Origin of the sequence: Enterobacter sp. Crenshaw, assembly GCF_024734705.1 — a bacterium.
Classification (GTDB): domain Bacteria; phylum Pseudomonadota; class Gammaproteobacteria; order Enterobacterales; family Enterobacteriaceae; genus Enterobacter; species Enterobacter asburiae_B.
In genome coordinates this window covers 4,063,404-4,117,985 of sequence record NZ_CP102932.1, presented here as the reverse complement: position 1 = coordinate 4,117,985, position 54,582 = coordinate 4,063,404, and the positions used below count along the sequence as shown (strand labels likewise).

At 54.7% G+C, this 54,582-nt stretch carries 59 protein-coding genes and 2 tRNA genes (2 of these 61 running past the window's edge); 38 read left to right on the top strand and 23 right to left on the bottom strand.

The annotated features are described in order from the left end of the window. The 5 genes from lptF to mtgA form a co-directional block, all read left to right on the top strand. Positions 1-734 carry the 3' portion of an LPS export ABC transporter permease LptF gene (gene lptF, locus NWV12_RS19620; RefSeq protein ID WP_024906345.1) on the top strand. 367 nt of this gene lie to the left of the window's left edge, so 734 of the gene's 1,101 nt are visible here — the last part of the coding sequence; its start codon lies beyond the left edge, outside the window; the stop codon is at positions 732-734. Continuing rightward, positions 734-1,816, top strand: a complete 1,083-nt coding sequence (gene lptG, locus NWV12_RS19615; protein WP_024906346.1) for an LPS export ABC transporter permease LptG — start codon at positions 734-736, stop codon at positions 1,814-1,816. Before lptF ends, lptG begins: the two co-directional genes overlap by 1 nt. A gap of 135 nt (positions 1,817-1,951) precedes the next feature. Beyond that, on the top strand, positions 1,952-4,285 hold the full coding sequence (gene arcB, locus NWV12_RS19610) for an aerobic respiration two-component sensor histidine kinase ArcB (RefSeq protein ID WP_048981178.1): 2,334 nt from the start codon (positions 1,952-1,954) through the stop codon (positions 4,283-4,285). A 232-nt stretch (positions 4,286-4,517) separates the two neighbouring features. Next, the gene (gene elbB, locus NWV12_RS19605) at positions 4,518-5,171 is read left to right on the top strand and encodes an isoprenoid biosynthesis glyoxalase ElbB (RefSeq protein ID WP_039260518.1); all 654 of its coding nucleotides are present in this window, start codon (positions 4,518-4,520) and stop codon (positions 5,169-5,171) included. Then, positions 5,168-5,893, top strand: a complete 726-nt coding sequence (gene mtgA, locus NWV12_RS19600) for a monofunctional biosynthetic peptidoglycan transglycosylase (protein WP_048981179.1) — start codon at positions 5,168-5,170, stop codon at positions 5,891-5,893. The genes elbB and mtgA overlap by 4 nt, the downstream gene beginning before the upstream one ends. A gap of 39 nt (positions 5,894-5,932) precedes the next feature. Here mtgA and npr read toward each other — a convergent pair whose 3' ends face one another. The 11 genes from npr to NWV12_RS19545 form a co-directional block, all read right to left on the bottom strand. Continuing rightward, on the bottom strand, positions 5,933-6,205 hold the full coding sequence (gene npr / locus NWV12_RS19595; protein ID WP_003861872.1) for a PTS phosphocarrier protein NPr: 273 nt from the start codon (positions 6,203-6,205) through the stop codon (positions 5,933-5,935). Next, positions 6,202-7,056, bottom strand: a complete 855-nt coding sequence (gene rapZ, locus NWV12_RS19590; RefSeq protein WP_014885397.1) for an RNase adapter RapZ — start codon at positions 7,054-7,056, stop codon at positions 6,202-6,204. Before rapZ ends, npr begins: the two co-directional genes overlap by 4 nt. Positions 7,057-7,101: 45 nt before the next feature. After that, entirely contained in the window at positions 7,102-7,593 is a 492-nt protein-coding gene (gene ptsN / locus NWV12_RS19585; protein ID WP_008501443.1) for a PTS IIA-like nitrogen regulatory protein PtsN, read from the bottom strand. A gap of 82 nt (positions 7,594-7,675) precedes the next feature. Beyond that, the gene (hpf, locus tag NWV12_RS19580; protein WP_008501444.1) at positions 7,676-7,963 is read right to left on the bottom strand and encodes a ribosome hibernation promoting factor; all 288 of its coding nucleotides are present in this window, start codon (positions 7,961-7,963) and stop codon (positions 7,676-7,678) included. A gap of 22 nt (positions 7,964-7,985) precedes the next feature. Further along, on the bottom strand, positions 7,986-9,419 hold the full coding sequence (gene rpoN / locus NWV12_RS19575; RefSeq protein ID WP_047060252.1) for an RNA polymerase factor sigma-54: 1,434 nt from the start codon (positions 9,417-9,419) through the stop codon (positions 7,986-7,988). Positions 9,420-9,466: 47 nt separating this feature from the next. Beyond that, entirely contained in the window at positions 9,467-10,192 is a 726-nt protein-coding gene (gene lptB, locus NWV12_RS19570; protein ID WP_101744688.1) for an LPS export ABC transporter ATP-binding protein, read from the bottom strand. A gap of 6 nt (positions 10,193-10,198) precedes the next feature. Further along, the gene (gene lptA / locus NWV12_RS19565) at positions 10,199-10,753 is read right to left on the bottom strand and encodes a lipopolysaccharide ABC transporter substrate-binding protein LptA (protein WP_033146750.1); all 555 of its coding nucleotides are present in this window, start codon (positions 10,751-10,753) and stop codon (positions 10,199-10,201) included. Beyond that, positions 10,722-11,297, bottom strand: coding sequence for an LPS export ABC transporter periplasmic protein LptC (gene lptC / locus NWV12_RS19560; RefSeq protein WP_033146749.1), 576 nt, complete (start codon positions 11,295-11,297; stop codon positions 10,722-10,724). The genes lptA and lptC overlap by 32 nt, the downstream gene beginning before the upstream one ends. Then, positions 11,294-11,860, bottom strand: a complete 567-nt coding sequence (gene kdsC / locus NWV12_RS19555; RefSeq protein ID WP_048981180.1) for a 3-deoxy-manno-octulosonate-8-phosphatase KdsC — start codon at positions 11,858-11,860, stop codon at positions 11,294-11,296. Before kdsC ends, lptC begins: the two co-directional genes overlap by 4 nt. A 14-nt stretch (positions 11,861-11,874) precedes the next feature. After that, on the bottom strand, positions 11,875-12,861 hold the full coding sequence (gene kdsD / locus NWV12_RS19550; protein ID WP_032659705.1) for an arabinose-5-phosphate isomerase KdsD: 987 nt from the start codon (positions 12,859-12,861) through the stop codon (positions 11,875-11,877). 13 nt (positions 12,862-12,874) lie between these two features. Then, positions 12,875-13,852, bottom strand: coding sequence for a calcium/sodium antiporter (locus NWV12_RS19545; RefSeq protein WP_048981182.1), 978 nt, complete (start codon positions 13,850-13,852; stop codon positions 12,875-12,877). Between the two features lie 227 nt (positions 13,853-14,079). On the opposite strand from NWV12_RS19545, the gene mlaF reads away from it, so the two are divergent. The 7 genes from mlaF to murA all read left to right on the top strand — a co-directional run bounded on the left by mlaF (position 14,080) and on the right by murA (position 18,873). Then, positions 14,080-14,892 (top strand): phospholipid ABC transporter ATP-binding protein MlaF, encoded by an 813-nt coding sequence (mlaF, locus tag NWV12_RS19540; RefSeq protein ID WP_024906354.1) that lies wholly within the window; start codon positions 14,080-14,082, stop codon positions 14,890-14,892. A 7-nt stretch (positions 14,893-14,899) separates the two neighbouring features. Continuing rightward, positions 14,900-15,682, top strand: coding sequence for a lipid asymmetry maintenance ABC transporter permease subunit MlaE (gene mlaE / locus NWV12_RS19535; RefSeq protein ID WP_010436044.1), 783 nt, complete (start codon positions 14,900-14,902; stop codon positions 15,680-15,682). Positions 15,683-15,686: 4 nt separating this feature from the next. Then, positions 15,687-16,235 (top strand): outer membrane lipid asymmetry maintenance protein MlaD, encoded by a 549-nt coding sequence (mlaD, locus tag NWV12_RS19530; RefSeq protein WP_033147081.1) that lies wholly within the window; start codon positions 15,687-15,689, stop codon positions 16,233-16,235. An 18-nt stretch (positions 16,236-16,253) separates the two neighbouring features. Further along, complete coding sequence (gene mlaC / locus NWV12_RS19525; protein WP_033146748.1) at positions 16,254-16,889, top strand: phospholipid-binding protein MlaC; 636 nt, start codon at positions 16,254-16,256, stop codon at positions 16,887-16,889. Continuing rightward, the gene (gene mlaB, locus NWV12_RS19520; RefSeq protein WP_048981183.1) at positions 16,889-17,182 is read left to right on the top strand and encodes a lipid asymmetry maintenance protein MlaB; all 294 of its coding nucleotides are present in this window, start codon (positions 16,889-16,891) and stop codon (positions 17,180-17,182) included. Before mlaC ends, mlaB begins: the two co-directional genes overlap by 1 nt. Positions 17,183-17,308: 126 nt before the next feature. Beyond that, complete coding sequence (gene ibaG, locus NWV12_RS19515) at positions 17,309-17,563, top strand: BolA family iron metabolism protein IbaG (RefSeq protein ID WP_008501458.1); 255 nt, start codon at positions 17,309-17,311, stop codon at positions 17,561-17,563. Between the two features lie 50 nt (positions 17,564-17,613). Next, complete coding sequence (gene murA / locus NWV12_RS19510) at positions 17,614-18,873, top strand: UDP-N-acetylglucosamine 1-carboxyvinyltransferase (RefSeq protein WP_023309349.1); 1,260 nt, start codon at positions 17,614-17,616, stop codon at positions 18,871-18,873. Between the two features lie 60 nt (positions 18,874-18,933). On the opposite strand, the gene sfsB is transcribed toward murA, so the two are convergent. Together sfsB and ispB are read right to left on the bottom strand one after the other, a co-directional pair. Next, a complete protein-coding gene (gene sfsB / locus NWV12_RS19505; protein ID WP_023309348.1) occupies positions 18,934-19,221 on the bottom strand; it encodes a DNA-binding transcriptional regulator SfsB in 288 nt (95 codons plus the stop codon). Positions 19,222-19,450: 229 nt separating this feature from the next. Next, positions 19,451-20,422, bottom strand: a complete 972-nt coding sequence (gene ispB, locus NWV12_RS19500) for an octaprenyl diphosphate synthase (protein ID WP_024906360.1) — start codon at positions 20,420-20,422, stop codon at positions 19,451-19,453. A 257-nt stretch (positions 20,423-20,679) separates the two neighbouring features. Between ispB and rplU the strand changes: the two genes are divergently transcribed. The 4 genes from rplU to cgtA all read left to right on the top strand — a co-directional run bounded on the left by rplU (position 20,680) and on the right by cgtA (position 23,521). Next, positions 20,680-20,991 carry a 50S ribosomal protein L21 gene (gene rplU, locus NWV12_RS19495; protein WP_003025032.1) on the top strand — a complete coding sequence of 104 codons (312 nt, stop codon included), beginning with the start codon at positions 20,680-20,682 and terminating at the stop codon, positions 20,989-20,991. Between the two features lie 19 nt (positions 20,992-21,010). After that, positions 21,011-21,268 (top strand): 50S ribosomal protein L27, encoded by a 258-nt coding sequence (gene rpmA / locus NWV12_RS19490; RefSeq protein WP_004385076.1) that lies wholly within the window; start codon positions 21,011-21,013, stop codon positions 21,266-21,268. Between the two features lie 96 nt (positions 21,269-21,364). Next, complete coding sequence (locus tag NWV12_RS19485) at positions 21,365-22,330, top strand: DMT family transporter (protein ID WP_048981184.1); 966 nt, start codon at positions 21,365-21,367, stop codon at positions 22,328-22,330. Between the two features lie 15 nt (positions 22,331-22,345). Beyond that, the gene (cgtA, locus tag NWV12_RS19480; RefSeq protein WP_048981186.1) at positions 22,346-23,521 is read left to right on the top strand and encodes an Obg family GTPase CgtA; all 1,176 of its coding nucleotides are present in this window, start codon (positions 22,346-22,348) and stop codon (positions 23,519-23,521) included. A gap of 34 nt (positions 23,522-23,555) precedes the next feature. Here the strand turns inward: cgtA and pmrB are convergent, their stop codons facing one another. Genes pmrB through dacB form a run of 3 tightly spaced genes read right to left on the bottom strand, consistent with a single transcriptional unit; the run spans position 23,556 to position 26,694 of the window. Further along, positions 23,556-24,599 carry a two-component system sensor histidine kinase PmrB gene (gene pmrB, locus NWV12_RS19475; protein WP_048981187.1) on the bottom strand — a complete coding sequence of 348 codons (1,044 nt, stop codon included), beginning with the start codon at positions 24,597-24,599 and terminating at the stop codon, positions 23,556-23,558. Beyond that, complete coding sequence (gene pmrA, locus NWV12_RS19470) at positions 24,596-25,258, bottom strand: two-component system response regulator PmrA (RefSeq protein ID WP_033146744.1); 663 nt, start codon at positions 25,256-25,258, stop codon at positions 24,596-24,598. The genes pmrB and pmrA overlap by 4 nt, the downstream gene beginning before the upstream one ends. Positions 25,259-25,260: 2 nt before the next feature. After that, positions 25,261-26,694, bottom strand: coding sequence for a serine-type D-Ala-D-Ala carboxypeptidase (dacB, locus tag NWV12_RS19465; protein WP_033146743.1), 1,434 nt, complete (start codon positions 26,692-26,694; stop codon positions 25,261-25,263). 228 nt (positions 26,695-26,922) lie between these two features. Here dacB and greA point away from each other — a divergent pair, with 228 nt between their 5' ends. Continuing rightward, positions 26,923-27,399 carry a transcription elongation factor GreA gene (gene greA, locus NWV12_RS19460; RefSeq protein ID WP_014171793.1) on the top strand — a complete coding sequence of 159 codons (477 nt, stop codon included), beginning with the start codon at positions 26,923-26,925 and terminating at the stop codon, positions 27,397-27,399. A gap of 151 nt (positions 27,400-27,550) precedes the next feature. On the opposite strand, the gene yhbY is transcribed toward greA, so the two are convergent. Further along, complete coding sequence (gene yhbY, locus NWV12_RS19455; protein ID WP_003861814.1) at positions 27,551-27,844, bottom strand: ribosome assembly RNA-binding protein YhbY; 294 nt, start codon at positions 27,842-27,844, stop codon at positions 27,551-27,553. Positions 27,845-27,971: 127 nt separating this feature from the next. Here yhbY and rlmE point away from each other — a divergent pair, with 127 nt between their 5' ends. From rlmE to NWV12_RS19425, 6 genes are all read left to right on the top strand, one after another. Beyond that, positions 27,972-28,598 (top strand): 23S rRNA (uridine(2552)-2'-O)-methyltransferase RlmE, encoded by a 627-nt coding sequence (rlmE, locus tag NWV12_RS19450; RefSeq protein ID WP_003861812.1) that lies wholly within the window; start codon positions 27,972-27,974, stop codon positions 28,596-28,598. Positions 28,599-28,700: 102 nt separating this feature from the next. Continuing rightward, positions 28,701-30,635 carry an ATP-dependent zinc metalloprotease FtsH gene (gene ftsH, locus NWV12_RS19445; RefSeq protein ID WP_029739626.1) on the top strand — a complete coding sequence of 645 codons (1,935 nt, stop codon included), beginning with the start codon at positions 28,701-28,703 and terminating at the stop codon, positions 30,633-30,635. A 98-nt stretch (positions 30,636-30,733) separates the two neighbouring features. Continuing rightward, on the top strand, positions 30,734-31,582 hold the full coding sequence (folP, locus tag NWV12_RS19440; RefSeq protein ID WP_048981192.1) for a dihydropteroate synthase: 849 nt from the start codon (positions 30,734-30,736) through the stop codon (positions 31,580-31,582). Beyond that, complete coding sequence (glmM, locus tag NWV12_RS19435) at positions 31,575-32,912, top strand: phosphoglucosamine mutase (RefSeq protein WP_023309339.1); 1,338 nt, start codon at positions 31,575-31,577, stop codon at positions 32,910-32,912. The genes folP and glmM overlap by 8 nt, the downstream gene beginning before the upstream one ends. A gap of 223 nt (positions 32,913-33,135) precedes the next feature. After that, the gene (secG, locus tag NWV12_RS19430; protein WP_048981194.1) at positions 33,136-33,468 is read left to right on the top strand and encodes a preprotein translocase subunit SecG; all 333 of its coding nucleotides are present in this window, start codon (positions 33,136-33,138) and stop codon (positions 33,466-33,468) included. Between the two features lie 9 nt (positions 33,469-33,477). Beyond that, a tRNA-Leu gene (locus tag NWV12_RS19425) sits at positions 33,478-33,564 on the top strand. A 192-nt stretch (positions 33,565-33,756) separates the two neighbouring features. Here the strand turns inward: NWV12_RS19425 and argG are convergent. After that, a complete protein-coding gene (argG, locus tag NWV12_RS19420) occupies positions 33,757-35,103 on the bottom strand; it encodes an argininosuccinate synthase (protein ID WP_024906366.1) in 1,347 nt (448 codons plus the stop codon). A 287-nt stretch (positions 35,104-35,390) separates the two neighbouring features. Here argG and NWV12_RS19415 point away from each other — a divergent pair. The 12 genes from NWV12_RS19415 to mtr all read left to right on the top strand — a co-directional run bounded on the left by NWV12_RS19415 (position 35,391) and on the right by mtr (position 49,078). Then, positions 35,391-35,467 (top strand) — tRNA-Met (locus NWV12_RS19415). A 207-nt stretch (positions 35,468-35,674) separates the two neighbouring features. Beyond that, positions 35,675-36,127, top strand: a complete 453-nt coding sequence (gene rimP, locus NWV12_RS19410) for a ribosome maturation factor RimP (protein WP_014833432.1) — start codon at positions 35,675-35,677, stop codon at positions 36,125-36,127. 28 nt (positions 36,128-36,155) lie between these two features. Next, a complete protein-coding gene (gene nusA / locus NWV12_RS19405; protein WP_029739628.1) occupies positions 36,156-37,658 on the top strand; it encodes a transcription termination factor NusA in 1,503 nt (500 codons plus the stop codon). 24 nt (positions 37,659-37,682) lie between these two features. Beyond that, entirely contained in the window at positions 37,683-40,370 is a 2,688-nt protein-coding gene (gene infB, locus NWV12_RS19400) for a translation initiation factor IF-2 (protein ID WP_029739629.1), read from the top strand. A gap of 89 nt (positions 40,371-40,459) precedes the next feature. Next, entirely contained in the window at positions 40,460-40,864 is a 405-nt protein-coding gene (gene rbfA, locus NWV12_RS19395) for a 30S ribosome-binding factor RbfA (RefSeq protein WP_003024988.1), read from the top strand. After that, positions 40,864-41,814 (top strand): tRNA pseudouridine(55) synthase TruB, encoded by a 951-nt coding sequence (gene truB, locus NWV12_RS19390; protein WP_048981195.1) that lies wholly within the window; start codon positions 40,864-40,866, stop codon positions 41,812-41,814. Before rbfA ends, truB begins: the two co-directional genes overlap by 1 nt. A 154-nt stretch (positions 41,815-41,968) precedes the next feature. Next, on the top strand, positions 41,969-42,238 hold the full coding sequence (gene rpsO / locus NWV12_RS19385) for a 30S ribosomal protein S15 (protein ID WP_003861789.1): 270 nt from the start codon (positions 41,969-41,971) through the stop codon (positions 42,236-42,238). 242 nt (positions 42,239-42,480) lie between these two features. Then, positions 42,481-44,619 carry a polyribonucleotide nucleotidyltransferase gene (pnp, locus tag NWV12_RS19380; RefSeq protein ID WP_024906369.1) on the top strand — a complete coding sequence of 713 codons (2,139 nt, stop codon included), beginning with the start codon at positions 42,481-42,483 and terminating at the stop codon, positions 44,617-44,619. Between the two features lie 108 nt (positions 44,620-44,727). Then, entirely contained in the window at positions 44,728-45,612 is an 885-nt protein-coding gene (nlpI, locus tag NWV12_RS19375; RefSeq protein ID WP_023309331.1) for a lipoprotein NlpI, read from the top strand. Positions 45,613-45,719: 107 nt separating this feature from the next. Then, on the top strand, positions 45,720-45,800 hold the full coding sequence (gene yrbN, locus NWV12_RS19370) for a protein YrbN (protein ID WP_097397692.1): 81 nt from the start codon (positions 45,720-45,722) through the stop codon (positions 45,798-45,800). After that, positions 45,793-47,691 (top strand): DEAD/DEAH family ATP-dependent RNA helicase, encoded by a 1,899-nt coding sequence (locus NWV12_RS19365; RefSeq protein WP_039260432.1) that lies wholly within the window; start codon positions 45,793-45,795, stop codon positions 47,689-47,691. The genes yrbN and NWV12_RS19365 overlap by 8 nt, the downstream gene beginning before the upstream one ends. A 142-nt stretch (positions 47,692-47,833) precedes the next feature. Next, complete coding sequence (mtr, locus tag NWV12_RS19360; RefSeq protein ID WP_048981248.1) at positions 47,834-49,078, top strand: tryptophan permease; 1,245 nt, start codon at positions 47,834-47,836, stop codon at positions 49,076-49,078. A gap of 62 nt (positions 49,079-49,140) precedes the next feature. Here mtr and NWV12_RS19355 read toward each other — a convergent pair whose 3' ends face one another. The 3 genes from NWV12_RS19355 to NWV12_RS19345 form a co-directional block, all read right to left on the bottom strand. Then, the gene (locus tag NWV12_RS19355) at positions 49,141-50,148 is read right to left on the bottom strand and encodes an LLM class flavin-dependent oxidoreductase (RefSeq protein WP_047060267.1); all 1,008 of its coding nucleotides are present in this window, start codon (positions 50,146-50,148) and stop codon (positions 49,141-49,143) included. A gap of 78 nt (positions 50,149-50,226) precedes the next feature. Beyond that, positions 50,227-51,105: a U32 family peptidase gene (locus NWV12_RS19350; RefSeq protein ID WP_048981250.1), complete on the bottom strand. Its 879-nt coding sequence runs from the start codon at positions 51,103-51,105 to the stop codon at positions 50,227-50,229. A gap of 7 nt (positions 51,106-51,112) precedes the next feature. Next, positions 51,113-52,108, bottom strand: coding sequence for a peptidase U32 family protein (locus NWV12_RS19345; RefSeq protein ID WP_023309326.1), 996 nt, complete (start codon positions 52,106-52,108; stop codon positions 51,113-51,115). Positions 52,109-52,319: 211 nt separating this feature from the next. Here NWV12_RS19345 and NWV12_RS19340 point away from each other — a divergent pair, with 211 nt between their 5' ends. After that, positions 52,320-52,844: an SCP2 domain-containing protein gene (locus tag NWV12_RS19340; protein ID WP_029739636.1), complete on the top strand. Its 525-nt coding sequence runs from the start codon at positions 52,320-52,322 to the stop codon at positions 52,842-52,844. Next, entirely contained in the window at positions 52,838-53,341 is a 504-nt protein-coding gene (locus tag NWV12_RS19335) for a GNAT family N-acetyltransferase (RefSeq protein ID WP_023309324.1), read from the top strand. The genes NWV12_RS19340 and NWV12_RS19335 overlap by 7 nt, the downstream gene beginning before the upstream one ends. On the opposite strand, the gene NWV12_RS19330 is transcribed toward NWV12_RS19335, so the two are convergent. Next, entirely contained in the window at positions 53,328-53,657 is a 330-nt protein-coding gene (locus NWV12_RS19330) for a GIY-YIG nuclease family protein (RefSeq protein WP_023309323.1), read from the bottom strand. The two genes, NWV12_RS19335 and NWV12_RS19330, sit on opposite strands and share 14 nt — an antisense overlap. A gap of 14 nt (positions 53,658-53,671) precedes the next feature. On the opposite strand from NWV12_RS19330, the gene NWV12_RS19325 reads away from it, so the two are divergent. Next, on the top strand, positions 53,672-54,106 hold the full coding sequence (locus tag NWV12_RS19325) for a YhbP family protein (protein ID WP_048981197.1): 435 nt from the start codon (positions 53,672-53,674) through the stop codon (positions 54,104-54,106). Here the strand turns inward: NWV12_RS19325 and NWV12_RS19320 are convergent. Further along, positions 54,086-54,582, bottom strand: the 3' portion of a protein-coding gene (locus tag NWV12_RS19320) for a type 1 glutamine amidotransferase domain-containing protein (RefSeq protein ID WP_048981198.1). Its footprint extends 22 nt past the window's final position; the window shows 497 of its 519 coding nt (coding positions 23-519); its start codon lies beyond the right edge, outside the window; the stop codon is at positions 54,086-54,088. The two genes, NWV12_RS19325 and NWV12_RS19320, sit on opposite strands and share 21 nt — an antisense overlap.

Sequence of the window (54,582 nt, the reverse complement as noted above, 5' to 3'; positions counted from 1 at the left end):
TGTCTTCCCGTCATCAGGACGAAGTGCTGGCCGAAGCGAAAGCCAACCCCGGCATGGCAGCCTTAGCCCAGGGGCAGTTCCAGCAGGCGACCGACGGCAACTCCGTGCTGTTCATTGAGAGCGTTGACGGCAGTAAATTCAACGACGTATTCCTGGCGCAGTTACGTCCCAAAGGTAACGCGCGTCCTTCCGTGGTGGTTGCAGACTCCGGCCAGCTTGCTCAGCGCAAAGATGGTTCTCAGATCGTGACGCTGAACAAAGGCACCCGTTTCGAAGGCACCGCCATGCTGCGCGACTTCCGCATTACGGATTTCCAGAACTATCAGGCCATTATCGGCCATCAGGCGGTGGCGCTCGATCCAACGGATACCGAACAAATGGACATGCGTACCCTGTGGAATACCGATACCGACAGAGCGCGTGCTGAGTTCCACTGGCGTATTACGCTTGTCTTCACCGTGTTTATGATGGCGCTGATTGTCGTTCCGCTGAGCGTGGTGAACCCGCGCCAGGGCCGCGTGCTCTCTATGCTGCCGGCGATGCTGCTTTACCTGATCTATTTCCTGCTGCAAACCTCGATTCGTTCTAACGGCGCGAAGGGTAAGCTGGACCCTATGGTCTGGACATGGTTCGTCAACAGCCTGTACATCTTACTGGCGCTGGGATTAAACCTGTGGGATACGGTGCCTGTGCGCCGCATACGTGCCCGATTCTCGCGTAAAGGAGCCATCTAATGCAGGCGTTTGGCGTTCTTGATCGCTATATCGGTAAAACCATTTTTACCACCATCATGATGACGTTGTTCATGCTGGTGTCGCTCTCCGGCATTATCAAATTTGTCGATCAGCTGAAAAAAGCCGGCCAGGGGAGCTATGACGCGATGGGCGCGGGGATGTATACCCTGCTCAGCGTGCCGAAAGATGTACAGATCTTCTTCCCGATGGCGGCCCTGCTGGGCGCGCTGCTGGGGCTGGGGATGCTGGCGCAGCGCAGTGAGCTGGTCGTTATGCAGGCCTCGGGCTTTACCCGCATGCAGGTTGCGCTGTCGGTAATGAAAACCGCGATCCCACTGGTGCTGTTGACCATGGCGATTGGCGAGTGGGTCGCGCCGCAGGGCGAACAGATGGCGCGTAACTACCGTGCGCAGGCCATGTACGGCGGCTCGCTGCTCTCGACCCAACAAGGTTTATGGGCGAAAGACGGTAAAAACTTCGTCTACATCGAACGGGTGAAGGGGAATGATGAACTGGGTGGGGTGAGCATTTACGCTTTCGATGACCAGCGCCGTCTGGAGTCAGTCCGCCACGCCTCTTCGGCAAAATTTGACGCCGAACATAAACAGTGGCGTTTGTCCCAGGTCGATGAGTCTAACCTGACCGATCCGAAACAGATTACGGGTTCTCAGACGGTAACCGGTACGTGGAAAACCAACCTGACGCCCGATAAGCTCGGTGTTGTGGCGCTGGATCCTGACGCGCTCTCCATCAGCGGTTTGCACAACTATGTGAAATACCTGAAGTCGAGCGGGCAGGATGCGGGACGTTACCAGCTCAACATGTGGAGCAAGATCTTCCAGCCGATGTCCGTGGCGGTGATGATGCTGATGGCGCTGTCGTTTATCTTCGGCCCGTTACGCAGCGTGCCGATGGGCGTGCGCGTCGTGACCGGTATCAGTTTCGGCTTTGTGTTCTACGTGCTCGATCAGATCTTCGGTCCGCTGACGCTGGTTTATGGCATTCCGCCGATAATTGGTGCGCTGCTGCCAAGCGCCAGTTTCCTCCTGATCAGCCTCTGGCTGCTGTTGAAACGCTCCTGATTGACCTCTCCTCGCTTCCGGTTAACCGGGAGCGAGGCTAATCTCCTGTTTCACCCCGCACTTTTTCTCACAACCTTCAACGCCTCGCCCTGAATTTGAGTATTATTGAGCGATAAAGTCGTGAAGGGATCCTCTATGAAGCAAATTCGAATGCTTGCCCAGTATTACGTCGACCTGATGATGAAGCTTGGGCTGGTGCGTTTCTCCATGCTGCTTGCGCTGGCGCTGGTCGTTCTGGCCATTGTCGTACAAATGGCCGTCACCATGGTTCTGCATGGTCAGGTCGAGAGTATCGACGTCATCCGCTCCATCTTCTTTGGCTTGCTCATTACGCCCTGGGCGGTCTATTTCCTTTCCGTGGTGGTTGAACAGCTGGAAGAGTCCCGTCAGCGTCTGTCAAAACTGGTCGATAAACTGGAAGAGATGCGCGAGCGCGACCTGAAGCTCAACGTCCAGCTTAAAGACAACATTGCGCAGCTGAATCAGGAGATCTCCGATCGTGAGAAGGCGGAAGCCGAGCGTCAGGCCACGCTGGAGCAGCTGAAAATCGAAATGAAAGAGCGCGAGGTCACGCAGATCCAGCTTGAGCAGCAATCCTCTTTCCTGCGGTCGTTCCTCGATGCTTCGCCGGATCTGGTGTTTTACCGTAATGAAGATAAAGAGTTTTCCGGCTGTAACCGGGCGATGGAGCTGCTCACCGGGAAAAGCGAGAAGCAGCTGATTAACCTGAAGCCGCAGGACGTTTACTCTGAAGAGGCGGCGGCCAAGGTCATGGAGACGGACGAAAAAGTATTCCGCCATAACGTCTCGCTGACCTATGAACAGTGGCTGGATTACCCGGACGGACGCAAAGCCTGCTTTGAGATCCGTAAGGTGCCCTACTATGACCGCGTGGGGAAACGCCACGGCCTGATGGGCTTTGGCCGCGATATCACCGAGCGTAAGCGCTACCAGGATGCCCTGGAGCGCGCCAGCCGCGACAAGACTACCTTTATCTCCACCATCAGCCACGAGCTGCGTACGCCGCTTAATGGCATTGTCGGCCTGAGCCGTATTCTGCTGGATACCGACCTGACCGCAGAGCAGGAAAAATACCTCAAGACTATCCATGTCTCAGCGGTCACGCTGGGTAATATCTTCAACGATATTATTGATATGGATAAGATGGAGCGTCGTAAAGTTCAGCTTGATAATCAGCCGGTTGATTTCACCAGCTTCCTTGCCGACCTCGAAAACCTGTCCGGCCTGCAGGCGCAGCAGAAGGGACTGAGCTTTGTCATGGAGCCAACCCTGCCGCTGCCGCATAAAGTGGTGACCGACGGCACGCGTCTGCGTCAGATCCTGTGGAATCTCATCAGCAACGCGGTGAAATTTACCCAGAAGGGGCAGGTGGCGGTGCGCATCCGCTTTGACGAAGGCGATATGCTGCACTTCGAGGTGGAAGACTCCGGGATGGGTATTCCGCAGGAGGAGCAGGACAAAATTTTCGCGATGTACTACCAGGTGAAGGACAGCAACGGCGGGAAACCGGCGACAGGAACAGGCATTGGCCTGGCGGTCTCTAAACGGCTGGCGAAGAGTATGGGTGGCGATATCACCGTTGTCAGCCAGCCGGGCAAAGGGTCAACCTTCACGCTGACGGTCCATGCGCCGGCGGTGGCGGAGGAAGTTGAGGATACCTTTGAAAACGACGACATGCCGCTGCCCGCGCTGCACGTCCTGCTGGTAGAAGACATTGAGCTGAACGTGATTGTGGCGCGCTCGGTGCTGGAAAAACTGGGCAACAGCGTGGATGTCGCGATGACCGGTAAGGCCGCGCTGGAGATGTTTAAACCGGGCGAATACGATCTTGTTCTGCTCGATATCCAGCTGCCGGATATGACCGGGCTGGATATCTCGCGTGAGCTGACGCGTCAGTACGCGGCCGACGAGCTGCCGCCGCTGGTGGCGCTGACGGCGAATGTGCTGAAAGACAAAAAAGAGTATCTCGATGCCGGTATGGACGATGTACTCAGCAAGCCGCTGGCGGTGCCTGCTCTGACCGCCATGATTAAGAAGTTCTGGGATACCCGTGATGAAGAGGAGAGCACCATGACGTCTGTTGATAGCGCAAAAGCCCAAACGATACTCGATACCGCGATGCTGGAGCAGTACATCGATCTGGTGGGTCCGAAACTGATTACCGATGGTCTGGCGGTGTTCGAAAAAATGATGCCGGGCTATCTGAGCGTGCTGGAATCCAACCTGACGGCTCGTGACCAGAAGGGCATCGTCGAAGAAGGACATAAAATCAAAGGTGCCGCCGGCTCGGTTGGCTTACGCCATCTGCAGCAGCTGGGTCAACAGATTCAGTCGCCTGATTTACCTGCATGGGAAGATAACGTGGGTGATTGGGTTGAAGAGATGAAACAAGAGTGGCAAAACGATGTGGCGGTGCTTAAAGCCTGGGTAGACGCCAGAAAAAAATGACCCCGGATTAACCGGGGTGCGCGAATACTGCGCCAACACCAGGGAAATCGTGGCTGCGCCTGTTTTTTAAAGTTATTTTCGAAAGGGCGCTGCCTGAAAAATTTAGGCCGCACGCAGATAAGATAGCAAATCTTAAATGGTTTGTTACATGAATCAGTGAAATGTGTGAAGCATAGCGTTTTAATCAAAATTATTAATGTGCTTCAGCAAGTTGCAGAAAAGGATTGTCATGATGAAAAAGATTGGTGTCGTGCTGAGCGGATGCGGTGTTTACGATGGTTCTGAAATACATGAAGCCGTAATCACGCTGCTGGCCCTGGCTAAGCAGGGAGCAGAGGTTATTTGTTTTGCGCCGGACAAAAATCAGGCCGATGTGATTAATCATCTGACCGGCGAGCCGATGGCAGAAACCCGCAATGTACTGATTGAAGCCGCGCGTATTGCGCGAGGTGATATCCATGCTCTTATTCAGGCAGACCCTACAGAGCTTGATGCGCTCATTGTGCCGGGTGGGTTTGGCGCGGCCAAAAATCTCAGTACCTTTGCTGCGCAGGGCGCGGAGTGTCAGGTCGATCCTCATTTAAAGGCGCTGTCGCAGGCCATGCATGCGGCTGGAAAACCGCAGGGCTTTATCTGCATCGCGCCGGCAATGCTGCCCAGGATTTTTGATTTCCCGCTGCGCCTGACTATCGGGACGGATATTGATACCGCAGAGATCGTCGAGGAAATGGGGGGCGAACACGTTCCGTGCCCGGTTGATGACATTGTGGTTGATGAAGATAACAAAATTGTCACCACGCCGGCTTATATGCTGGCGAACAATATCGCTGAGGCGGCCTCGGGTATTGAAAAGCTGGTGGCCCGCGTGCTGGTGCTGACTGAATGAGGCGTAAATTTGCCGCAGGCGCAGGGGTGAAACGTTTTCTCTTGCGCATCGTACTTGTGCTGGCGGTATTCTGGGGAGGCGGGCTGGCTTTATTCAGCATTATGCCGGTTCCGTTCTCTGCCGTTATGGTTGAGCGCCAGCTCGGCGCGTGGTTCAGCGGCGATTTCAGCTACGTTGCCCACTCTGACTGGGTGAGCATGGACGAGATCTCCCCGTTCATGGGGCTGGCGGTCATCGCGGCGGAGGACCAGAAATTCCCGGAGCACTGGGGGTTCGACGTGGCGGCCATTGAGAAGGCGCTAGCCCATAACGAACGCCATGAAAACCGCGTGCGCGGGGCATCAACCTTGTCGCAGCAGACGGCCAAAAATCTGTTTCTGTGGGATGGTCGAAGCTGGTTGCGAAAAGGGCTGGAAGCAGGGTTGACCCTGGGGATGGAAACGGTCTGGAGCAAAAAACGCATTCTGACCGTCTATCTCAACGTCGCTGAGTTTGGCGACGGCATATTTGGCGTGGAAGCTGCCGCACAGCGGTATTTCAATAAGCCAGCCAGCCGTCTGAGCATGTCAGAAGCAGCGCTATTGGCCGCTGTGTTACCGAACCCTATCCGCTTTAAGGCCAGTGCCCCATCAGGGTACGTGCGAAGCCGACAGGCGTGGATTATGCGCCAGATGAATCAGCTGGGTGGAGAGGAGTTTATGCAGCGTAATAATCTTATGTAGGGCGGGTAAGCGCAGCGCTACCCGCCTGAATAGCAGACCTTAATCTTCGTCGAACCCTGCGTTAAACAGGGCAATCACCGCCGCCAGCGCTTCCTCTTCCTGAGGGCCGGTGGCTTCTACTTCAATCTGGCGCCCTTTGGCGGAATCCAGCATCAGCAGCGCGATCACGCTGTTCGCTTCCGCTTCGGTGCCTTCGTCATTCCGCAGCAGAACCTCTGCATCGAAACCCTGCATCAGCTCAAACAGCTTCATCGCCGGGCGTGCATGCATACCCAGCTTGTTGGTGATCTCAACGGTTTGTTTTACGGTCATGTTTTACGTTTTTCCAGCGTGCGATGACGGGACTGAACGTTCTTCCCGCGCGAGCGGAAATAGTCGGCCAGCTGTTCGGCGATGTAAACCGAACGATGTTTACCGCCGGTACAGCCAATCGCCACCGTCAGGTAGCTACGATTGTTTGTCTCCAGCATAGGTAACCATAGCTCAAGGTAGCTTCGCGTCTGGTAGATAAAATTGTGTACTTCTGTGTGCCGGTCGAGGAACGCCGCCACCGGCTTATCCAGACCGGTCATTGGACGCAGTTTTGGATCCCAGTGCGGGTTCGGCAGGAAGCGCACGTCGAAAACGTAATCCGCATCAATCGGAATACCGTGCTTAAAGCCGAAGGATTCGAACACCATCGTCAGTTCGCGCTCGCGTTTACCCAACAGCCGGGTACGCAGCATTTCCGCCAGCTCGTGAACGGACATCTCAGAGGTGTCGACAATCAGGTCGGCACGAGAACGCAGCGGCTCCAGCAGGTCGCTCTCTTCATCGATAGCGCTCTCCAGAGAGAGGTTCTTGCTGGATAGCGGGTGCAAACGACGGGTATCGCTGTAGCGGCGGATCAGCGTATTGCGGTCTGCATCGAGGAACAGCAGCTGAGGCGAGAACGCGTCAGGCAGGTTGCTCATGGCCTGTTCGAAGATCTCTGGCGATTCAGGCATGTTACGAACGTCGATACTGACCGCGGCAGAGGTTTGTCTCTCCGCCAGCGTGCGGGCCAGATCGGGTAACAACACGACCGGCAGGTTATCGACGCAGTAAAAACCCATGTCTTCCAGGGCGCGCAGAGCAACGGATTTCCCCGACCCTGAACGGCCACTGACAATCATCAGCACCATGTTCCGTTTCTCCTCAGGACAACAGATGTGAAGGCCATCTCCTGGTTATGCATCATCCTGATTGCCTTCTGCTTCAGTGATAATTTGATAGAGCTCTTCATCACTTTGGGCCGAGCGCAGTCGACGGCAAATGGTTTTATCGGCCAGACGTTTTGCGACCAGCGACAGCGTATGCAGATGGGTTTTCGTCTGGTCGGCAGGTACCAGCAGCGCGAAGAGGAGATCGACGGGCTGGTTATCAATGGCATCGAAGGCGATGGGTGTTTCAAGCTGCACAAACACACCAACGGCACGCAGGGTATCCTCTTCCAGTTTGCCGTGCGGGATCGCGATGCCGTTGCCGATACCGGTACTGCCCATTTTTTCACGGGTCAGAATCGCTTCGAACACCACCTGCGGCGGCAGGCCCAGCTGTTTGGCAGCCAGTTCACTGATGATCTCCAGCGCACGTTTTTTGCTCTGGCAGTGAACCGCACTGCGGGTACATTCCTGGTTAAGGACATTGCTCAGTTGAAGAGCGGAATCGTTGTTCATCATAATTTCACCTAAGCGCTAACTGTACAAATGGCCTGTTGTGTTTCACAACAGGCCGTCCTGCACCCGTTAACTGCCCGGACAATTAGTGTTGTTTCAGTTTATCTTTATGTTTATTGAGCTGTCGTGCAAGCTTATCAATCAAGCCGTCGATAGCAGCGTACATGTCTTGCCCTTCCGCACTGGCATGCAGTTCACCCCCGTTAACATGCAGGGTGGCATCCGAGATATGAGTCACTTTCTCCACTTTCAACACAATATAGACCTGATTGATCCTTTCGAAATACTGCTCGAGTTTTGCAAACTTCGCGTTCACGAAGTCGCGTAAAGCCTCAGTAATTTCGACGTTTTGTCCAGTGATGTTGAGCTGCATAGTGTCTTCCTTATCGGTTGTGTCAGACCAGCTGTTTACGCTGGTTGGACGGCGGAATGGATAAAGACTCTCGATACTTCGCAACAGTACGACGTGCCACCATAATACCCTGATCGGACAGCATGGTGGTTAACTTACTGTCGCTTAGTGGCTTCGCGGGGTTCTCCGCGGCGATCAACTTCTTCACCAGGGCACGAATGGCCGTTGACGACGCTTCGCCGCCGCCCTCGGTATTCACATGGCTGGAGAAGAAATACTTAAGCTCAAATATACCGCGTGGACTGTGCAGATACTTCTGCGTGGTGACACGGGAAATGGTTGATTCATGCATCTCGACGGCCTGGGCGATATCCGCCAGTACCATCGGTTTCATATACTCTTCGCCCTGCTCAAAGAACGCCTGCTGCTGTTCGACAATACAGCGGCTGACGCGCAGCAGCGTATCATTTCGGCTCTCCAGACTTTTGATCAGCCATCGCGCTTCCTGAAGATTGCTACGAATATATTGATTGTCGGAGTCGTTACGCGCGCTGGTGCACATGGAGGCATACTGCTGGTTGATTTGCAGGCGAGGGATGCTGTCTGAATTCAGTTCAACGACCCAGCGGTCATTGTGTTTTCTCACCAGCACGTCCGGGATGACGTACTCGGGCTCGCTGGTCTGGATCGACTGTCCCGGGCGCGGATCGAGTGACTGGATCAGATTCACCGCTTCTTTCAGCACCTCTTCCTTCAGGCGCGTGACGCGCATCAGGCTGCGGAAATCGTGGTTGGCCAACAGATCCAGATGATCGCTGATGATTAAGCGCGCCTCGTCGAGCCATGGCGTCTCTTTGCTGAACTGAGAAAGCTGGATCAGCAGGCAGTCGCGCAGATCTTTTGCGGCCACGCCTACCGGATCGAAACGCTGGATGCGCTTCAGAACGGCTTCGATCTCCTCAAGTTCAATCTCTTCGTCGCCCATGCTTTCCAGGATATCGTCCAGCGTGACGGTCAAATAGCCGGTGTCGTCAACGGCATCGACAATTGAGGTGGCAATCGCGCGGTCGGTATCGGAGAAGGGGGTAAGTTCCACCTGCCACATCAGGTAATCCTGCAGCGACTGGGTGGTTTCTCCCTGATAGACCGGTAGCTCATCATCCTGGTAGTCTGCACGCGTACCGGAAGGGGTTCCGGCGGTGTAGATTTCATCCCAGCTGGCATCCAGCGGAAGCTCGTCGGGCATCTCTTTTTGTTCGAGTGCATCCGCGGTGTCGAGCGCTTCTGTATCCTGTGACTGCTGAGTATCTACCTCGTCATGAAGATCGGTTTGTTCCAGCAGGGGGTTGCTGTCCAGCGCCTGCTGGAGCTCCTGCTGAAGTTCTAACGTGGACAGTTGCAACAGGCGAATTGCCTGCTGTAGCTGCGGCGTCATTGCCAGTTGTTGGCTGAGCCTTAATTGCAAACCTTGCTTCATGTTCAGAGCGTTTTTCTCCGGTTCGGCGTTACGTTACCTCTACCCTATCAGAGTCTGAAGTCTTCCCCAAGATAGACGCGCTTAACATGATCGTCTTCGAGGATCTGCTGCGGCGTACCGTGGGCGATCAGATTGCCCTGGCTCACAATATACGCGCGTTCACACACGGCCAGCGTTTCACGGACGTTGTGGTCGGTGATCAGTACGCCAAGCCCGCTGTCACGCAGGTGTTCAATGATGCGTTTAATGTCGATAACCGAGATCGGGTCAACGCCGGCAAACGGTTCATCCAGAAGGATAAATTTCGGGTTTGCGGCCAGCGCACGTGCAATCTCAACACGACGGCGTTCACCCCCGGAGAGTGCCTGACCGAGGCTGTCGCGCAGATGCTCAATGTGGAACTCTTCCATCAACTCGTTGGCACGATCCTGACGCTGTTCGCTGGTCAGATCGTTACGAATTTCCAGGACCGCCATCAGGTTATCGTAAACGCTAAGACGACGGAAAATGGAGGCTTCCTGCGGCAGGTAGCCGATCCCGCGACGCGCGCGCGCGTGCAGCGGCAGAAGGCTGATTTCTTCATCGTCAATAATAATGTTGCCGGCATCGCGCGGCACAATGCCAACGACCATGTAGAAAGTGGTGGTTTTACCCGCACCGTTAGGGCCAAGCAGCCCCACGATTTCGCCGGAGTTGACGGTCAGACTGACATCTTCTACGACACGGCGGCCCTTGTAGGCCTTCGCGAGATTTTTTGCAGTTAATGTTGCCATAACGAATTAGTTACTCTTCTTCTGTGCCGGGGCCTGGCCTTTGCCTTTGTCCTGCAGCTGCGACGGAACCAGGACGGTCGTGACGCGTTTGCCTTTCTCGCTGGAGGCCTGCATTTTTTGCTCTTTCACCAGATAGGTGATCTGGTCGCCGGTAATGTTGCTGTCCAGCTGTTCCAGATACGCGTTTCCGGTCAGGATGACCAGGTCCTTCGCCAGCTCATAGTGCATATGCGAAGCGCGGCCTTTCACCGGCTTGCCGTTGTCCTGCATCTGGTAGAAGGTGGCCGGGTTGCCGTAACCATCAATGATCTCTTTGCCCTGCTCGCCACCCGGACGGGTCACGACCACTTTGTCGGCGTTAATTTTGATGGTGCCCTGAGTCATGACGACGTTACCCGTGAAGGTGACGACGTTGCCCTGCATATCGAGAGACTGGGTATCAGACTCGATATGGATCGGTTGGTCGGTATCGCCCGTTACAGCAAGCGCGGGGAGACTGGTCGCCAGCATCGCGCTGGCGATAATTACTTTAAGGCTGAGTTTGTTTGTTTTGAATTTCATAGGAGGTTCTAACCTTTTCAATCAGCTCGGCGTTCTTGCTGCGTAAGTTCCCGCGCATTCTCAAACCGCTGGAATTAAATGTTGTGCCATACAGTGTGACCAGATCCTGCGAGGTCACGTCCTGGGTTACCAGGTTAATTTGGGCATTATCCGTCGTAATTTTTCGCAGTTGCGAGTCAGCGGTCAGGGCGTTGACTTCAACGTGGCCATACAGATAAAGCATACGGTCATTTGTCAGTTTTGCCCGATCTGACTTAATTGACCACGTCGGCACTTTGTCCTTATCAAATGTGGTCATGACAGGTTGGGTAAACCACGAAATACCGTCATCTGAAAAATATTCAACATGCTGGGCAATCAGGCGATAGTTCAGCGCGCCTTCCGGGCTGTAGACCACGGTGTCGCTGTGATCGCTTTTATAGGTTGGATCGTTATTGTTGACCACTTCCGTTTGCGGATCGTCGCGATCGGCAAGGTTCACGCCAATCAATACCAGTGCGACAAGCGAAAGCAAAATGATAATCCAGCGTCTGGTTTTACTCATATCGATTGCCCTTTGGCCTCATCAAGCTTGCCCTGCGCCAGCAAAAGCAGATCGCAGACTTCACGTACGGCACCACGGCCCCCGTTGATGTGGGTAACGTAGTCAGCGCGGGGGATCAGCAGCGGATGCGCATCCGCAACGGCGATGCTCAGCCCGACTTCAGCCATCACGGGCCAGTCAATCAGATCGTCCCCGACGTAGGCTACGTTTTCCGGCGCGATAGCCAGTTTACCCAGTAAATCCTTAAACGCCGCCATCTTATCGGATTGACCCTGATACAGATGGGTAATTCCTAAGGTTTCACAGCGGTCTTCTACCAGTTTAGCTTTTCGCCCGGTGATGATAGCCACCTCAATACCCGAGGTGAGCGCGCAGCGGATACCGTAGCCGTCGCGAACGTTAAACGCTTTCAGCTCTTCACCATTATTGCCCATGTAAATCAGGCCATCGGAAAGTACGCCATCCACGTCCAGGATGAGCAGACGAATGTTTTTCGCCTTTGCCATCATCTGGGTACTGACCGGTCCATAACAGGTTGCAAGGGATGCACCCGCATTACTCATTGTCTTATCCTTCATTACACTACGCCTGCGCGCAGCAGATCATGCATATGTACCACACCCAGCAACTGGTCGCCATCGGCAACCATCACTGAGGTAATGTGGCGGGACTGCATCAGGTTCAGCACATCCACGGCCAGCGTACCCGGACGGACGCGGATACCGCCCGGCGTCATCACATCGGCAATGCCGAGCGTGCGGACATCTACACCCATGTCGAACACGCGGCGCAGGTCGCCATCGGTGAAGATCCCCTGAATTTTCATCAGATCGTCGCACACGACCGTCATACCCAGATTCTTACGGGTGATTTCCAGCAGCGCATCACGCAGGGAGGCTTCTTTACTGACGTGAGGGATCTCATCCCCGGTGTGCATAATATCGTTTACCCGAAGCAGAAGCTTGCGCCCCAGCGCGCCGCCCGGGTGGGAAAGCGCGAAATCTTCCGGCGTAAAACCGCGGGCTTCGAGCAGCGCGACGGCAAGCGCATCACCCATGACCAGCGCGGCGGTGGTGCTGGATGTCGGTGCCAGGCCGAGCGGACAGGCCTCCTTGGGCACTTTCACGCACAGGTGAATATCGGCCGCCCGCGCCATGCTGCTTTCCGGACGGCTGGTCATGCAAATAAGCGGCACCTGCAGTCGCTTCAGTACCGGGATCAGCGCCAGAATTTCATTGGACTCCCCGGAGTTGGACAGCGCGATGACGATATCCTGCGGCGTGACCATACCCAGGTCACCGTGCGCGGCTTCCCCCGGATGTACAAAGAAGGAAGAGGTTCCGGTGCTGGCAAACGTTGCCGCCATTTTGCGTCCAATGTGGCCGGACTTACCCATCCCCATCACCACGACTTTGCCGGCACAGTAGAACATCTTCTCACATGCCAGACTAAAATCCTGATTAATGTACCGATCTAACTGCGCCAGACCTTCACGTTCAATCTCCAGAACCTCTTTGCCTGCTTTCTGAAAGTCAAAACCCGGCTGCAATTCTATTTGCGACATAATGCGTTTCCGTTTACCCAGAGAGAAGAGGCGAGAGCCAGTACAGCATCGCCATCCATACGATAAATCCACCCGTCAGCAGCGCGCCTGCGCCTTTGCCGATCTGTCGTTGCCGCCGCCAGCAGAGCAGGGCAAATATCACGCTGACCATTAACATCACGCCGTAGTCGCGTGAGAACGCCAGGGGATTAAAGGGCCCTGGCGTTATCAGGGCCGGCAGGCCCATCACAATGGCGATATTAAATATGTTGGAACCGATGATATTACCAATGGCAATGTCATCCTCACCTTTACGTGCCCCCGCAATGGCCGTGGCCAGCTCCGGCAGGCTGGTGCCGATGGCAATCACCGTCAGGCCAATGGTCAGTTCACTGATGGCGAAATAGTTCGCCAGCACGGTCGCGTTATCCACCACCATGCGCGTTGCCATCGGCATGATGATCAGCGCAACGCCAAGCCAGAGCAGGGCAACAGGCAGCGTACCTTCTCGCGGCAGTTCGGCGACCTGCTCCCGCGTGAGGCTATCCTGACCCTGCTTCTCAGCCAGACGGGCGATTTTAACACTATACAGCAGCCAGATGACGGCCAGCGCCAGCAGGAAAATGCCGTCGCTGTAGCTCAGAACACCATCGTAAAATACGCAGCCTGCCAGCAGGCTTACGATTAACATTAGCGGCAATTCACGGCGCAGAACATCAGAATGCACGCGAAATGGATGGAGCAGTGCGGCCAGGCCTAAAATCAAGAGTATATTGACGATGTTGGAGCCAATCGCGGTACCTACTGCCAGGTCTAACTGACCATGCAGCGATGCCGAGACAGAGACGATGATTTCAGGAAGCGACGTTCCCACACTGACAACGGTCATCCCGATGACGACAGGCGGTACGCCCGTCAGGCGACACAGGATAGATGCAGCAAACACTAAACGGTCAGCACTGTAGACCACCAAAAGTAAACCAATTATTAACAGTGCTGTTGCTAAAAGCATCAAAAGTCCTTTCTTCAGGTATACTCGTCGGTCCATCGCACGGGAATGGCTGGACTGCATACAGTCTGAGGCGTAACGAATTCCTAATTTTGACTTTATGCGCCGGAAAAGTAAAACAAATGCCAGCTTTCGCTAACCTCAACGGCTATTATTCTGTAAAAATGCGGAGTTGAGGGCTGATTCAGGCGGCATGCCTTAACGTGAGCAGGGTAATAAAGGAACCATAAATGAGCCAAACGATGGCGAATTTAGTCGATGTTCGCGGCGTGAGTTTTTCTCGCGCCAACAGATTGATATTTGATGATATTTCGTTGACCGTACCGCGTGGCAAAATCACTGCCATCATGGGGCCGTCCGGGATCGGTAAAACGACCCTGCTGCGCCTTATTGGTGGGCAGATCCCACCTGATAGCGGTGAAATCCTCTTTGATGGCGAAAACATCCCGGAGATGTCACGCTCGCGTCTGTATACTGTCCGCAAACGCATGAGCATGCTCTTTCAGTCGGGAGCCTTGTTCACCGACATGAATGTCTTTGATAACGTGGCCTATCCGCTGCGTGAGCATACCAGCCTGCCGCCTGAACTGCTGAAAAGCACGGTGATGATGAAGCTTGAGGCCGTCGGTTTGCGGGGCGCCGCAAAGCTGATGCCTTCGGAGCTGTCCGGCGGGATGGCGCGCCGCGCCGCGCTGGCACGCGCCATTGCATTAGAACCTGATTTAATCATGTTCGACGAACCGTTTGTTGGACAGGATCCCATCACGATGGGCGTGCTGGTGAAGCTCATCTCTGAACTGAACAGCGCGCTTGGCGTCACCTGCATTGTGGTATCTCACGATGTACCGGAAGTATTGAGCATTGCCGATTACGCCTATATTGTGGCGGACAAAAAGATCGTCGCACACGGTAGCGCTCAGGCGCTGCAGGAAAATTGCGATCCGCGCGTGCGGCAGTTCCTTGACGGTATTGCCGATGGCCCTGTGCCGTTCCGCTACCCGGCGGGCGACTATCGTGACGATTTACTGGGAATAGGGAGTTAAGCCACTCATGCTGTTAAATGCGTTGGCCGCTCTCGGACACCGTGGCATAAAAACCATCAGGACGTTCGGGCGTGCCGGATTGATGTTATTCAACGCGCTGGTCGGCAAGCCGGAATTCCGTAAGCACGCACCGCTGCTGGTGCGGCAGCTTTATAATGTCGGCGTGCTGTCGATGCTCATCATCATTGTCTCCGGTCTGTTTATCGGTATGGTGCTTGGGCTGCAGGGCTATCTGGTTCTGACAACCTACAGTGCGGAAACCAGCCTCGGGATGCTGGTGGCGCTCTCGCTGCTGCGCGAGCTGGGGCCGGTTGTGGCGGCGCTGTTGTTCGCCGGGCGCGCGGGGTCGGCATTAACGGCTGAAATTGGCCTGATGCGTGCGACCGAGCAGCTCTCCAGCATGGAGATGATGGCGGTCGATCCGCTGCGTCGCGTGATCTCGCCGCGTTTCTGGGCTGGGGTGATCTCTTTACCGTTACTGACTATTCTGTTTGTCGCCGTGGGTATCTGGGGCGGTTCGCTGGTTGGTGTGCACTGGAAAGGCATTGATGCCGGTTTCTTCTGGTCCGCGATGCAGGACGCCATCGACCTCCGAATGGATCTGGTTAACTGCCTGATTAAAAGCGTGGTATTTGCCATTACGGTCACCTGGATTGCATTGTTCAATGGTTACGATGCCATCCCGACGTCGGCGGGCATTAGCCGCGCAACTACACGTACAGTCGTACATTCGTCGCTGGCCGTACTGGGTCTGGATTTTGTGCTCACCGCACTGATGTTTGGGAATTGAGTTCATGCAAACGAGAAAAAATGAAATTTGGGTCGGTGTATTCCTGCTGCTGGCGCTGCTGGCCGCGCTGTTTATCTGCCTGAGAGCGGCGGATATCACGTCTGTACGCACCGAGCCGACGTATCGCATCTATGCCACCTTCGATAACATCGGCGGGCTGAAGGCGCGTTCACCGGTCCGCATCGGCGGCGTGGTGATCGGACGCGTATCTGACATTACGCTGGATGAGAAAACCTATCTGCCCCGCGTCGCGATGGATATCGAAGAGCGTTACAACCATATCCCGGACACCAGTTCCCTTTCTATCCGTACTTCCGGCCTGCTGGGCGAACAATATCTGGCGCTTAACGTTGGCTTTGAAGATCCCGAGCTGGGAACGACTATCCTTAAAGACGGTAGCGTCATTCAGGATACGAAATCCGCGATGGTTCTGGAGGATATGATTGGTCAGTTCCTTTACAACAGTAAAGGGGATGAGAAAAAATCCGACGCTGCCCCTGCGCAGAGCGAAGATCATACCGACGTCGCACCGACGCCAGGTGCTGCGAATTAATATCAGGAGAAGTCATTCATGTTTAAACGACTGTTAATGGTTGCCATGCTGGTCATCGCCCCTCTAACCGCCGCCCACGCTGCGGATCAGAGTAACCCGTACAAACTGATGGACGAAGCGGCGAAGAAGACATTCGACCGTCTTAAAAACGAACAGCCTAAAATTCGTGCTAATCCTGATTATCTGCGTGACGTCGTTGACCAGGAGCTGCTGCCGTACGTGCAGATTAAATATGCGGGTGCGCTGGTGCTGGGACGTTATTACAAAGACGCGACCCCTGCGCAGCGTGATGCCTACTTTGCCGCGTTTCGTGAATACCTGAAACAGGCTTATGGCCAGGCGCTGGCGATGTACCACGGCCAGACCTATCAGATTGCGCCTGAGCAGCCGCTGGGCGATGCGACCATCGTCCCTATCCGTGTGACGATCATCGATCCTAACGGTCGTCCGCCGGTTCGTCTGGATTTCCAGTGGCGTAAAAACAGCCAGACCGGTCACTGGCAGGCGTATGACATGATTGCCGAAGGGGTAAGCATGATCACCACCAAACAGAACGAATGGAGCGACCTGCTGCGCACCAAAGGCATTGATGGCCTGACCGCTCAGCTGCAGTCTATCTCTCGCCAGAAAATTACTCTGGATGAGAAGAAGTAATGTCACAGCAACTCAGCTGGTCGCGTGAAGGCGAGACATTAAAGCTGTCCGGTGAACTGGATCAGGATCTGCTGAACCCACTGTGGGACAAACGCCACGAAGCGATGCAGGGCGTGACGCTTATCGACTTAACCGACGTCACGCGGGTGGATACGGCGGGTGTTGCGCTGCTTGCCCATCTGGTTGCCGTGGGGAAAAAGCAGGGGACAAGCGTCAAACTTCACGGCGCGAGCGATAATGTCGTGACCCTTGCGCAGCTCTACAATCTCCCTCAGGACGTACTGCCTCGTTAATATTTTCAGTGCGTTACTTCCGAAAGCCCTGACTGTTTCATCGTCGGGGCTTTTTGCTTGTTTAAGACAACGCCACTTTGCTCTAAGATGTTGGGCTTGTTTTCACTATCAGATGATTAAGAGCCCATGGAAAATCATGAAATCCAGACAGTGCTGATGAATGCACTCTCCCTTCAGGAAGCCCACGTCACTGGCGATGGCAGTCACTTCCAGGTTATTGCTGTGGGTGAGATGTTCGACGGTATGAGCCGCGTGAAGAAACAGCAGGCTGTGTACGCGCCGCTGATGGAATATATTGCGGATAACCGCATCCACGCCCTGTCGATTAAAGCGTTCACCCCGCAAGAGTGGGCACGCGATCGCAAACTAAACGGTTTTTGAGCTGAGGGCGACAGGCCCGCAGCACGGTTGAATTTATAAGAGAGCACACAATGGATAAATTTCGTGTACAGGGGCCAACGCGTCTCCAGGGCGAAGTCACAATTTCTGGCGCAAAAAACGCCGCGCTGCCAATCCTCTTTGCTGCGCTGCTGGCCGAAGAGCCGGTAGAAATTCAGAACGTACCGAAGCTGAAAGATATCGACACCACCATGAAGCTGCTCACCCAGCTGGGCACGAAAGTTGAGCGTAACGGTTCCGTCTGGATTGACGCCAGCAAGGTGAACAACTTCTCAGCCCCTTACGATCTGGTGAAAACCATGCGTGCATCCATCTGGGCGCTTGGCCCGCTGGTGGCGCGTTTTGGTCAGGGTCAGGTCTCTCTGCCGGGCGGTTGCGCCATCGGTGCGCGTCCGGTTGACCTGCACATCTTCGGTCTGGAAAAACTGGGCGCCGAGATCAAGCTGGAAGAAGGTTACGTTAAAGCGTCCGTTAATGGTCGTCTGAAAGGCGCGCACATCGTCATGGACAAAGTGAGCGTGGGCGCAACGGTCACCATTATGTCTGCGGCGACGCTGGCAGAAGGTACCACCATCATCGAAAATGCCGCGCGCGAACCGGAGATTGTGGATACCGCCAACTTCCTCGTGGCGCTGGGGGCAAAGATTTCCGGTCAGGGTACCGACCGTATCACCATCGAAGGCGTTGAGCGTCTGGGCGGTGGTGTCTATCGCGTTCTGCCGGACCGTATCGAAACCGGTACCTTCCTGGTCGCTGCGGCGATTTCTGGCGGGAAGATTGTTTGTCGCAACGCGCAGCCAGATACCCTGGATGCGGTGCTGGCGAAACTGCGCGATGCGGGTGCGGATATCGAAATCGGTGAAGACTGGATCAGCCTCGATATGCACGGTCAGCGTCCAAAAGCAGTCAATGTGCGTACGGCGCCGCATCCGGCGTTCCCTACGGACATGCAGGCACAGTTCACCCTGTTGAACCTGGTTGCCGAAGGCACTGGCTTCATCACAGAAACCATTTTCGAGAACCGCTTTATGCACGTACCGGAGCTGATCCGTATGGGCGCGCATGCTGAGATCGAAAGTAATACCGTGATTTGCCACGGCGTTGAGAAACTGTCAGGTGCTCAGGTGATGGCAACCGATCTGCGTGCGTCTGCAAGCCTGGTGCTGGCAGGTTGTATCGCGGAAGGTACAACGATCGTGGATCGTATCTATCACATCGATCGTGGTTATGAACGTATCGAAGATAAACTGCGCGCGCTGGGTGCCAATATCGAGCGTGTGAAGGGCGAGTAATCGTTCCGGCAGCCCCCTGCCAGCAATGACCGGGGGGTTGCTGTTCCTGTCAAAAATGCGTTATTCCTGCGGTTCTCTTTTTACCTTTCTCTGGCGAATCATGCGCGATCTGTCGATAAATTCATGGGTAATGGGATCGTGATAGCGCGAAGGCCAAATTACCCACGGATGCGTATCCAGCGCCGTCGCGATAATTAATTCTCCCTTGGGCCAGGGGCGGGTGAGGGCGTTTGCCAGAGTGGAAGAACTCAGTCCATGGCGGCGGGACTCTGCTGCCAGTGAAGTGCCTCTTTTGCGCAGCGCGGCAATAATATCAGCCGTGTGCCAGTCGATAAATTTCGTATCCATAACGCCGTCCTTAAGTTCGGATTCACCTACGCCGTTTCTTCTGAAACGACGCGGTTACTATACCCATTTCAACTTCTTGTTCTAAAAAGTTCGCGTTACTTGAAGGGATATTCAGAATAAGACACGGCTTTATTCATGCGGTCTCTAAACCGATGAATTTACATGAACACGGAATTTACAGGTGTGTACTGGAATCTCCCCGCTATCGCTGCGGGGAGAAACAAGGGGATTAACGGTCGCGCTGAACGGCGATGTGGGCAAGACCAATCAGTGCCTCGCGCCACGGGCTGTCTGGAATGACCTGAAGCGCTTCGATGGCTTTGTCGGCTTCTTCTTCCGCGCGCTGACGCGTCCATTCCAGCGATCCGCAGATAGCCATAGTTTCCAGTACAGGTTCCAGAAGATGGCGGCCATTTCCCTGCTCAATCGCTTCACGGATCATTTTCGCCTGGTCGGCTGTTCCGTTGCGCATAGCATGAAGCAGCGGCAGGGTGGGTTTACCTTCGTTCAGGTCATCGCCCACGTTTTTACCGAGCGTCTCGCCGTCCGCACTGTAGTCCAGCAAATCATCAATCAGCTGGAAGGCCGTACCCAGATAGCGGCCATAGTCCTGCAGGCCTTTTTCCTGGGCTTCAGTACAGTCGGCCAGAATGCCGGAACACTGGGCAGCCGCTTCAAACAGGCGCGCCGTTTTGCTGTAGATGACGCGCATGTAGTTTTCTTCGGTGATATCAGGGTCGTTGACGTTCATCAGCTGCAGCACTTCGCCTTCAGCAATGACGTTTACGGCTTCGGACATCACTTCTAGCACTTTCAGGGAGCCCAGGCTGGTCATCATCTGGAAGGCGCGGGTATAGATAAAATCCCCCACCAGGACGCTGGCTGCGTTTCCGAAAGCGGCGTTTGCCGTGGCTTTGCCACGACGCATATCCGATTCATCCACAACATCGTCATGCAGAAGCGTCGCCGTGTGAATAAATTCGATGAGCGCTGCGATAGTGATGTGAGCATTTCCCTGATAGCCAACGGCTCTGGCAGCCAGAATGGCAATCATCGGACGAATGCGTTTACCGCCGCCGCTGACGATGTAATAGCCCAACTGATTGATCAGCTGAACGTCAGAGTTGAGTTGCTCCAGGATTGCTGCATTCACACCCGCCATATCTTGCGCGGTTAACTCGTTGATTTTTTCTAAATTCATCGCAAAAGCCGGGCTTTTTATCCTGTTGATCCCATCTTCAATGGGGTAACGAAGGGTTTCGGTTTATCAATAGTAGTGCTGATTGTACTGAAAAAACGGCACAGATAAACGTTACCGTACGTGTTGTGTTTTTTTTCTTCATGTATTGACGGTAGCACTTGTCAAAGGCTCGCGTTTTGCGTAATATTCGCGCCCTATTGTGAATATTTATAGCGCACTCTGATTCATACGAGGACGTGCGCGGAAGCGGAGTTTATATGTACGCGGTTTTCCAAAGTGGTGGTAAACAACACCGAGTAAGCGAAGGTCAGACCGTTCGCCTGGAAAAGCTGGACATCGCAACTGGCGAATCTGTTGAGTTCGCAGAAGTTCTGATGATCGCAAACGGTGAAGAAGTCAAAATCGGCGTTCCTTTCGTTGATGGCGGCGTTATCAAAGCTGAAGTTGTTGCACACGGTCGTGGCGAGAAAGTTAAAATCGTTAAGTTTCGTCGTCGTAAGCACTACCGTAAGCAGCAGGGCCACCGTCAGTGGTTCACTGATGTGAAAATTACTGGCATCAGCGCCTAAGACCTGAGGAGAGATTTAAATGGCACATAAAAAGGCTGGCGGCTCCACACGTAACGGTCGCGATTCAGAAGCTAAACGCCTTGGCGTTAAGCGTTTCGGTGGCGAATCCGTTCTGGCGGGTAGCATCATCGTTCGTCAACGTGGTACCAAATTCCACGCTGGCAACAACGTAGGTTGCGGTCGTGACCACACTCTGTTTGCTAAAGCAGACGGTAAAGTGAAATTTGAAGTTAAAGGCCCGAACAACCGTAAATACATCAGCATCGTTGCTGAGTAAGGTTTTCTCGGTCCGGTAACGGATTAAAGCCCCGCAACCTGTTGCGGGGCTTTTTACATTGGAAACCCGGTAATTTTTTCTGTAGGGAAAACGGGCATGAAGCAGCAGGCCGGCATTGGTATTCTTTTGGCGCTCACTACCGCAATGTGCTGGGGTGCGCTGCCAATTGCAATGAAGCAGGTACTGGAAGTGATGGAGCCGCCTACGGTGGTCTTTTATCGCTTTCTGATGGCAAGCATCGGCCTCGGGGCCATTCTGGCTGTCAAAGGTAAGCTTCCACCCTTGCGGCTCTTCCGCAAACCGCGCTGGCTGATATTACTGGCTATCGCGACGGGCGGTCTGTTCGGTAACTTCATCCTGTTCAGCTCTTCCCTGCAATATCTCAGCCCCACGGCGTCGCAGGTGATAGGTCAGCTTTCACCGGTGGGCATGATGGTCGCCAGCGTCTTTATCCTCAAGGAAAAGATGCGCGGTACGCAGATTATCGGGGCGAGCATGCTGCTGTGCGGTCTGGTGATGTTCTTCAACACCAGTCTGATTGAGATTTTCACCCGCCTGACGGATTACACATGGGGTGTAATTTTCGGCGTGGGGGCGGCAACGGTCTGGGTGAGCTATGGCGTCGCGCAAAAGGTGTTATTGCGTCGTCTTGCCTCACAGCAGATCCTCTTTTTATTGTACACTTTGTGTACAATAGCATTGCTGCCATTAGCAAAGCCGGGTGTGATTTCCCAGCTTAGCGACTGGCAACTGGCGTGCCTCATTTTTTGTGGGCTGAACACGCTGGTCGGTTATGGCGCGCTGGCCGAAGCGATGGCGCGCTGGCAGGCGGCACAGGTGAGCGCGTTAATTACGCTTACTCCGCTGTTTACGCTGTTATTTTCAGATTTGTTATCAATGGCCTGGCCCGATGTCTTCGTCAGACCGATGCTCAACCTGTTGGGTTATCTCGGTGCGTTTGTCGTGGTTGCGGGCGCGATGTATTCCGCCATTGGTCATCGTCTTTGGGGACGTTGGCGCAAAAATGAAGCGGTTGTAGTAGTCCCCCGCTCAGGCGAATGAGTTACGGAGAGTAAAATGAAGTTTGTTGATGAAGCGACGATCCTGGTCGTGGCTGGTGATGGCGGCAATGGTTGCGTGAGCTTCCGCCGTGAAAAGTATATCCCACGTGGCGGTCCTGACGGCGGCGACGGTGGGGATGGTGGTGACGTGTGGCTGGAGGCGGATGAGAACCTCAACACGCTGATCGACTACCGTTTCGAAAAATCCTTCCGCGCTGAACGTGGCCAGAACGGCCAGAGCCGTGACTGTACCGGGAAACGCGGTAAAGACGTCACCATTAAGGTTCCGGTCGGTACGCGTGTGATTGACCAGGGGACCGGTGAAACCATGGGTGACATGACCAAACACGGTCAGCGCCTGATGGTGGCGAAAGGCGGCTGGCACGGTCTGGGTAACAGCCGTTTCAAATCCTCCGTTAACCGTACTCCGCGTCAGAAAACGATGGGTACGCCGGGCGATAAGCGCGATCTGCAGCTGGAGCTGATGCTTCTGGCAGACGTGGGCATGCTGGGTATGCCAAACGCCGGTAAATCGACGTTCATTCGCGCCGTTTCTGCGGCGAAACCAAAAGTGGCGGACTATCCGTTTACCACGCTGGTACCAAGCTTGGGCGTTGTCCGTATGGATAACGAGAAGAGCTTTGTGGTTGCCGATATTCCGGGTCTGATTGAAGGCGCTGCGGAAGGCGCGGGTCTGGGTATTCGCTTCCTGAAACACCTTGAGCGTTGCCGCGTGCTGCTGCACCTTATCGATATCGATCCTATCGACGGTTCCGATCCGGTAGAAAACGCCCGCATCATCATCGGTGAGCTGGAAAAATACAGCGAAAAACTGGCGAATAAACCACGCTGGCTGGTCTTCAACAAGATCGACCTGATGGACAAAGCTGAAGCGGAAGCGAAAGCTAAAGCGATTGTTGAAGCGATGGGCTGGGAAGATAAATACTACCTGATCTCTGCGGCAAGCCAGGTTGGCGTGAAAGATCTGTGCTGGGATGTGATGACCTTCATCATTGAGAACCCAGTTGTTCAGGCTGAAGAAGCGAAACAGCCTGAAAAAGTCGAATTCATGTGGGATGACTACCACCGCCAGCAGCTCGAAGAGCTGGAAGCGGAAGAGGATGATGAAGACTGGGACGATGACTGGGATGAAGACGACGAAGAAGGCGTTGAGTTCATCTACAAGCACTAATATCTGTCGAGAGCCCCCATTATGGGGGCTTTTTTTATTCCAGCGTTGCGGGTAGCCAGCAGCTGGCGATCAAACCACCTTCAGCGCCATTCTCAAGCGTCAACCTGCCGTGGTGGAGCTGCACGATGCGCTGCACGATACTCAGCCCCAGACCGCTGCCACCGTAGCGCTGGTCAAGACGGCGGAATGGCTCGGTAATTGACTGTCGGTGCGCGTCATCAATACCAGGCCCCTGATCGATCACGCCGATCTGCGTCCCCCCGTCGACCCCGGTTAATGTCACTGTAATCGTTGTCCCTGCCGGGCTGTAGCGCCCGGCATTCTCCAGCAGGTTGCGCAGCATCAGACGCAGGAGCACGGCGTCTCCCTGAACCGTAAGCGCGCTTTTAGCGGGCCAAATCACCGTATGCTCTTTGGCTTCATGGCCCAGGCCGAGAGGTTCAATGATATTTTCCGTCCAGCTCACGGTTTCGTAGTGTCCGCTGGCCATTGCCTGTCCGGCACGGGCCAGCATCAGCAGTTGCTCAACGGTATGCATGAGCTGATCGATACGGCTAATTAACGTCGCGGCCTGTGGTGCGCCTGACTGCGCCATAAGCTCCAGATGGAGCCGGATACCAGCAAGGGGCGTTCGAAGCTCGTGCGCGGCGTCAGCGGTGAAGAGACGCTCCTGCTGAATGGTATTGTCCAGCCGGGCGAGCAGCTGGTTCAGGGAGGTTGTCACCGCGCCGATTTCTTCCATGTCGGAATACATAGGAAGCGGAGTTAAGTTATCTGCCGAACGGTTAGCCAGGCTGTCACGCAGTTTATTCAGCGGTCGGGTTATCCAGGTGACTGCCCAGAAAGAGAAAAACAGCGTAAAGCCTACCATCACCAGAGAAGGGACGAGAAGGGAAGCAATCGCTTCGCGGATCTCTTTTTCGACATGGTTATTACGGGCTTTTGCCGACAGCGTTTCATTCACCAGAAAACCGATCTGCTCGCGGCTTTCATGCCACAGCCAGATGACGCTTATAAGCTGGAAAAATAAGAGAATGACCGCCAGCAGCACCATTAAACGCCGACGCATGCTGTTCATTTCTGGCTCTCAAGGCGATAGCCAACGCCACGGACGGTTTTGATTCTGTCCTTGCCGAGCTTGCGACGCAGGTTATGGATGTGAACTTCCAGGGTATTTGACCCAGGATCGTCCTGCCAGGAGTAGATATCCTGCTGGAGCGTCTCTCTGTGCACCGTTTGTCCGCTGCGCATGATCAGACGCGTAAGCAGGGCGAACTCTTTTGGCGTCACCTCTACCGCCTGGTCCCGGCGCAGTACCTGCTGGGTTTGCAGATTCAGCGTAATATCGCCGTCGGTGAGTAAGTTATCGCTATGGCCCTGATAGCGGCGAATCAACGCCCGCACTCGCGCCTGCAGCTCCGCAAGCGCAAAAGGCTTCACCAGATAATCATCTGCGCCTGCGTCGAGGCCGGTGATGCGATCTTCAATGGCATCGCGTGCCGTCAGGATCAACACCGGGTTGGCGATACCGCGGCGTCGCCACTGGCTGAGCAGCGTGGCACCGTCTTTATCAGGCAAGCCCAAATCGAGGATCACCAGACTGTATTCGCCGCTCTGGATCAGGGCGTCCGCCTCCGCTGCGGTGCCAGCACAGTCGAGGGCATACCCTTCATTGGCCAGCCCCAGCGCCAGCCCTTCCTGCAATAACAGATCGTCTTCAACTATGAGTAGTTTCATCGCTAGTTATTCTGGTAGATGTCCTTATAAAGCCTGCTTTCGAAGCGAACAAGCGGAATACGGCGATTGCGCTGGTCGGTCGGTTCGACGGCATAGCCGGAAAGATACTGCACGAATGCCATGCGTTGTCCGCTGGCGGTAGTGATGAAGCCTGCAAGGTTGTAAACCCCCTGCAGTGAGCCAGTTTTAGCGGATACTTTGCCATCCACGCCGGCAGCGTGAAGCCCGGCGCGATACTGCAGCGAACCGTCATGCCCGGCCAGCGGCAGCATTGAAATAAAGTTTAGCTCAGTGTCATGCTGTGCAATGTACTGAAGCACCTGCATCATCGTGGCCGGAGAGATCAAATTATGACGCGATAATCCTGAGCCATCGACGGCGATGGTATTACCCAGCTCGATCCCGGCCTGCTGGCGCAGGATCTGACGAACGGCGTCTGAACCCGCGCGCCAGGTTCCCGGCACGCCGAAACGCGCGTGGCCAATCATGCGGAACACGGTGTCGGCAATCATGTTGTCCGACTTTTTCAGCATGATTCGCAGTAAATCGTGCAGCGGAGGAGACTGTTTGCTGGCGATGACCGTGCCGGGCTGGTTGACCTGCGTCTGGCGAAGCAGCGTGCCGGTGTAGGTTATGCCCGCTTGTTTCAGCTCATCTTTCAGAATGGCACCCGCATAGCTTGCACCATCCTGTATCGCAAAAGCCAGCGGCAGCGGATCGGCGCGCTGCGTCAGGCAGCCAGTAAGCGTGAAGCGGTTAAGATCGCCCGGCACGACGTCCAGCTCACAATATTGCGCATCCGGGGAGCCTTTCGCCAGCGTGCGGACCTGGCTAAACATTGTGACCGGGTAGTAGGACGCTATGCGGATAAACGCTAAATCATCTGGCTTTGGCGCGCTGTAAAGCGAAACCGAGAAGCAGTTGCGGTCAACGATTGCGGCGGCGGGCGGGGCGCTAAAACATTGGGTCATGTCGTTCCACGGCCAGCCTGGGGCTTTATCGTGGCTGGCAAAGATGGACGTGTCGATCAGTACATTGCCATCAATTTTCTGCACGCCAGATTTTTTCAGTACCGCAACCATATTGCGGATATCCTGGCGCTTAAAGGTCGGATCGCCGCCAAAACGGGCGATAAGATCGCCTTTCAGTGCGCCACCCTCGACGTTACCTTTGGTCTCGAGTGTGGTCGTAAAACGGAAGTCAGGCCCGAGCTGGAGCAGGGCGGCGAGGGCAGTGATCACCTTTTGGGTACTGGCAGGCAGCGCCATCTGTTGACTGTGATAGTCAATCTCGGGAGCCTGTGCGCCAACCTTCTGCACCATCAGGGCAAGGTTCGCGCCTGCGGGGAGCTGATTAATGTACTCATCAACATTCGCGGCCTGGGCGGTGAACGTTATACTGGTAGTCAATCCGATGATAAATCTGGAAAATCGCATAATCTCGCGCTAACAACCCGAAAACAAACCGTCATACTACGGTGCATGGCACTGCAAAGTAAACGATGACCCATAGTGAACTTCGCGGTAAAATACATATCAAATTGAAAAATTGCTGCTGACCTGGGGCATTGCTCCCGGGTCGGTTTTCTTTTTGCTTCTTGCCCGCTTAGGGGGGCAGGAGCAGGGAACACTGCTCCCAACAGGAATGTTTAAGAGGTATAACAAATGCAAGCTATTCCGATGACCTTACGTGGTGCCGAAAAACTGCGCGAAGAGCTGGATTTCCTGAAATCCGTGCGTCGTCCTGAAATCATCGCCGCTATCGCGGATGCGCGCGAGCATGGCGACCTGAAAGAGAACGCTGAATACCACGCCGCTCGTGAGCAGCAGGGCTTCTGTGAAGGGCGTATTAAAGATATCGAAGCAAAACTGTCCAATGCACAGGTTATCGATATCACCAAAATGCCTAACAACGGGCGTGTGATCTTTGGTTCTACCGTGACCGTGCTGAACCTGGACAACGACGAAGAGCAGACCTATCGCATCGTGGGTGATGATGAAGCAGACTTCAAACAGAACCTGATTTCAGTGAACTCCCCGATTGCTCGCGGCCTGATTGGCAAAGAGCAGGACGATGTTGTCACCATTCGCACCCCTGGCGGTGAAGTGGAATACGAAATTATTAAGGTTGAATACCTGTAATTCGCTTCTCTACTAAGATGTTGATACATTGTAAAGAAAAGAAAAAGGCCGCATAGCGGCCTTTTATCAACTCAAGGAGCATGGCATTTTGCTCGCCTGCTGACAGAAATCCCTCGTTTCACACAGAAAATGTGTTTGATTCAGGATATCCTTAGCGTGGCAGCGAGATTTTACGCTCTTTAGATGGGCGGTAGAGCACCAGCGTTTTACCGATGACCTGTACATTACAGGCGCCGGTTTCGCGCACGATGGCTTCCACGATCAGGTTTTTAGTGTCTCTGTCTTCAGAGGCGATTTTCACCTTGATCAGCTCGTGGTGTTCCAGCGCTTGTTCAATCTCGGCAAGCACCCCTTCGGTCAAACCATTGTTGCCAAGCATCACTACAGGCTTGAGCGGATGTGCCAGACCTTTAAGGTGCTGTTTTTGTTTAGTACTCAGATTCATCGTATATTTTTGCTTACGTTGGGATTGAAAACGGTTCATTCTACCGCCATCTCCCTTATATCGCCAAATAGCTGCGTAGAAATTTACGTCACAGGCAGGTAACGATGAACCAGGACGGAAATGTTAAATGACAGGTAAAAAGCGTTCTGCCAGCTCCAGCCGCTGGCTTCAGGAACACTTTAGCGATAAATATGTTCAACAGGCACAGAAAAAGGGGTTGCGTTCCCGTGCCTGGTTTAAACTTGATGAAATACAGCAAAGTGACAAACTTTTTAAGCCGGGGATGACGGTTGTTGACCTCGGTGCGGCACCTGGCGGATGGTCCCAGTATGCGGTAACGCAGATCGGCGGAACGGGCCGAATCATCGCGTGCGATCTTTTACCAATGGATCCCATCGTCGGTGTCGACTTCCTTCAGGGCGACTTTCGTGATGAATTAGTGCTGAAAGCGTTACTTGATCGTGTAGGTGACAGTAAGGTCCAGGTTGTCATGTCTGATATGGCACCAAATATGTGCGGAACACCGGCGGTGGATATCCCCCGCGCCATGTATCTGGTGGAGCTAGCGTTAGAAATGTGTCGTGATGTACTAGCGCCTGGTGGTAGTTTTGTTGTGAAGGTGTTTCAGGGCGAAGGTTTCGAGGAGTATCTTAAGGAAATTCGCTCCCTGTTTGCGAAGGTTAAAGTTCGTAAGCCGGACTCTTCCCGGGCCCGTTCCCGAGAAGTGTATATTGTAGCGACCGGGCGAAAATGATAACCGGTAGATTTCAGGCGAAAGTTTGAATGAAACTGGATATAGAGTATCCTGACGCTGTTTTTAACACAGTTGTAATATGAGGTTAATCCCTTGAGTGACATGGCGAAAAACCTAATACTCTGGCTGGTCATTGCCGTTGTGCTGATGTCAGTATTCCAGAGCTTTGGGCCCAGCGAGTCGAATGGCCGCAAGGTGGATTATTCTACCTTCCTGCAGGAGGTCAATCAGGACCAGGTTCGCGAAGCGCGTATCAACGGACGTGAGATCAACGTTACCAAGAAAGATAGTAACCGTTACACGACTTACATCCCGGTGAACGATCCTAAGCTGCTTGATAACCTTCTGACCAAAAACGTCAAGGTGGTAGGTGAGCCGCCAGAAGAACCAAGCCTGCTGGCTTCTATCTTCATTTCCTGGTTCCCGATGCTGCTTCTTATCGGCGTCTGGATCTTCTTTATGCGCCAGATGCAGGGCGGCGGTGGCAAAGGTGCCATGTCGTTCGGTAAGAGCAAGGCGCGTATGCTGACGGAAGACCAGATCAAGACCACCTTCGCTGACGTCGCCGGTTGTGACGAAGCGAAAGAAGAGGTGGGTGAACTGGTTGAGTACCTGCGTGAACCGAGCCGTTTCCAGAAGCTGGGCGGTAAGATCCCGAAAGGCGTGCTGATGGTTGGCCCTCCGGGTACCGGTAAAACCCTGCTGGCGAAAGCCATCGCGGGCGAAGCGAAGGTGCCGTTCTTTACTATTTCAGGTTCTGACTTCGTTGAAATGTTCGTGGGTGTCGGTGCATCTCGTGTGCGTGACATGTTTGAGCAGGCCAAAAAGGCAGCACCGTGCATTATCTTCATCGATGAAATCGACGCCGTGGGCCGCCAGCGTGGCGCAGGTCTGGGCGGTGGTCACGATGAACGTGAACAGACGCTGAACCAGATGCTGGTTGAGATGGACGGCTTCGAAGGTAACGAAGGTATCATCGTTATCGCGGCGACTAACCGTCCGGACGTACTTGACCCCGCGCTGCTGCGTCCAGGCCGTTTCGACCGTCAGGTTGTTGTGGGTCTGCCGGACGTTCGCGGTCGTGAACAGATTCTGAAAGTTCACATGCGTCGCGTACCGCTGGCGCCAGATATCGACGCGGCAATCATTGCGCGCGGTACCCCGGGCTTCTCCGGTGCTGACCTGGCGAACCTGGTCAACGAAGCTGCTCTGTTTGCCGCTCGCGGTAACAAGCGCGTCGTGTCGATGGTGGAGTTTGAGAAAGCGAAAGACAAAATCATGATGGGTGCGGAACGTCGCTCCATGGTGATGACGGAAGCGCAGAAAGAGTCCACGGCATACCACGAAGCGGGTCACGCGATTATCGGTCGCCTCGTGCCGGAACACGATCCGGTGCATAAAGTGACGATTATTCCGCGCGGTCGTGCGCTGGGTGTGACTTTCTTCCTGCCTGAAGGCGACGCGATCAGCGCCAGCCGTCAGAAGCTGGAAAGCCAGATTTCGACCCTGTACGGCGGTCGACTGGCAGAAGAGATTATCTACGGTGTGGAACATGTTTCTACCGGTGCGTCCAACGACATTAAAGTAGCGACAAACCTGGCGCGTAACATGGTGACGCAGTGGGGCTTCTCCGACAAACTCGGTCCGCTGCTGTATGCAGAGGAAGAGGGTGAAGTATTCCTCGGCCGTTCTGTGGCTAAAGCGAAACATATGTCCGATGAGACGGCTCGTATCATCGACCAGGAAGTAAAATCTCTGGTAGAGCGTAACTACGCACGTGCACGCCAGATCCTGACCGACAATATGGACATCCTGCATTCGATGAAAGATGCGCTCATGAAATATGAGACCATCGATGCACCGCAGATTGACGACCTGATGGCGCGCCGTGAAGTGCGTCCGCCAGCAGGCTGGGAAGACCCAGGCGCTTCCAATAATTCTGACAACAATGGCACCCCGCGTGCGCCGCGTCCGGTTGATGAACCGCGTACGCCAAACCCGGGCAACACCATGTCAGAACAGTTGGGCGATAAGTAAGTCACTGCTGTTGAAGCGTTTGTCTGTACCTCAAACCCTGGAGCTTGCTCCGGGGTTTTTCATTTCTGTTTAACGATATAGATACCAGGGATTTCGCCATGAAATTATTCGCTCAGGACTCGCATCTCGATCTTTCACATCCCCATGTGATGGGGATCCTGAATGTTACCCCTGACTCCTTCTCTGACGGCGGCACGCATAACACGCTTATCGAGGCGGTTAAACACGCGAATCTAATGATTAATGCGGGTGCCACCATCATTGACGTTGGCGGCGAATCGACGCGTCCTGGTGCGGCTGACGTGTCTGTGGAAGAAGAGCTGGCGCGCGTGGTGCCGGTGGTTGAAGCTATCGCGCAGCGGTTTGAAGTATGGATCTCCGTTGATACCTCTAAACCCGAAGTGATTCGTGAAGTGGCGAGAGTGGGCGCTCACATTATCAATGATATTCGCTCGCTCACTGAGCCCGGCGCACTTGAAGCTGCGGCAGAGACCGGGTTACCGGTATGCCTGATGCACATGCAGGGCCAACCGAAAACCATGCAGGAAGCACCGAAGTATGATGATGTCTTTGCCGACGTGAATCGCTTCTTTATTGAACATATTGCGCGCTGCGAACGTGCAGGTATCCCAAAAGAGAAATTGTTGCTCGACCCGGGGTTCGGTTTCGGTAAAAATCTCTCCCACAATTATGCGTTGCTCGCGCGCTTATCGGAATTCCATCACTTTGACCTGCCGCTGCTGGTGGGGATGTCGAGAAAGTCGATGATTGGGCAGTTGCTGAACGTGGGGCCGAGCGAACGCCTGAGCGGCAGCCTGTCCTGCGCGGTGATTGCGGCGATGCAGGGCGCGCACATTATTCGTGTCCATGACGTCAAAGAAACAGTAGAAGCCATGCGCGTGGTGGAAGCCACACTGGCAGCGAAGGAAAACAAACGCTATGAGTAATCGTAAGTATTTTGGCACCGATGGTATCCGTGGGCGTGTAGGCGATGCTCCCATCACCCCTGATTTTGTCCTGAAGCTCGGCTGGGCTGCTGGCAAAGTGCTGGCGCGTCATGGTTCCCGTAAGATCATTATCGGTAAAGACACCCGTATTTCCGGCTATATGCTGGAATCCGCGCTGGAGGCGGGTCTTGCGGCGGCTGGACTGTCCGCTTCCTTTACGGGCCCAATGCCAACGCCTGCTGTCGCGTATCTGACGCGCACTTTCCGTGCGGAAGCGGGGATTGTCATCTCAGCTTCTCACAACCCGTTCTACGACAACGGCATTAAATTCTTCTCTATTGACGGCACCAAGCTCCCGGATGACGTGGAAGAAGCCATTGAAGCCGAAATGGAAAAAGAGATCACCTGTGTAGATTCCGCAGAGCTGGGTAAAGCGAACCGTATCGTTGATGCGGCGGGCCGTTATATCGAATTCTGTAAAGGTACCTTCCCGAATGAGCTGAGCCTGGCTCACCTCAAAATTGTGGTGGACTGTGCTAATGGCGCGACCTATCACATCGCCCCGAATGTCTTCCGCGAACTGGGTGCGAAAGTCATCACCATTGGCTGCGAGCCGGATGGTCTGAACATTAACGAGCAGGTGGGTGCAACTGATGTTCGTGCCCTGCAGGCGCGTGTTCTGGCAGAGAAAGCCGACCTGGGCATTGCGCTGGACGGCGACGGTGACCGCGTGATCATGGTCGACCACGAAGGTAACAAGGTAGACGGCGATCAGATCCTCTACATCATTGCCCGTGAGGGCCTGCGTCAGGGCCAGCTGCGCGGCGGTGCGGTGGGCACGCTGATGAGTAACATGGGCCTGGAACTGGCGCTGAAACAGCTCGGTATTCCGTTTGTCCGCGCGAAAGTGGGTGACCGCTATGTGCTGGAAAAACTGCAGGAGAAGGGCTGGCGCATCGGTGCAGAAAACTCGGGTCACGTGATCCTGCTCGACAAAACCACAACCGGTGACGGTATCGTGGCCGCGCTGCAGGTGGTTGCCGCAATGGCGCGCAACCATATGAGCCTGCACGATCTGTGCAGCGGGATGAAAATGTTCCCACAGATCCTGGTAAACGTACGCTTCACTGCCGGTAAAGGCGATCCGCTGGAAAACGAGAACGTCAAAGCGGTGATGGCTGACGTTGAAGCGGCCCTGGGCAATCGTGGACGCGTGCTGCTGCGTAAGTCTGGTACTGAACCGCTGATCCGCGTGATGGTGGAAGGTGAAGACGAAGCGCAGGTAACCGAATTTGCACACCGTATTGCGGACGCTGTGAAAGCTGCATAATCGTGCACGCTAAATGTATAAAAAGGCGGCTTTTGTCGCCTTTGTTTTAAGCAATTAATGGCTTTTTGCTGTTTTTTTCCGCAGTTGATACAATGCGTCAAAAATGCCCTTGCGAAGGTCATTCGCTTTGGTTAGTATTCACACCCGCTTCAGTGGGAAACAAAAATCCTGCTAATTGGTCGAAGCATTGGTATGCGGCAAATCCGCAAGGAACAGGTTGATTATGTACGAAGCTCTTTTAGTTATTTTCCTTATTGTAGCCATCGCTCTCGTAGCGCTGATCATGCTGCAGCAAGGTAAAGGCGCTGATATGGGAGCCTCCTTCGGAGCAGGCGCTTCCGGTACGCTGTTCGGTTCAAGTGGTTCTGCGAACTTCATGACCCGCACAACGGCGATTCTGGCTACGCTGTTCTTCATCATCAGCCTTGTGCTTGGCAATATCAACAGCAACAAGACCAGCAAAGGAAGCGAGTGGGAAAATCTGAGCGCGCCAGCGAAAACTGATCAAACTCAGCCAGCTGCACCGGCTAAGCCAACCAGCGATATCCCGCACTAAGTATTCTGTACCGAGGTGGTGGAATTGGTAGACACGCTACCTTGAGGTGGTAGTGCCCTAACGGGCTTGTGGGTTCGAGTCCCATCCTCGGTACCAATATTCCAGAAGAAAGACGTCGAAAGACGTCTTTTTTTTCGTCTGTAGACTGCGAGATCTCCGATCTTTTGTAGGGCGGGTAAGCGCATGCGTCAACCGCCATGTTGCCCGGTGGCGCTGCGCTTACCGGGCCTACGAAAATCAAAATAAAAAAGGCGCCCTGTGGGCGCCTTTTGCACGTTACGTCAGCGATTACTTCTTATCGCTGTGCTCCAGGTTTTCAACCTGCGGCAGACCGTTACCTGAACTGGCGGAGAGCAGGCCATTCTCAACATAGTTGAACAGCTTCTCGCGGGTATCGGTGATGTCCAGGTTACGCATGGTCAGCTGACCAATACGATCGTCCGGTGAGAACACGGATTCACCTTTCTCCATGGTCAGACGCTCTGCTTTATAGGTCAGGTTGTCAGACACGGTGTTCAGGATGGAGTAGTCGTTGCCGCGACGCAGCTCCAGCGTCACTTCACCGGTGATCGCGCTTGCCACCCAACGCTGCAGCGCATCACGCAGCATCAGCGCCTGTGGATCGAACCAGCGGCCCTGATACAGCAGTTTACCCAGCTGACGGCCATGAGAGTGATACTGCTCAATGGTGTCTTCGTTGTGAATGCCGGTCAGCAGACGCTCGTAAGCGATGTGCAGCAGTGCCATTCCCGGGGCTTCATAGATGCCACGGCTTTTCGCTTCGATGATACGGTTTTCAATCTGATCGCTCATGCCCAGACCGTGACGACCGCCAATACGGTTAGCTTCCAGCATCAGCTCAACATCATCAGAGAAGGTTTTACCGTTCAGCGCAACCGGATGGCCGCGTTCGAAACGCACGGTCACTTCTTCAGCCTGGATTTTTACGTTCTCGTCCCAGAACTTCACGCCCATGATCGGGTTAACGATCTTCACGCTGGAGTTCAGGAATTCCAGGTCTTTCGCTTCGTGCGTCGCACCCAGCATGTTGGAGTCGGTGGAGTAGGCCTTCTCGACTGACATCTTATAGTCGAAGCCGCAGGCGATCATAAACTCGGACATTTCATGACGGCCACCCAGCTCGTCGATGAAGTCGGTATCCAGCCACGGCTTGTAGATCTGCAGTTCGGCGTTGGTCAGCAGGCCATAACGATAGAAACGTTCAATATCGTTACCTTTATAGGTGCTACCGTCACCCCAGATGTTGACGCCGTCTTCTTTCATCGCCGCAACCAGCATAGTGCCGGTGACCGCACGGCCCAGAGGGGTGGTGTTGAAATAGGTCAGGCCGCCGGTGGTGTTATGGAACGCACCGCACTGAATAGCCGCGATACCTTCAGCGACCAGTTGCTTACGGCAGTCAATCAGGCGCGCGTTCTCTGCACCATACTCTTTAGCGCGACGAGGTATGGCATCGTAGTCGTCCTCATCCGGCTGACCCAGGTTCGCAGTATAGGCGTACGGAACCGCTCCCTTCTGGCGCATCCACAGCAGTGCAGCGCTGGTATCCAGGCCGCCTGAGAAAGCGATGCCAATACGTTGTCCTACCGGAAGATGCTTGAGAATCGTCGTCATAGAATAAAACCCTGCTTGATTGACTGATTAGAGACCGCTTTCGCTCTCTTGTGCATTTTTATGCAAAATAAGTGAGTATTCATTTAATCATCTTTTGGCGAAGACCGGAAGAGAGTCGTGCGTTTTTTGTAAAAATTTTGGTCTAATCGATCTGGCGGAAGTTGGGTTGACAGGTGGGGTCAACTATCAATATACTAAACGCCGATTTTACGTCCCGTCTTCGGTACCAAATCCCAGCATTATTTGCAAATTCTGTCCAAAACGCGTAGAATTTGCCACGTTTCAGGCGCGGGGTGGAGCAGCCTGGTAGCTCGTCGGGCTCATAACCCGAAGGTCGTCGGTTCAAATCCGGCCCCCGCAACCACTTTCCCATAAAGTTCTTTTTCAAATATACTGTGAAGACTTAGAGCCTTCGTAGCTGGATTTGAAAAAATTCTTTCGGAAAGTGCTCCAGGCCACAGTTGTGGCTATAGGGTTCAGTTATCTAAAGCCCCGATTTATCGGGGTTTTTTATTATCTGACTACAGAATAACTGGGCTTTACGCCCTTTTTTTATGTCTTGGGGGTGGGCTTGTCCACATTAGAGCAAAAATTAACAGAGATGATTACTGCACCGGTCGAAGCACTGGGCTACGAACTGGTCGGCATCGAATTCGTTCGCGGCCGTACATCGACGCTGCGCATCTATATTGATAGTGAAGATGGCATCAATGTTGATGATTGTGCTGATGTCAGCCACCAGGTGAGTGCGGTTCTTGATGTTGAAGACCCGATTACCGTTGCGTACAACCTGGAAGTTTCCTCACCTGGCCTCGATCGCCCGATGTTCACGGCCGAGCACTATGTGCGCTTTACCGGTGAAGAAGTGGCTCTCGTTCTGCGTATGGCCGTACAGAACCGCCGTAAATGGCAGGGAATTATCAAAGCCGTTGATGGTGAAATGATCACGGTGACAGTCGAAGGCAAAGATGAAGTGTTCGCGCTGAGTAATATCCAGAAGGCGAACCTGGTTCCCCACTTTTAACAGTCTGGATTGAGGTGAAAAGCCCGCGATGAACAAAGAAATTTTGGCTGTTGTTGAAGCCGTCTCCAACGAGAAATCACTGCCGCGTGAGAAGATTTTCGAAGCGCTGGAAAGTGCACTGGCTACAGCAACCAAGAAAAAATACGAACAAGAGATCGATGTTCGCGTAGAAATCGATCGTAAAAGCGGTGACTTCGATACATTCCGTCGTTGGGTAATCGTTGAAGAAGTGACCCAGCCGACCAAAGAGATCACGCTGGAAGCTGCCCGTTTTGAAGACGAAAGTCTGAACGTGGGCGAGTACGTAGAAGATCAGATTGAATCTGTGACCTTCGACCGTATCACGACTCAGACCGCTAAACAGGTTATCGTGCAGAAAGTGCGCGAAGCCGAGCGTGCGCTGGTTGTCGATCAGTTCCGCGATCAGGAAGGCGAGATCATCACCGGCGTGGTGAAAAAAGTGAACCGCGACAACATCTCCCTGGAGATCAAATCCGAAGGGTTGCCGGGTAACGCTGAAGCCGTGATCCTGCGTGAAGATATGCTGCCGCGTGAAAACTTCCGTCCAGGCGACCGTATTCGCGGTGTTCTGTACGCCGTTCGCCCTGAAGCGCGTGGTGCACAGCTGTTCGTGACCCGTTCTAAACCAGAAATGCTGGTAGAACTGTTCCGTATTGAAGTGCCGGAAATCGGTGAAGAAGTTATCGAGATTAAAGCGGCGGCTCGCGATCCGGGCTCCCGTGCGAAAATTGCGGTGAAAACCAATGACAAGCGTATCGACCCGGTCGGTGCTTGCGTCGGTATGCGCGGTGCGCGCGTTCAGGCAGTTTCGACTGAGCTGGGCGGCGAACGTATTGATATCGTTCTGTGGGATGACAACCCGGCGCAGTTCGTGATCAACGCAATGGCTCCAGCTGATGTGGCGTCTATCGTTGTTGACGAAGACAAACACACCATGGATATCGCTGTTGAAGCGGGCAACCTGGCGCAGGCAATCGGCCGTAACGGTCAGAACGTACGCCTGGCGTCACAGCTGAGCGGCTGGGAACTCAACGTAATGACCGTTGATGACCTGCAGGCTAAGCATCAGGCTGAAGCCCATGCGGCGATCGATACCTTCACTAAATACCTGGATATTGACGAAGACTTCGCCACTGTTCTGGTTGAAGAAGGTTTCTCTACGCTGGAAGAACTGGCCTATGTGCCAATGAAAGAGCTGCTGGAAATTGACGGTCTGGATGAACCAACCGTTGAAGCCCTGCGTGAACGCGCTAAAAACGCACTGACCACCCTGGCACTGGCTCAGGAAGAAAGCCTTGGCGATAAGAAGCCGGCTGATGACCTGCTGAATCTGGAAGGTCTTGATCGTGCGATTGCGTTCAAGCTGGCTGCCCGTGGTGTTTGTACGCTGGAAGATCTCGCTGAGCAAGGCGTTGATGACCTGGCTGATATCGAAGGTTTAACCGACGAGAAAGCCGGCGAGCTCATCATGGCCGCACGTAATATTTGCTGGTTCGGCGACGAAGCGTAATAAACTGTAGCAGGAAGGAACAGCATGACTGATGTAACTGTAAAATCGCTGGCTGCTGAGATTCAGACCTCCGTGGACCGCCTGGTACAGCAATTTGCTGATGCAGGGATCCCGAAGTCCGCTGATGACTCGGTGACCGCGCAAGAAAAACAAACCTTGTTAACGCACCTGAACCGTGAACATGGTTCGACGCCTGACAAGTTAACGCTGCAGCGCAAAACGCGTAGCACGTTAAACATCCCAGGTACCGGTGGCAAAAGCAAATCGGTCCAAATTGAAGTCCGCAAGACGCGCACCTTTGTAAAACGTGATCCGCAAGAGGCAGAACGCCTTGCCGCGGAAGAGCAGGCACAGCGTGAAGCGGAAGAACAAGCTCAGCGTGAGGCGGAAGCAACCGCCAAACGTGAAGCAGAATTAAAAGCTGAACGTGAGGCCGCAGAAAAAGCGAAACGCGACGCAAGTGATAAAGTGAAGCGTGACGCTGCGGAAAAAGACAAAGTGAGCAATCAACAGACAGACGAAATGACCAAAACCGCCCAGGCTGAAAAAGCCCGCCGTGAAAATGAAGCTGCCGAGCTGAAGCGTAAAGCGGAAGAAGAAGCCCGCCGTAAGCTGGAAGAAGAAGCTCGCCGCGTCGCCGAAGAAGCGCGCCGTATGGCAGAAGAAAACGAGAAGAATGGTGTGAATACCGTTGAGCCGACTGAAGACACCAGCGACTATCACGTGACCACTTCTCAGCATGCGCGTCAGGCTGAAGATGATAACGACCGTGAAGTTGAAGGCGGTCGTGGCCGTGGCCGTAATGCAAAAGCTGCGCGTCCGGCGAAAAAAGGCAACAAGCACGCTGAATCCAAAGCTGACCGTGAAGAAGCACGCGCTGCTGTTCGCGGCGGTAAAGGCGGTAAGCGTAAAGGTTCCGCCCTGCAGCAGAGCTTCCAGAAGCCTGCTCAGGCCGTTAACCGTGACGTCGTGATTGGCGAAACCATCACCGTTGGCGATCTGGCGAACAAGATGGCGGTTAAAGGCTCTCAGGTCATCAAAGCGATGATGAAACTGGGCGCCATGGCGACCATCAACCAGGTCATCGATCAGGAAACCGCACAGCTGGTTGCTGAAGAGATGGGCCACAAAGTTATCCTGCGTCGTGAAAACGAGCTGGAAGAAGCAGTAATGAGCGACCGTGATACTGGCGCTGCGGCTGAACCGCGTGCACCGGTTGTGACCATCATGGGTCACGTTGACCACGGTAAAACCTCTCTGCTTGACTACATTCGTTCTACTAAGGTTGCCTCTGGTGAAGCGGGTGGTATTACCCAGCACATCGGTGCTTACCACGTAGAAACCGAAAACGGCATGATCACCTTCCTGGATACCCCAGGCCACGCAGCGTTTACCTCAATGCGTGCTCGTGGTGCTCAGGCAACGGATATCGTTGTACTGGTTGTTGCCGCAGACGACGGCGTGATGCCACAGACCATCGAAGCTATCCAGCACGCGAAAGCGGCGCAGGTGCCTCTGGTTGTTGCAGTCAACAAAATCGATAAGCCAGAAGCCGATCTGGACCGCGTGAAGAACGAACTGTCTCAGTACGGCGTTATGCCGGAAGAGTGGGGCGGTGAAGCGCAGTTCATCCCAGTATCTGCGAAAGCGGGTACCGGTATCGACGACCTGCTGAACGCGATCCTGCTGCAGGCTGAAGTACTGGAGCTGAAAGCGATCCGTAATGGTATGGCGAGCGGCGCGGTAATCGAATCCTTCCTGGATAAAGGTCGTGGTCCGGTTGCAACCGTTCTGGTTCGTGAAGGTACCCTGAACAAGGGCGACATCGTTCTGTGTGGCTTCGAATACGGCCGCGTTCGTGCGATGCGTAACGAACTGGGTCAGGAAGTTCTGGAAGCGGGTCCGTCCATTCCAGTGGAAATCCTGGGTCTGTCCGGTGTTCCGGCTGCCGGTGACGAAGTGACGGTTGTGCGTGACGAGAAGAAAGCGCGTGAAGTTGCGCTGTATCGTCAGGGCAAATTCCGTGAAGTTAAACTGGCTCGTCAGCAGAAATCTAAACTCGAGAACATGTTTGCCAACATGACCGAGGGCGAAGTTCACGAAGTGAACATCGTTCTGAAAGCTGACGTTCAGGGCTCTGTGGAAGCGATCTCCGACTCCTTGCTGAAACTGTCTACCGACGAAGTGAAAGTGAAGATCATCGGTTCTGGCGTAGGTGGTATCACCGAAACCGACGCAACCCTGGCTGCGGCCTCCAACGCTATCCTGGTTGGCTTCAACGTTCGTGCGGATGCATCTGCGCGTAAAGTAATTGAAGCCGAAAGCCTGGATCTGCGTTACTACTCCGTCATCTATAACCTGATCGACGAAGTGAAAGCAGCGATGAGCGGCATGCTGTCTCCTGAGCTGAAACAGCAGATCATCGGTCTGGCTGAAGTACGTGACGTGTTCAAATCACCGAAATTCGGTGCGATCGCGGGCTGTATGGTTACCGAAGGTAACATCAAGCGTCACAACCCAATCCGCGTACTGCGTGACAACGTGGTTATCTACGAAGGCGAGCTGGAATCCCTGCGCCGCTTCAAAGATGACGTTAACGAAGTCCGTAACGGCATGGAATGTGGTATCGGCGTGAAGAACTACAACGACGTTCGCGTTGGCGATATGATCGAAGTGTTCGAGATCATCGAAATTCAGCGTACCATCGCTTAATTACCGATTGTAAGCCGGGATCGCCTCGCGCCACCCGGCAATAATTTTAAAAGGGGCTTTTAGCCCCTTTTTTGTCTGGAGAATTTATTATGGCGAAAGAATTTGGTCGCCCTCAGCGCGTAGCGCAGGAAATGCAGAAAGAGATCGCACTCATTCTGCAACGTGAAATTAAAGACCCGCGCGTCGGCATGATGACCACCGTTTCCGGTGTCGAAATGTCCCGCGATCTGGCGTATGCAAAAGTGTTCGTCACCTTCCTGAACGATCAGGACGAAGCGGCAGTGAAAAACGGCATTAAAGCGCTGCAGGAAGCCTCTGGTTTCATCCGCTCCCTGCTCGGCAAAGCGATGCGCCTGCGCATCGTGCCTGAGCTGACCTTCTTCTACGACAACTCGCTGGTTGAAGGTATGCGTATGTCCAACCTGGTGACCAGCGTGGTTAAACATGACGACGAGCGTCGTGTTAACCCGGCGGACGACAGCAAGGAGGACTAATGAGTCGTCCTCGTCGTCGTGGTCGCGACGTGCATGGTGTGCTGCTGCTGGATAAACCCCAGGGCGCTTCCAGCAACGACGTGCTGCAGAAAGTTAAGCGTATTTATAACGCCAACCGTGCGGGCCACACCGGCGCGCTCGATCCGCTGGCAACAGGCATGCTGCCGGTCTGCCTGGGAGAGGCGACAAAGTTTTCCCAGTACCTGCTCGACTCCGATAAGCGCTACCGCGTTATCGCTAAACTGGGCCAGCGCACGGATACCTCCGACGCGGATGGCCAGGTGGTGGAAGAGCGTCCGGTGACGTTCAGCGCGGAACAGCTTGATGCTGCGCTGGAGAGCTTCCGTGGAGACACGATGCAGGTGCCGTCGATGTATTCGGCGCTGAAATATCAGGGCAAGAAGCTCTACGAATATGCGCGCCAGGGCATTGACGTTCCGCGTGAAGCCCGTCCGATAACCGTGTATGAGCTGCTGTTTATTCGCCACGAAGGTGATGAGCTGGAGCTGGAAGTACACTGTTCGAAAGGGACCTATATTCGCACTATCATCGACGACCTCGGTGAAAAGCTGGGCTGCGGCGCGCATGTGATTTACCTGCGCCGCCTGGCGGTGAGCAAGTACCCGGTGGAGCGGATGGTGACCCTGGAATATCTGCGCGACCTGGTAGAACAGGCGGAAGCGCAGGGGATTGCGCCGGCAGATTTGCTGGATCCTTTGCTGATGCCGATGGACAGTCCGGCAGCGGACTTCCCGGTTGTTAATCTTCCTTTAACATCGTCCGTTTACTTTAAGAACGGCAACCCGGTTCGTACGGCACAAGCGCCACTGGAAGGACTGGTACGCGTGACCGAAGGTGACGAAGGGAAATTCATCGGTATGGGCGAAATGGATGGCGAAGGGCGCGTTGCGCCGCGTCGTCTGGTCGTCGAATATCCGGTCGACGCGTGACGGTGATAACGGCTCACCTTGCGATAAGCAGGGGAGACGAGTAGAATATCGCCGCTTAACGCCTGGTAAATTGTTTAACAATCTGCGGGGCGTACATGGGATTGCTGAATTAGAGATCGGCATCCTTACATTCTTTATACTTTGGAGTTTGAAAATGTCTCTAAGCGTTGAAGCTAAAGCTAAAATCGTTTCTGAGTTTGGTCGTGGTACTAACGACAGCGGTTCTACCGAAGTTCAGGTTGCACTGCTGACTGCACAGATTAACCACCTGCAGGGTCACTTTGCAGAGCACAAAAAAGATCACCACAGCCGTCGTGGTCTGCTGCGTATGGTTTCTCAGCGTCGTAAACTGCTCGACTACCTGAAACGTAAAGATGTTGCACGCTACACCGCGCTGATCGAGCGTCTGGGTCTGCGTCGCTAATTCTTGCGAGTTTCAGAAAAGGGGGCCTGATGGCCCCTTTTTTCAACCAGACGGCAGCAATTCACTGGAAACTATTGTATTGTTGCTATAAATGATCTTCATTGCAGAGGTTCGCGCGGCTAATGAGAGGCTTCACCCATGGGGGTGTTGGTTGTCATTAGTCGCGAGGATGCGAAGAAGGTCGGGTTAAATCGACAGCACACCGGTGGTGTGCTGTCAAACATTTAAGAAAGGACAGAACTTTGCTGAATCCGATCGTTCGTAAATTCCAGTATGGTCAACATACCGTCACGCTGGAAACCGGCATGATGGCACGTCAGGCTACTGCTGCCGTTATGGTAAGCATGGATGACACTGCGGTATTCGTTACCGTTGTTGGCCAGAAAAAAGCTAAACCAGGTCAGGACTTCTTCCCGCTGACCGTTAACTACCAGGAGCGTACCTACGCTGCCGGTAAAATCCCGGGTGGTTTCTTCCGTCGTGAAGGCCGTCCAAGCGAAGGCGAAACCCTGATTGCGCGTCTGATTGACCGCCCGGTTCGTCCGCTGTTCCCGGAAGGCTTCGTTAACGAAGTACAGGTTATCGCGACCGTTGTTTCCGTTAACCCACAGGTTAACCCGGACATCGTTGCCATGATCGGCGCATCCGCTGCCCTGTCACTGTCTGGTATTCCATTTAATGGCCCAATCGGTGCCGCGCGCGTTGGCTACATCAACGACCAGTACGTACTGAACCCAACCCAGGAAGAGCTGAAAGAAAGTAAGCTGGACCTGGTTGTTGCGGGTACTGAAGCGGCTGTGCTGATGGTTGAATCCGAAGCTGAACTGCTGAGCGAAGACCAGATGCTGGGCGCTGTGGTATTTGGCCACGACCAGCAGCAGATCGTTATCCAGAACATCAACGACCTGGTGAAAGAAGCCGGTAAACCACGTTGGGACTGGCAGCCAGAAGCAGCAAACGATGCGCTGAACGCACGCGTTGCAGCTCTGGCAGAATCTCGTTTGAGCGATGCATACCGCATCACTGACAAACAGGAGCGTTACGCTCAGGTTGACGTGATCAAGTCTGAAACTATCGCGACGCTGGTTGCTGAAGACGAAACGCTGGACGCTAACGAACTGAGCGACATCCTGCACGCAATCGAGAAAAACGTTGTTCGTAGCCGTGTGCTGGCAGGCGAGCCGCGTATCGATGGCCGCGAAAAAGACATGATCCGTGGTCTGGATGTGCGTACTGGCGTTCTGCCACGTACTCACGGTTCCGCGCTGTTCACCCGTGGCGAAACGCAGGCGCTGGTTACCGCGACCCTGGGTACTGCACGTGACGCACAGATCATCGACGAACTGATGGGCGAGCGCACTGACAGCTTCCTGTTCCACTACAACTTCCCTCCGTACTCCGTAGGCGAAACCGGTATGGTTGGCTCGCCGAAGCGTCGTGAAATTGGTCACGGTCGTCTGGCGAAGCGCGGCGTGCTGGCAGTGATGCCAGAAGCTGACAAGTTCCCGTACACCGTTCGTGTGGTTTCTGAAATCACCGAATCCAACGGTTCTTCTTCCATGGCTTCCGTGTGTGGTGCTTCTCTGGCGCTGATGGATGCAGGCGTGCCGATCAAAGCCGCCGTTGCGGGTATCGCAATGGGCCTGGTGAAAGAAGGCGACAACTTCGTTGTTCTGTCTGACATTCTGGGTGACGAAGACCACCTGGGCGATATGGACTTCAAAGTAGCGGGTTCCCGCGAAGGTATCTCTGCGCTGCAGATGGATATCAAAATTGAAGGTATCACCAAAGAGATCATGCAGGTTGCTCTGAACCAGGCTAAAGGTGCGCGTCTGCACATCCTGGGCGTGATGGAACAGGCGATTAACGCGCCGCGTGGCGACATTTCTCAATTCGCTCCACGTATCCACACCATCAAGATCAACCCAGACAAGATCAAAGATGTTATCGGTAAGGGCGGTTCCGTAATCCGTGCGCTGACCGAAGAGACTGGCACCACGATCGAAATCGAAGATGACGGTACTGTGAAGATCGCAGCAACCGACGGCGAGAAAGCGAAATTCGCGATCCGTCGCATCGAAGAAATCACGGCAGAGATCGAAGTGGGCCGCGTCTACGCAGGTAAAGTGACCCGTATCGTTGACTTTGGCGCGTTCGTTGCCATCGGTGGCGGTAAAGAAGGTCTGGTTCACATCTCTCAGATCGCTGACAAGCGCGTTGAGAAAGTGACCGATTACCTGCAGATGGGTCAGGAAGTACCGGTGAAAGTTCTGGAAGTTGATCGCCAGGGCCGTATCCGTCTGAGCATTAAAGAAGCAACCGAGCAGTCTCAGCCAGCTGCTGCGCCAGAAGCACAGGCAGCAGAACAGCAAGGCGAGTAAGTTGCCATTTGCCCTCCGCTTTGCGGAGGGCCTATTATCAGGCAGGACGCCTTGTTAAGCCGCCGGGGGACAGGACGTTCATCCAATAGTTGTCTTCGGGAGTGGGAAATGAAGCCTTTTTTGCGCTGGTGTTTCGTTGCGACAGCTTTAACGCTGGCAGGATGCAGCAACTCTGCCTGGCGTAAGAGCGAAGTCCTCGCAGTGCCATTGCAACCGACTTTGCAGCAGGAAGTGATTCTGGCACGCATGGAACAAATACTTGCCAGTCGGGCTTTAACCGACGAAGAACGCGCACAGCTTTTATATGAGCGCGGAGTGTTGTATGATAGTCTCGGTCTGAGGGCATTGGCGCGAAATGATTTTTCACAAGCGCTGGCTATCCGACCTGATATGCCTGAAGTATTCAATTACTTAGGCATTTATTTAACGCAGGCAGGCAATTTTGATGCTGCCTATGAAGCGTTTGATTCTGTACTTGAGCTTGATCCAACTTACAACTACGCGCACTTGAATCGCGGTATCGCATTGTATTACGGCGGTCGTGATAAGTTAGCGCAAGATGATCTGCTGGCGTTTTATCAAGACGATCCTAATGATCCTTTCCGTAGCCTGTGGCTTTACATCGTTGAGCGGAAGCTCGATGAGAAGCAGGCAAAAGAGGCACTAAAACAGCGCTTCGATAAATCGGACAAGGAACAGTGGGGATGGAACATTGTCGAGTTCTACCTGGGCAACATTAGCGAAGCAACGCTGATGGAACGCCTCAAGGCGGACGCAACGGATAACACCTCGCTCGCTGAGCATCTCAGTGAAACCAACTTCTATTTAGGTAAGTACTACCTAAGTCTGGGGGATATGGACAGCGCTACGGCACTGTTCAAATTAGCGGTTGCTAACAACGTACACAACTTCGTTGAGCACCGTTATGCATTGTTGGAATTATCGCTCTTGGGCCAGGAGCATGACGACCTGGCAGAATCGGACCAGCAATAGCTGACGACATAAACATCAGCCCGTAATCTTTTGATTGCCATCACCTTAACTGGTGAGGGCGTTGTTGTTCGTCAATACACCTACTTTGAGCCGGTTCACACTTTTCAATGAAAATTGCTAATCATTTTCACGATGAGCTAAGTAGACTGGCCGCCATTAATATCGAGGCACTTGTACTACATGGCTGAATTCGAAACCACTTTTGCAGATCTGGGCCTGAAGGCTCCTATCCTTGAAGCCCTTAACGATCTGGGTTACGAAAAACCATCTCCGATCCAGGCTGAGTGTATCCCACACCTGCTTTCTGGTCGTGACGTGCTGGGCATGGCCCAGACTGGTAGCGGTAAAACTGCAGCATTCTCGCTGCCGCTGCTGAACAACATTGATCCGGACCTGCGTGCACCGCAGATCCTCGTCCTGGCTCCAACCCGTGAACTGGCTGTTCAGGTTGCAGAAGCCATGACGGAATTCTCTAAACATATGCGCGGCGTAAACGTGGTAGCCCTGTACGGCGGCCAGCGTTATGACGTGCAGTTACGCGCCCTGCGCCAGGGCCCACAGATTGTTGTCGGTACGCCGGGCCGTCTGCTGGATCACCTGAAGCGCGGTACTCTGGACCTCTCTAAACTGAGCGGCCTGGTACTGGATGAAGCAGATGAAATGCTGCGTATGGGCTTCATCGAAGACGTCGAAACCATCATGGCGCAGATCCCGGACGGTCATCAGACCGCGCTGTTCTCTGCCACCATGCCAGAAGCGATTCGTCGTATCACCAAGCGCTTCATGAAAGATCCTCAGGAAGTGCGTATTCAGTCCAGCGTTACCACTCGCCCGGACATCAGCCAGAGCTACTGGTCTGTGTACGGCATGCGCAAAAACGAAGCGCTGGTACGTTTCCTGGAAGCGGAAGATTTTGATGCGGCGATTATCTTCGTGCGTACCAAAAACGCGACCCTGGAAGTGGCTGAAGCCCTGGAGCGTAGCGGCTACAACAGCGCAGCGCTGAACGGCGACATGAACCAGGCCCTGCGTGAGCAGACTCTGGAGCGTCTGAAAGACGGTCGTCTGGATATCCTGATTGCAACCGACGTGGCAGCACGTGGTCTGGACGTTGAGCGTATCAGCCTGGTTGTTAACTACGACATCCCGATGGATTCCGAGTCTTACGTTCACCGTATCGGCCGTACCGGTCGTGCGGGTCGTGCGGGTCGTGCGCTGCTGTTCGTTGAGAACCGCGAGCGTCGTCTGCTGCGTAACATTGAACGCACCATGAAGCTGACCATTCCAGAAGCTGACCTGCCAAATGCAGATCTGCTGGGCAAACGCCGCCTGGAAAAATTCGCCGCGAAAGTACAGCAGCAGCTGGAAAGCAGCGATCTGGACCAGTACCGTGCGCTGCTGTCGCAGATTCAGCCTGTTGCTGAAGGCGAAGAGCTGGACATGGAAACCCTGGCTGCAGCACTGCTGAAAATGGCTCAGGGCGAACGTAGCCTGATCGTGCCACCAGATGCGCCGATGCGTCCTAAGCGTGAATTCCGTGACCGTGACGATCGCTTCGAACGTCGTGGCGACCGCAATGACCGCAATGACCGTGGCCCACGTGGTGACCGTCCAGAGCGTGGTGGTGAAGATCGTCCACGTCGTGAACGTCGCGACGCGGGTGATATGGAACTGTACCGCATTGAAGTGGGCCGTGATGATGGCGTTGAAGTTCGTCACATCGTTGGCGCGATCGCTAACGAAGGCGACATCAGCAGCCGTTACATTGGTAACATCAAGCTGTTCGCATCCCACTCTACCATCGAGCTGCCAAAAGGCATGCCGGGCGAAGTGCTGCAGCACTTTACGCGTACCCGCATCCTGAACAAGCCGATGAACATGCAGCTGATGGGCGATGCACAGCCACGTCCTGACCGCGGTGGCGAACGTCGTGGCGGTGGTCGCAGCTTCGGTGGCGAGCGTCGTGAAGGCGGCCGCAGCGAAGGTCGCGGTGGTGAAGGTCGTCGTTTCTCCGGCGAGCGTCGCGAAAACCGCGGCCCACGTCGTGATGAAGGCACCAGCCGTCGCCGTGACGCGTAAGCCTTACGCAACTGACGTAAAGTAAAATATACAGCCCCGATACACGCTATCGGGGCTTTTTTTATTCCTTTTGTACTCTTGTACTGGTACAGTGCGTCACATTAAAATGCAGAACCGCATGATTGACTGGAGAAAAGGCTGTATGGCGACACTAACCACCACCCAAACGTCACCTTCGCTGCTTGGCGGCGTGGTGATCATCGGCGGAACCATCATTGGTGCCGGGATGTTTTCCCTGCCAGTGGTCATGTCCGGTGCGTGGTTCTTCTGGTCGCTGGCGGCGCTGGTCTTTACCTGGTTCTGCATGCTCCATTCCGGGCTGATGATCCTTGAAGCAAACCTGAACTACCGCATTGGCTCCAGCTTCGACACCATCACCAAAGATCTGCTGGGCAAAGGCTGGAACCTGGTGAACGGCCTGTCCATCGCGTTTGTGCTCTATATCCTGACCTACGCGTACATTTCAGCGAGCGGCTCGATTCTGCACCATACCTTCTCGGAGATGTCGATGAACGTTCCGGCGCGTCTGGCAGGGCTGTGTTTTGCGCTGGCTGTGGCGTTTATCGTCTGGATGAGTACCAAAGCGGTGAGCCGCATGACGGCGATCGTATTAGGCGCGAAGGTCATCACTTTCTTCCTGACCTTCGGCAGCCTGCTGGGGCACGTGACGCCCGCCACGCTGTTTAACGTCGACGAAGTGAACACCTCCTACACGCCGTACCTGCTGATGACGCTGCCGTTCTGTCTGGCGTCGTTCGGTTACCACGGTAACGTGCCGAGCCTGATGAAGTACTACGGCAAAGATCCCCGCACCATTGTGAAGTGTCTGGTCTACGGCACGCTGCTGGCGCTGGGTCTGTATGTGATTTGGCTGCTGGGGACGATGGGCAACATCCCGCGTCCGGAATTTATCGGCATTGCCCAGAAGGGCGGTAACATCGACGTGCTGGTGCAGGCGCTGAGCGGCGTGCTGAACAGCCGCAGCCTGGATCTACTGCTGGTTATCTTCTCTAACTTTGCGGTGGCGAGCTCTTTCCTGGGCGTGACGCTGGGCTTGTTTGACTATCTGGCGGATCTGTTCGGCTTTGATGATTCTGCGATGGGGCGTTTAAAAACCGCGCTGCTGACCTTCCTGCCGCCGATTGTGGGCGGTCTGTTGTGGCCGAACGGCTTCCTGTACGCCATCGGCTATGCAGGGCTGGCGGCAACTATCTGGGCGGCGATTGTGCCGGCGCTGCTGGCGCGCAAATCACGTAAACGCTTCGGTAGCCCGAAATTCCGCGTCTGGGGTGGCAAGCCGATGATTGTGCTGATTCTGGTATTCGGCGTTGGTAACGCACTGGTACACGTGCTGTCGAGTTTTAATCTGTTGCCTGTGTATCAGTAAAACGAGGGGTTGAACCCCTCACGCCGGCCCTCTCCCATAGGGAGAGGGAGAAAAGCAAAAAACTACCCCACCAGTTCCTCTTTCACCTGCATCGCCAGTTCAAACGAATGCAAACGCGCCTGGTGATCGAAAATCTGGCCGTTAACCATAATCTCATCCGCCTGCGTTTCGCGCAGCACCGCGTCCAGCCCGTGGCGCACTTTCGATTTATCGCCTACCAGCGACATGCTCAGCGCCTGCTGCACGCCATACTGCTCGGAGGCGGACCACAGCTGATGCATATTCTCCACCGGCGGCGGAAGCTGGCCCGTCTCACCGCGGCGCAGCTTCACAAACGCCTGCTGCATTGAGGTGAACAGGAATTCCGCGTCGCGATTGCTGTCGGCGGCAATGATGTTGATACACACCATCGCGTACGGCTTCTCCAGACGCTCGGACGGTTTAAAGTTCGTGCGGTAAAGATGCAGCGCCTGATGCAGCATATCCGGCGCGAAGTGCGAGGCGAAGGCAAACGGCAGCCCCAGCTGTGCGGCGAGCTGTGCGCTGTAGAGGCTTGAGCCTAACAGCCACACCGGGATCTTCTCACCGTAGCCCGGTACCGGGCGTACGTGCGGGTTCGGATCGCGCGCGTCGAACCAGTCCACCAGCTCGGCCACGTCGCGCGGGAAGTTGTCGATATCGCCGCTCATATGGCGGCGCAGGGCGCGCATGGTCGGCTGGTCGCTGCCGGGCGCACGACCAAGACCCAAATCAATACGCCCAGGATAGAGGGTATTCAGGGTGCCAAACTGCTCGGCAATCACCAGCGGGGCGTGGTTCGGCAGCATTACGCCACCGGAGCCCAGGTGCAGGGTGGTGGTATTTGCTGCCAGATAGCCAATCAGTACCGAGGTCGCGGCGCTGGCGATGCCCACCATGTTGTGGTGTTCGGCCAGCCAGTAGCGGTGATAGCCACGCTTCTCGGCCAGCTGAGCCAGATCCAGAGAGTGCGAAAAGGCTTCTCTTGCCGAGGAGCCTTGTGGGATCGGCGCCAGATCCAGCACCGAAAACGGAATGGTTTTGTCAGTCATAACAGCTCACTTTGTCGACGGTGAATCTTTAATACTGCATTAAATAATGATAACCGTTGTTAACAAAGTGAGCCTTTTTTACGCCTGCAGCTCCAGCCCGGCGAGCCGTCTCCAGTAGCCGTTGCAGTCGCTGTTTGCCGTCAGCGGCAGCGGCGCGGCGCCGTTTTCATTGGCGCGGAAGGCGTCCAGCATCGCGAACACGCCGGTATCCAGCGGCGACAGCCGAACCATATCCACCAGCCCGTCCATCGACGCCAGCTCGTTGCCGAGGTTATAGACATAGCCGCTCATGGTCTGAATACCGTTGAGGACAAACACCTGCTGATTCTCCTGCGACAGCATGCTGCGTCCGTTCGGGTACTTGATGCAGCAGGTTTCGCATTCGTCTTTCGGGCGGTCTTCCGAGCGCGCGGTGAAGCAGCGGGCGGAGTAGGCCAGCGGCAGATGGCCGTAGCTCAGGACTTCCACTTCAAACTGATTGCGAATGCCCAGCTCGTCGCACTGGTTAAGCAGGTTTGCCAGCCAGTCGCGGGAGAGTTCCACCGGCATGCACCAGCGCGTCATTCCCTGTTTGAGCAGCAGGCGCAGGGTGACGGCGTTGTAGCAGTTGAGGGCATGACCCGCGACGAACGGCAGCCTGCGTTCAGCGCACATGTTCACCACGCCCAGATCGCTCGCTTCCAGCAGGAACTCGCCGTTTTCGACGTAGCGCTTCAGCTCGCCCAGTTCGGAAGACGCCTGCACCAGCGCGAGCGTGGAGAGCACCACCTGCTTGCCGCTGCCGGCAAGGCTCTTTGCCATATCCAGCCAGTCGCCCACTTTGGTGGAGCGGCGCTTGCTGCACACCGCTTCGCCGAGGTAAATCACGTCGGCGCTGCTGGTCGCGGCCTGTTGGTAAAAATCTTCCAGCGTCTCTTTTGGCCAGTAGTAGAGCACCGGTCCTAATGAATATTTCATGATTTTCTCACTGCCATTTACGGTGATACGCGCCAAGCGTGGTTTGCGTGCCTTCGGACATCGAACCAAGCGTTTCCATCCAGGCCTGCTGTGGTGCGTAGTTCTGCGGGTCCGCCATGCAGCGGTCGATGGCCTGACGCCACACTTTCGCTACCTGGCTCACATAGGCCGGGCTGCGCTGACGTCCTTCAATTTTCACCGAGGCAATATTGGCCGCCAGCAGTTCCGGCAGCAGCTCCAGCGTGTTGAGGCTGGTCGGCTCTTCCAGCGCGTGATAGCGCTCGCCGTCGACCAGATAGCGGCCTTTACACAGGGTGGGATAACCGGCGTTTTCACCGTCCTGGTAGCGGTCAATCAGCACCTCATTCAGGCGAGATTCCAGCCCCTGAGGGGTCTGCTGCCAGCGAACAAAGCGGGCAGGAGAGCAGGCCCCGACGGTATTCGGCGATTCTCCGGTTAAATAAGAGGAAAGATAGCAGCGGCCTTCGGCCATGATGCACAGGCTGCCAAAGGCAAAAACCTCCAGCGGTACTGGCGTGACGCGCGCGAGTTGCTTAACCTGATGAATAGAGAGCACGCGCGGCAGCACCACGCGGGCCACGTCAAAGTGTTGATGATAAAAACGTACCGCCTCTTCGTTGGTGGCAGATGCCTGAACAGAGACGTGGCGCTCAATATGGGGATAGCGTTCTGCCGCATACTCAAGCATGGCGAGGTCGGCCAGGATCAGCGCATCGGCACCCAGCTGTGCTGCCATATCCACCGCGCGCTGCCAGCGGGCGTAGCCGTCAGGATGAGCAAAGGTATTGATGGCGATATGCAGCTTGCGGCGGTGCTGGTGAACGAAGTTAACGGCTTCCTGAAGCTTTTTCTCCGTAAAGTTGAGGCCAGCAAAATGGCGGGCGTTGGTGTCATCTTTCAGCCCGATATAGACCGCATCGGCCCCATTTTCGATGGCCGCCTTAAGCGCCGGAAGATTTCCGGCAGGGCAGAGCAGCTCCATAATTTATCCTGATGTAGTCGATCGCAAAATTGTTAACGAGCTGGGATTTTAATTAACCCATACGCGACAATTTTTGATTTAAGGCAGCTAATGGCGTATTGATGACACCAATAATGAGGTACGGCTGACGACGGTTTGTTGATTTACGCCGCTATGTTGCGCTTCGGATATGGCAAAATAGCAGGACTATAGATATCAGGGAGTAAAGCTCGTGCTGGATAAACTGCGTTCACGTCTCGTACAATTTGGTCCATCAATGCTGAGCGTGCCGGTCAAGCTGGCGCCGTTCGCGCTAAAACGCCAGGTGCTGGAACAGGTCCTGAGCTGGCAGTTCCGCCAGGCGCTGCAGGACGGCGAGCTGGAATTCCTGGAAGGCCGCTGGTTAAGCATTGAGGTGCGTGACATCGGGCTGCGCTGGTTTACCTCCGTTGAGAATGACCAGCTGATCGTACGCGAATCCGCCGACGCGGATGTGAGCTTTAGCGCCAACGCCAGCGATCTGCTGATGATCGCCGCGCGCAAGCAGGATCCGGATACGCTCTTCTTCCAGCGCCGTCTGGTAATTGAAGGCGACACGGAGCTGGGCCTGTACGTGAAGAATTTAATGGATGCCATTGAGCTGGAGCAGATGCCAAAAGCGCTGCGCGTGATGTTAATGCAAATGGCAGATTTCGTTGAGGCAGGGCTGAAAACCCCGCCGGACGGTAAACACACTTCAGTAGGTGAGCCATGCTGATTCGAGTCGAAATTGGGATTGATGCGCCGGGGATCGATGCGTTGTTACGCCGCGCCTTTGCGAGCGATGCCGAAGCCCAACTGGTCCACGACCTTCGCGAAGACGGCCTGATTACGCTGGGGCTGGTTGCCACCGATGACGAAGGTCAGGTGGTGGGCTATGTTGCCTTCAGTCCGGTCATCGTTCAGGGCGAAGAGCTGCAGTGGGTAGGCATGGCGCCGCTGGCGGTAGATGAAAGCTATCGCGGGCAGGGTCTGGCGCGCCAGCTGGTCTATGAAGGGCTGGATTCGCTCAATGAGTTCGGTTACGCGGCCGTTGTCACGCTGGGCGATCCTGCGTTCTATGGCCGTTTAGGCTTTGAGCAGGCCGCGCATTACGATCTGCGCTGCCGCTGGCCGGGTACGGAATCCGCTTTCCAGGTCCATCGCCTGGCGGACGACGCGCTCAACGGCGTCAATGGCCTGGTCGAGTATCACGACCATTTCAATCGCTTTTAATCAGGCTCTCGCGCAGCGCCTCAAAGGAGCCGTCTCCGGTCACGAGGCGCTCTTTCTGGCGCTTCGTCAGCTGCTTGATGCGGTATTCCAGCCTGAGCGCCAGCGAACGGTCGCCGACGGCCGCTGAGAAGGCGAGCTGTAATTCCCCTTTCCCCCGCAGCGCCTTTGCCCCTTTCCCCGTTTGATGTTGTAAAAAACGCCGCGCCACATCGGTGGTGATCCCGGTGTAGAGTGCGTTATCAGCGGTTCGGACAAGATAGAGAAACCAGCACACGGTAAACGGATTCAGTATGTTAAGGTGAACGCACCATAGCATGAGAGAGAACGAAAATGGAAACACTGGCCGCCATTAACCGCTGGCTGGCAAAGCAGCATGTTGTCACCTGGTGCGTCTATGACGAGGGGGAGATGTGGTGCGCAAATGCATTTTACTACTACGATCCTGAGCGCGTGGCTTTTTATGTCATGAGTGAAGACAAAACGCGTCATGCGCAGATGACCGGCCAGCAGGCAAAGGTGGCAGGCACGGTAAACGGCCAGCCGAAAACGGTCGCGCTGATCCGCGGCGTACAGTTTAAAGGGGAGATCCGTCGTCTGGATGGTGAAGAGAGCGACGCGCGCCGTAAGCTCTACACGCGCCGCTTTCCCGTTGCCGCTGCGCTAAAAGCCCCGGTGTGGGAAATCCGCCTCGATGAGCTGAAATTTACCGACAACACCCTGGGCTTTGGCAAGAAGCTGCACTGGTTACGCGCCGAGGAGGCGTAGCGCTTCGCGGTTAAACGCCGGGAGATCGTCCGGGGTTCGGCTGGTGATCAGCTGGTCTTTGTCGTTGACCACCTCCTGATCGTAAAACTCGGCCCCCGCGTTTTTCAGATCGATAACGATCGGTTTCACGGCGGTAAGCTTACGCCCGCGGACCACTTCTGCGCTGATGAGCAGCTGCGGGCCGTGGCAGATGGCAAAGACCGGTTTGCCGGTCGAGACAAAGTCTCGGGTGAAGGTCACGAAGCGCTCGTCCCCGCGCAGGGAATCCGGGGAATGGCCGCCGGGTAACAGCAGAGCGTCGAAATCTGAGGGGCTAACGTTATCAATGCTCTCATCGATGGTCACGGTCGCCTCGCCCTTATGGCCTGTCACCGTTTTACCCGCCTCTTTCTCAATGGTGATGACCTCATGTCCCGCCTTGCGGAACGCCTCTGCTGGAGAGGTGAATTCTGAATCTTCAAACTCGTCGGTAATCA

What these genes read in the sequence shown, in the direction of transcription:
- cgtA (WP_048981186.1), top strand. Translation starts at nt 22,346, where the DNA reads ATGAAGTTTGTTGATGAAGCGACGATCCTGGTCGTGGCTGGTGATGGC.
- truB (WP_048981195.1), top strand. Translation starts at nt 40,864, where the DNA reads ATGAGTCGTCCTCGTCGTCGTGGTCGCGACGTGCATGGTGTGCTGCTG.
- NWV12_RS19365 (WP_039260432.1), top strand. Translation starts at nt 45,793, where the DNA reads ATGGCTGAATTCGAAACCACTTTTGCAGATCTGGGCCTGAAGGCTCCT.
- hpf (WP_008501444.1), bottom strand. Translation starts at nt 7,963, where the DNA reads ATGCAGCTCAACATCACTGGACAAAACGTCGAAATTACTGAGGCTTTA.
- rpmA (WP_004385076.1), top strand. Translation starts at nt 21,011, where the DNA reads ATGGCACATAAAAAGGCTGGCGGCTCCACACGTAACGGTCGCGATTCA.
- dacB (WP_033146743.1), bottom strand. Translation starts at nt 26,694, where the DNA reads ATGCGATTTTCCAGATTTATCATCGGATTGACTACCAGTATAACGTTC.
- NWV12_RS19345 (WP_023309326.1), bottom strand. Translation starts at nt 52,108, where the DNA reads ATGGAGCTGCTCTGCCCTGCCGGAAATCTTCCGGCGCTTAAGGCGGCC.
- glmM (WP_023309339.1), top strand. Translation starts at nt 31,575, where the DNA reads ATGAGTAATCGTAAGTATTTTGGCACCGATGGTATCCGTGGGCGTGTA.
- rbfA (WP_003024988.1), top strand. Translation starts at nt 40,460, where the DNA reads ATGGCGAAAGAATTTGGTCGCCCTCAGCGCGTAGCGCAGGAAATGCAG.
- kdsD (WP_032659705.1), bottom strand. Translation starts at nt 12,861, where the DNA reads ATGTCGCAAATAGAATTGCAGCCGGGTTTTGACTTTCAGAAAGCAGGC.
- ftsH (WP_029739626.1), top strand. Translation starts at nt 28,701, where the DNA reads ATGGCGAAAAACCTAATACTCTGGCTGGTCATTGCCGTTGTGCTGATG.
- rpsO (WP_003861789.1), top strand. Translation starts at nt 41,969, where the DNA reads ATGTCTCTAAGCGTTGAAGCTAAAGCTAAAATCGTTTCTGAGTTTGGT.
- rplU (WP_003025032.1), top strand. Translation starts at nt 20,680, where the DNA reads ATGTACGCGGTTTTCCAAAGTGGTGGTAAACAACACCGAGTAAGCGAA.
- secG (WP_048981194.1), top strand. Translation starts at nt 33,136, where the DNA reads ATGTACGAAGCTCTTTTAGTTATTTTCCTTATTGTAGCCATCGCTCTC.
- kdsC (WP_048981180.1), bottom strand. Translation starts at nt 11,860, where the DNA reads ATGAGTAATGCGGGTGCATCCCTTGCAACCTGTTATGGACCGGTCAGT.
- argG (WP_024906366.1), bottom strand. Translation starts at nt 35,103, where the DNA reads ATGACGACGATTCTCAAGCATCTTCCGGTAGGACAACGTATTGGCATC.
- folP (WP_048981192.1), top strand. Translation starts at nt 30,734, where the DNA reads ATGAAATTATTCGCTCAGGACTCGCATCTCGATCTTTCACATCCCCAT.
- rlmE (WP_003861812.1), top strand. Translation starts at nt 27,972, where the DNA reads ATGACAGGTAAAAAGCGTTCTGCCAGCTCCAGCCGCTGGCTTCAGGAA.
- NWV12_RS19355 (WP_047060267.1), bottom strand. Translation starts at nt 50,148, where the DNA reads ATGACTGACAAAACCATTCCGTTTTCGGTGCTGGATCTGGCGCCGATC.
- rpoN (WP_047060252.1), bottom strand. Translation starts at nt 9,419, where the DNA reads ATGAAGCAAGGTTTGCAATTAAGGCTCAGCCAACAACTGGCAATGACG.
- lptA (WP_033146750.1), bottom strand. Translation starts at nt 10,753, where the DNA reads ATGAAATTCAAAACAAACAAACTCAGCCTTAAAGTAATTATCGCCAGC.
- NWV12_RS19350 (WP_048981250.1), bottom strand. Translation starts at nt 51,105, where the DNA reads ATGAAATATTCATTAGGACCGGTGCTCTACTACTGGCCAAAAGAGACG.
- ibaG (WP_008501458.1), top strand. Translation starts at nt 17,309, where the DNA reads ATGGAAAATCATGAAATCCAGACAGTGCTGATGAATGCACTCTCCCTT.
- mlaB (WP_048981183.1), top strand. Translation starts at nt 16,889, where the DNA reads ATGTCACAGCAACTCAGCTGGTCGCGTGAAGGCGAGACATTAAAGCTG.
- mtgA (WP_048981179.1), top strand. Translation starts at nt 5,168, where the DNA reads ATGAGGCGTAAATTTGCCGCAGGCGCAGGGGTGAAACGTTTTCTCTTG.
- npr (WP_003861872.1), bottom strand. Translation starts at nt 6,205, where the DNA reads ATGACCGTAAAACAAACCGTTGAGATCACCAACAAGCTGGGTATGCAT.
- NWV12_RS19335 (WP_023309324.1), top strand. Translation starts at nt 52,838, where the DNA reads ATGCTGATTCGAGTCGAAATTGGGATTGATGCGCCGGGGATCGATGCG.
- nlpI (WP_023309331.1), top strand. Translation starts at nt 44,728, where the DNA reads ATGAAGCCTTTTTTGCGCTGGTGTTTCGTTGCGACAGCTTTAACGCTG.
- murA (WP_023309349.1), top strand. Translation starts at nt 17,614, where the DNA reads ATGGATAAATTTCGTGTACAGGGGCCAACGCGTCTCCAGGGCGAAGTC.
- mlaD (WP_033147081.1), top strand. Translation starts at nt 15,687, where the DNA reads ATGCAAACGAGAAAAAATGAAATTTGGGTCGGTGTATTCCTGCTGCTG.
- nusA (WP_029739628.1), top strand. Translation starts at nt 36,156, where the DNA reads ATGAACAAAGAAATTTTGGCTGTTGTTGAAGCCGTCTCCAACGAGAAA.
- lptG (WP_024906346.1), top strand. Translation starts at nt 734, where the DNA reads ATGCAGGCGTTTGGCGTTCTTGATCGCTATATCGGTAAAACCATTTTT.
- NWV12_RS19545 (WP_048981182.1), bottom strand. Translation starts at nt 13,852, where the DNA reads ATGCTTTTAGCAACAGCACTGTTAATAATTGGTTTACTTTTGGTGGTC.
- sfsB (WP_023309348.1), bottom strand. Translation starts at nt 19,221, where the DNA reads ATGGATACGAAATTTATCGACTGGCACACGGCTGATATTATTGCCGCG.
- lptB (WP_101744688.1), bottom strand. Translation starts at nt 10,192, where the DNA reads ATGGCAACATTAACTGCAAAAAATCTCGCGAAGGCCTACAAGGGCCGC.
- elbB (WP_039260518.1), top strand. Translation starts at nt 4,518, where the DNA reads ATGAAAAAGATTGGTGTCGTGCTGAGCGGATGCGGTGTTTACGATGGT.
- arcB (WP_048981178.1), top strand. Translation starts at nt 1,952, where the DNA reads ATGAAGCAAATTCGAATGCTTGCCCAGTATTACGTCGACCTGATGATG.
- rapZ (WP_014885397.1), bottom strand. Translation starts at nt 7,056, where the DNA reads ATGGTGCTGATGATTGTCAGTGGCCGTTCAGGGTCGGGGAAATCCGTT.
- greA (WP_014171793.1), top strand. Translation starts at nt 26,923, where the DNA reads ATGCAAGCTATTCCGATGACCTTACGTGGTGCCGAAAAACTGCGCGAA.
- NWV12_RS19485 (WP_048981184.1), top strand. Translation starts at nt 21,365, where the DNA reads ATGAAGCAGCAGGCCGGCATTGGTATTCTTTTGGCGCTCACTACCGCA.
- yrbN (WP_097397692.1), top strand. Translation starts at nt 45,720, where the DNA reads ATGAAAATTGCTAATCATTTTCACGATGAGCTAAGTAGACTGGCCGCC.
- NWV12_RS19330 (WP_023309323.1), bottom strand. Translation starts at nt 53,657, where the DNA reads ATGCTATGGTGCGTTCACCTTAACATACTGAATCCGTTTACCGTGTGC.
- pmrA (WP_033146744.1), bottom strand. Translation starts at nt 25,258, where the DNA reads ATGAAACTACTCATAGTTGAAGACGATCTGTTATTGCAGGAAGGGCTG.
- ptsN (WP_008501443.1), bottom strand. Translation starts at nt 7,593, where the DNA reads ATGATGAACAACGATTCCGCTCTTCAACTGAGCAATGTCCTTAACCAG.
- mlaC (WP_033146748.1), top strand. Translation starts at nt 16,254, where the DNA reads ATGTTTAAACGACTGTTAATGGTTGCCATGCTGGTCATCGCCCCTCTA.
- mlaE (WP_010436044.1), top strand. Translation starts at nt 14,900, where the DNA reads ATGCTGTTAAATGCGTTGGCCGCTCTCGGACACCGTGGCATAAAAACC.
- ispB (WP_024906360.1), bottom strand. Translation starts at nt 20,422, where the DNA reads ATGAATTTAGAAAAAATCAACGAGTTAACCGCGCAAGATATGGCGGGT.
- pmrB (WP_048981187.1), bottom strand. Translation starts at nt 24,599, where the DNA reads ATGAACAGCATGCGTCGGCGTTTAATGGTGCTGCTGGCGGTCATTCTC.
- mtr (WP_048981248.1), top strand. Translation starts at nt 47,834, where the DNA reads ATGGCGACACTAACCACCACCCAAACGTCACCTTCGCTGCTTGGCGGC.
- mlaF (WP_024906354.1), top strand. Translation starts at nt 14,080, where the DNA reads ATGAGCCAAACGATGGCGAATTTAGTCGATGTTCGCGGCGTGAGTTTT.
- yhbY (WP_003861814.1), bottom strand. Translation starts at nt 27,844, where the DNA reads ATGAATCTGAGTACTAAACAAAAACAGCACCTTAAAGGTCTGGCACAT.
- lptC (WP_033146749.1), bottom strand. Translation starts at nt 11,297, where the DNA reads ATGAGTAAAACCAGACGCTGGATTATCATTTTGCTTTCGCTTGTCGCA.
- NWV12_RS19325 (WP_048981197.1), top strand. Translation starts at nt 53,672, where the DNA reads ATGGAAACACTGGCCGCCATTAACCGCTGGCTGGCAAAGCAGCATGTT.
- infB (WP_029739629.1), top strand. Translation starts at nt 37,683, where the DNA reads ATGACTGATGTAACTGTAAAATCGCTGGCTGCTGAGATTCAGACCTCC.